At 61.7% G+C, this 55079-nt stretch carries 58 protein-coding genes, 4 tRNA genes and 1 pseudogene (2 of these 63 running past the window's edge); 34 read left to right on the top strand and 29 right to left on the bottom strand.

The features are described 5' to 3' along the window. On the top strand, window positions 1-43 hold the 3' end of the coding sequence (gene coaD / locus KI611_RS02840) for a pantetheine-phosphate adenylyltransferase (protein WP_226418320.1). 452 nt of this gene lie to the left of the window's left edge; only the last 43 of its 495 coding nucleotides appear in the window; its start codon lies off the left edge, out of view; it ends in the stop codon at window positions 41-43. A gap of 17 nt (window positions 44-60) precedes the next feature. Continuing rightward, window positions 61-318 (top strand): YfhL family 4Fe-4S dicluster ferredoxin, encoded by a 258-nt coding sequence (locus KI611_RS02835; RefSeq protein ID WP_066887419.1) that lies wholly within the window; start codon window positions 61-63, stop codon window positions 316-318. Between the two features lie 76 nt (window positions 319-394). Here KI611_RS02835 and KI611_RS02830 read toward each other — a convergent pair whose 3' ends face one another. Continuing rightward, on the bottom strand, window positions 395-2344 hold the full coding sequence (locus KI611_RS02830) for a dynamin family protein (protein ID WP_226418319.1): 1950 nt from the start codon (window positions 2342-2344) through the stop codon (window positions 395-397). Between the two features lie 66 nt (window positions 2345-2410). Continuing rightward, window positions 2411-3244 (bottom strand): bifunctional DNA-formamidopyrimidine glycosylase/DNA-(apurinic or apyrimidinic site) lyase, encoded by an 834-nt coding sequence (mutM, locus tag KI611_RS02825; RefSeq protein WP_226418318.1) that lies wholly within the window; start codon window positions 3242-3244, stop codon window positions 2411-2413. An 88-nt stretch (window positions 3245-3332) separates the two neighbouring features. Here mutM and KI611_RS02820 point away from each other — a divergent pair, with 88 nt between their 5' ends. From KI611_RS02820 to KI611_RS02780, 9 genes are all read left to right on the top strand, one after another. Then, complete coding sequence (locus KI611_RS02820; protein ID WP_226418317.1) at window positions 3333-5048, top strand: tetratricopeptide repeat protein; 1716 nt, start codon at window positions 3333-3335, stop codon at window positions 5046-5048. Further along, window positions 5045-5617, top strand: a complete 573-nt coding sequence (lolB, locus tag KI611_RS02815) for a lipoprotein insertase outer membrane protein LolB (RefSeq protein ID WP_226418316.1) — start codon at window positions 5045-5047, stop codon at window positions 5615-5617. The genes KI611_RS02820 and lolB overlap by 4 nt, the downstream gene beginning before the upstream one ends. Next, window positions 5599-6462 carry a 4-(cytidine 5'-diphospho)-2-C-methyl-D-erythritol kinase gene (gene ispE / locus KI611_RS02810; protein WP_413464000.1) on the top strand — a complete coding sequence of 288 codons (864 nt, stop codon included), beginning with the start codon at window positions 5599-5601 and terminating at the stop codon, window positions 6460-6462. Before lolB ends, ispE begins: the two co-directional genes overlap by 19 nt. A 74-nt stretch (window positions 6463-6536) precedes the next feature. Further along, a tRNA-Gln gene (locus KI611_RS02805) sits at window positions 6537-6613 on the top strand. Window positions 6614-6702: 89 nt separating this feature from the next. Further along, window positions 6703-7653: a ribose-phosphate pyrophosphokinase gene (locus KI611_RS02800; RefSeq protein ID WP_226418314.1), complete on the top strand. Its 951-nt coding sequence runs from the start codon at window positions 6703-6705 to the stop codon at window positions 7651-7653. Window positions 7654-7777: 124 nt separating this feature from the next. Continuing rightward, the gene (locus KI611_RS02795) at window positions 7778-8383 is read left to right on the top strand and encodes a 50S ribosomal protein L25/general stress protein Ctc (protein ID WP_226418313.1); all 606 of its coding nucleotides are present in this window, start codon (window positions 7778-7780) and stop codon (window positions 8381-8383) included. 69 nt (window positions 8384-8452) lie between these two features. Further along, a complete protein-coding gene (pth, locus tag KI611_RS02790) occupies window positions 8453-9031 on the top strand; it encodes an aminoacyl-tRNA hydrolase (protein WP_226418312.1) in 579 nt (192 codons plus the stop codon). Window positions 9032-9042: 11 nt separating this feature from the next. Further along, on the top strand, window positions 9043-10134 hold the full coding sequence (gene ychF / locus KI611_RS02785; protein WP_226418311.1) for a redox-regulated ATPase YchF: 1092 nt from the start codon (window positions 9043-9045) through the stop codon (window positions 10132-10134). Between the two features lie 43 nt (window positions 10135-10177). Beyond that, the gene (locus tag KI611_RS02780) at window positions 10178-11932 is read left to right on the top strand and encodes a putative bifunctional diguanylate cyclase/phosphodiesterase (protein WP_226418310.1); all 1755 of its coding nucleotides are present in this window, start codon (window positions 10178-10180) and stop codon (window positions 11930-11932) included. On the opposite strand, the pseudogene KI611_RS02775 reads toward KI611_RS02780, so the two are convergent. Then, window positions 11922-13463 (bottom strand): annotated as a pseudogene (locus tag KI611_RS02775) (polyamine aminopropyltransferase); the annotation flags it as partial. The gene KI611_RS02780 and the pseudogene KI611_RS02775 sit on opposite strands and share 11 nt — an antisense overlap. A 108-nt stretch (window positions 13464-13571) precedes the next feature. Between KI611_RS02775 and KI611_RS02770 the strand changes: the two are divergent. The 7 genes from KI611_RS02770 to KI611_RS02740 all read left to right on the top strand — a co-directional run bounded on the left by KI611_RS02770 (window position 13572) and on the right by KI611_RS02740 (window position 18117). Continuing rightward, on the top strand, window positions 13572-14135 hold the full coding sequence (locus KI611_RS02770; RefSeq protein ID WP_226418308.1) for a YceI family protein: 564 nt from the start codon (window positions 13572-13574) through the stop codon (window positions 14133-14135). Window positions 14136-14242: 107 nt separating this feature from the next. Next, window positions 14243-15352, top strand: a complete 1110-nt coding sequence (gene ribBA, locus KI611_RS02765) for a bifunctional 3,4-dihydroxy-2-butanone-4-phosphate synthase/GTP cyclohydrolase II (protein ID WP_226418307.1) — start codon at window positions 14243-14245, stop codon at window positions 15350-15352. 3 nt (window positions 15353-15355) lie between these two features. Then, window positions 15356-15829, top strand: coding sequence for a 6,7-dimethyl-8-ribityllumazine synthase (gene ribH, locus KI611_RS02760; RefSeq protein ID WP_226418306.1), 474 nt, complete (start codon window positions 15356-15358; stop codon window positions 15827-15829). Further along, window positions 15826-16311, top strand: a complete 486-nt coding sequence (gene nusB / locus KI611_RS02755; protein WP_226418305.1) for a transcription antitermination factor NusB — start codon at window positions 15826-15828, stop codon at window positions 16309-16311. The genes ribH and nusB overlap by 4 nt, the downstream gene beginning before the upstream one ends. Window positions 16312-16315: 4 nt before the next feature. After that, window positions 16316-17284 (top strand): thiamine-phosphate kinase, encoded by a 969-nt coding sequence (gene thiL, locus KI611_RS02750; RefSeq protein ID WP_226418304.1) that lies wholly within the window; start codon window positions 16316-16318, stop codon window positions 17282-17284. Further along, window positions 17277-17774, top strand: coding sequence for a phosphatidylglycerophosphatase A (locus KI611_RS02745; RefSeq protein WP_226418303.1), 498 nt, complete (start codon window positions 17277-17279; stop codon window positions 17772-17774). The genes thiL and KI611_RS02745 overlap by 8 nt, the downstream gene beginning before the upstream one ends. Window positions 17775-17829: 55 nt before the next feature. Then, window positions 17830-18117 carry a type II toxin-antitoxin system HicA family toxin gene (locus tag KI611_RS02740; RefSeq protein ID WP_226418302.1) on the top strand — a complete coding sequence of 96 codons (288 nt, stop codon included), beginning with the start codon at window positions 17830-17832 and terminating at the stop codon, window positions 18115-18117. Between the two features lie 13 nt (window positions 18118-18130). Here the strand turns inward: KI611_RS02740 and KI611_RS02735 are convergent, their stop codons facing one another. From KI611_RS02735 to KI611_RS02690, 10 genes are all read right to left on the bottom strand, one after another. Further along, the gene (locus tag KI611_RS02735; protein ID WP_226418301.1) at window positions 18131-18934 is read right to left on the bottom strand and encodes an ABC transporter permease; all 804 of its coding nucleotides are present in this window, start codon (window positions 18932-18934) and stop codon (window positions 18131-18133) included. Continuing rightward, complete coding sequence (locus KI611_RS02730; RefSeq protein WP_226418300.1) at window positions 18931-19509, bottom strand: ATP-binding cassette domain-containing protein; 579 nt, start codon at window positions 19507-19509, stop codon at window positions 18931-18933. The genes KI611_RS02735 and KI611_RS02730 overlap by 4 nt, the downstream gene beginning before the upstream one ends. 390 nt (window positions 19510-19899) lie before the next feature. After that, window positions 19900-19975: transfer RNA gene (locus KI611_RS02725), tRNA-Met, on the bottom strand. 70 nt (window positions 19976-20045) lie between these two features. Next, window positions 20046-20121, bottom strand: a tRNA-Phe gene (locus KI611_RS02720). Between the two features lie 87 nt (window positions 20122-20208). After that, window positions 20209-21717, bottom strand: coding sequence for a sensor histidine kinase (locus tag KI611_RS02715; RefSeq protein ID WP_226418299.1), 1509 nt, complete (start codon window positions 21715-21717; stop codon window positions 20209-20211). Then, entirely contained in the window at window positions 21695-22366 is a 672-nt protein-coding gene (locus tag KI611_RS02710) for a response regulator transcription factor (protein ID WP_226418298.1), read from the bottom strand. Before KI611_RS02710 ends, KI611_RS02715 begins: the two co-directional genes overlap by 23 nt. A 324-nt stretch (window positions 22367-22690) precedes the next feature. Then, entirely contained in the window at window positions 22691-24376 is a 1686-nt protein-coding gene (locus tag KI611_RS02705) for a cation acetate symporter (RefSeq protein ID WP_226418297.1), read from the bottom strand. After that, window positions 24373-24690 carry a DUF485 domain-containing protein gene (locus KI611_RS02700; protein ID WP_226418296.1) on the bottom strand — a complete coding sequence of 106 codons (318 nt, stop codon included), beginning with the start codon at window positions 24688-24690 and terminating at the stop codon, window positions 24373-24375. The genes KI611_RS02705 and KI611_RS02700 overlap by 4 nt, the downstream gene beginning before the upstream one ends. A 209-nt stretch (window positions 24691-24899) precedes the next feature. After that, a complete protein-coding gene (gene groL, locus KI611_RS02695; RefSeq protein WP_226418295.1) occupies window positions 24900-26552 on the bottom strand; it encodes a chaperonin GroEL in 1653 nt (550 codons plus the stop codon). A gap of 44 nt (window positions 26553-26596) precedes the next feature. Further along, window positions 26597-26887, bottom strand: a complete 291-nt coding sequence (locus KI611_RS02690) for a co-chaperone GroES (protein WP_226418294.1) — start codon at window positions 26885-26887, stop codon at window positions 26597-26599. A gap of 664 nt (window positions 26888-27551) precedes the next feature. On the opposite strand from KI611_RS02690, the gene KI611_RS02685 reads away from it, so the two are divergent. Genes KI611_RS02685 through KI611_RS02640 form a run of 10 tightly spaced genes read left to right on the top strand, consistent with a single transcriptional unit; the run spans window position 27552 to window position 38144 of the window. Then, on the top strand, window positions 27552-27917 hold the full coding sequence (locus KI611_RS02685) for a response regulator (protein ID WP_226418293.1): 366 nt from the start codon (window positions 27552-27554) through the stop codon (window positions 27915-27917). Between the two features lie 9 nt (window positions 27918-27926). Further along, window positions 27927-29210 (top strand): methyl-accepting chemotaxis protein, encoded by a 1284-nt coding sequence (locus tag KI611_RS22125; RefSeq protein WP_319002322.1) that lies wholly within the window; start codon window positions 27927-27929, stop codon window positions 29208-29210. An 11-nt stretch (window positions 29211-29221) separates the two neighbouring features. Beyond that, the gene (locus KI611_RS02675; protein WP_226418292.1) at window positions 29222-29527 is read left to right on the top strand and encodes a lipid asymmetry maintenance protein MlaB; all 306 of its coding nucleotides are present in this window, start codon (window positions 29222-29224) and stop codon (window positions 29525-29527) included. An 8-nt stretch (window positions 29528-29535) separates the two neighbouring features. Further along, window positions 29536-31746 (top strand): chemotaxis protein CheA, encoded by a 2211-nt coding sequence (locus tag KI611_RS02670; RefSeq protein ID WP_226418291.1) that lies wholly within the window; start codon window positions 29536-29538, stop codon window positions 31744-31746. A gap of 32 nt (window positions 31747-31778) precedes the next feature. Next, complete coding sequence (locus KI611_RS02665; protein WP_226418290.1) at window positions 31779-34232, top strand: methyl-accepting chemotaxis protein; 2454 nt, start codon at window positions 31779-31781, stop codon at window positions 34230-34232. Window positions 34233-34250: 18 nt separating this feature from the next. Further along, window positions 34251-34799, top strand: a complete 549-nt coding sequence (locus KI611_RS02660) for a chemotaxis protein CheW (protein WP_226418289.1) — start codon at window positions 34251-34253, stop codon at window positions 34797-34799. A 42-nt stretch (window positions 34800-34841) separates the two neighbouring features. After that, window positions 34842-35444 carry a chemotaxis protein CheD gene (locus KI611_RS02655; RefSeq protein ID WP_226418288.1) on the top strand — a complete coding sequence of 201 codons (603 nt, stop codon included), beginning with the start codon at window positions 34842-34844 and terminating at the stop codon, window positions 35442-35444. Then, complete coding sequence (locus tag KI611_RS02650) at window positions 35444-36253, top strand: CheR family methyltransferase (RefSeq protein WP_226418287.1); 810 nt, start codon at window positions 35444-35446, stop codon at window positions 36251-36253. Before KI611_RS02655 ends, KI611_RS02650 begins: the two co-directional genes overlap by 1 nt. A gap of 2 nt (window positions 36254-36255) precedes the next feature. Next, complete coding sequence (locus KI611_RS02645) at window positions 36256-37332, top strand: protein-glutamate methylesterase/protein-glutamine glutaminase (RefSeq protein ID WP_226418286.1); 1077 nt, start codon at window positions 36256-36258, stop codon at window positions 37330-37332. 14 nt (window positions 37333-37346) lie between these two features. Next, window positions 37347-38144 carry an HDOD domain-containing protein gene (locus tag KI611_RS02640; protein WP_226418285.1) on the top strand — a complete coding sequence of 266 codons (798 nt, stop codon included), beginning with the start codon at window positions 37347-37349 and terminating at the stop codon, window positions 38142-38144. A gap of 14 nt (window positions 38145-38158) precedes the next feature. Here the strand turns inward: KI611_RS02640 and KI611_RS02635 are convergent, their stop codons facing one another. From KI611_RS02635 to KI611_RS02605, 7 genes are all read right to left on the bottom strand, one after another. Next, window positions 38159-38527: a cytochrome b5 domain-containing protein gene (locus tag KI611_RS02635; protein ID WP_226418284.1), complete on the bottom strand. Its 369-nt coding sequence runs from the start codon at window positions 38525-38527 to the stop codon at window positions 38159-38161. After that, entirely contained in the window at window positions 38524-39777 is a 1254-nt protein-coding gene (locus KI611_RS02630; RefSeq protein ID WP_226418283.1) for a ferric reductase-like transmembrane domain-containing protein, read from the bottom strand. Before KI611_RS02630 ends, KI611_RS02635 begins: the two co-directional genes overlap by 4 nt. A 29-nt stretch (window positions 39778-39806) precedes the next feature. Further along, window positions 39807-40106 carry a hypothetical protein gene (locus KI611_RS02625; RefSeq protein ID WP_226418282.1) on the bottom strand — a complete coding sequence of 100 codons (300 nt, stop codon included), beginning with the start codon at window positions 40104-40106 and terminating at the stop codon, window positions 39807-39809. A gap of 106 nt (window positions 40107-40212) precedes the next feature. Next, the gene (locus KI611_RS02620; protein WP_226418281.1) at window positions 40213-40551 is read right to left on the bottom strand and encodes a YnfA family protein; all 339 of its coding nucleotides are present in this window, start codon (window positions 40549-40551) and stop codon (window positions 40213-40215) included. A gap of 288 nt (window positions 40552-40839) precedes the next feature. Then, window positions 40840-41106 (bottom strand): pentapeptide MXKDX repeat protein, encoded by a 267-nt coding sequence (locus KI611_RS02615; RefSeq protein WP_226418280.1) that lies wholly within the window; start codon window positions 41104-41106, stop codon window positions 40840-40842. A 71-nt stretch (window positions 41107-41177) separates the two neighbouring features. After that, the gene (locus KI611_RS02610) at window positions 41178-41966 is read right to left on the bottom strand and encodes a molybdopterin-dependent oxidoreductase (RefSeq protein ID WP_226418279.1); all 789 of its coding nucleotides are present in this window, start codon (window positions 41964-41966) and stop codon (window positions 41178-41180) included. A gap of 10 nt (window positions 41967-41976) precedes the next feature. Continuing rightward, window positions 41977-42597 carry a cytochrome b/b6 domain-containing protein gene (locus KI611_RS02605; RefSeq protein WP_226418278.1) on the bottom strand — a complete coding sequence of 207 codons (621 nt, stop codon included), beginning with the start codon at window positions 42595-42597 and terminating at the stop codon, window positions 41977-41979. A gap of 127 nt (window positions 42598-42724) precedes the next feature. Between KI611_RS02605 and KI611_RS02600 the strand changes: the two genes are divergently transcribed. Next, window positions 42725-43297 carry a sigma-70 family RNA polymerase sigma factor gene (locus KI611_RS02600; RefSeq protein WP_226418277.1) on the top strand — a complete coding sequence of 191 codons (573 nt, stop codon included), beginning with the start codon at window positions 42725-42727 and terminating at the stop codon, window positions 43295-43297. Continuing rightward, on the top strand, window positions 43294-43935 hold the full coding sequence (locus KI611_RS02595; RefSeq protein ID WP_226418276.1) for an NrsF family protein: 642 nt from the start codon (window positions 43294-43296) through the stop codon (window positions 43933-43935). Before KI611_RS02600 ends, KI611_RS02595 begins: the two co-directional genes overlap by 4 nt. A gap of 93 nt (window positions 43936-44028) precedes the next feature. On the opposite strand, the gene nhaD is transcribed toward KI611_RS02595, so the two are convergent. Next, window positions 44029-45312, bottom strand: a complete 1284-nt coding sequence (gene nhaD / locus KI611_RS02590) for a sodium:proton antiporter NhaD (RefSeq protein WP_226418275.1) — start codon at window positions 45310-45312, stop codon at window positions 44029-44031. 144 nt (window positions 45313-45456) lie between these two features. On the opposite strand from nhaD, the gene nhaR reads away from it, so the two are divergent. Then, window positions 45457-46359: a transcriptional activator NhaR gene (gene nhaR, locus KI611_RS02585; protein ID WP_226418274.1), complete on the top strand. Its 903-nt coding sequence runs from the start codon at window positions 45457-45459 to the stop codon at window positions 46357-46359. A gap of 98 nt (window positions 46360-46457) precedes the next feature. Here the strand turns inward: nhaR and KI611_RS02580 are convergent, their stop codons facing one another. From KI611_RS02580 to rnk, 3 genes are all read right to left on the bottom strand, one after another. Then, window positions 46458-47342 carry a universal stress protein gene (locus KI611_RS02580; protein WP_226418273.1) on the bottom strand — a complete coding sequence of 295 codons (885 nt, stop codon included), beginning with the start codon at window positions 47340-47342 and terminating at the stop codon, window positions 46458-46460. Between the two features lie 119 nt (window positions 47343-47461). Next, window positions 47462-47764, bottom strand: a complete 303-nt coding sequence (locus KI611_RS02575) for a phasin family protein (protein WP_226418272.1) — start codon at window positions 47762-47764, stop codon at window positions 47462-47464. Between the two features lie 86 nt (window positions 47765-47850). Then, on the bottom strand, window positions 47851-48261 hold the full coding sequence (gene rnk, locus KI611_RS02570; protein ID WP_226418271.1) for a nucleoside diphosphate kinase regulator: 411 nt from the start codon (window positions 48259-48261) through the stop codon (window positions 47851-47853). A 57-nt stretch (window positions 48262-48318) separates the two neighbouring features. On the opposite strand from rnk, the gene KI611_RS02565 reads away from it, so the two are divergent. After that, a complete protein-coding gene (locus tag KI611_RS02565; protein ID WP_226418270.1) occupies window positions 48319-49281 on the top strand; it encodes a LysR family transcriptional regulator in 963 nt (320 codons plus the stop codon). Between the two features lie 53 nt (window positions 49282-49334). On the opposite strand, the gene KI611_RS02560 is transcribed toward KI611_RS02565, so the two are convergent. Together KI611_RS02560 and KI611_RS02555 are read right to left on the bottom strand one after the other, a co-directional pair. Beyond that, window positions 49335-49411 (bottom strand) — tRNA-Arg (locus KI611_RS02560). A gap of 63 nt (window positions 49412-49474) precedes the next feature. Next, complete coding sequence (locus KI611_RS02555) at window positions 49475-49975, bottom strand: C40 family peptidase (RefSeq protein ID WP_226418269.1); 501 nt, start codon at window positions 49973-49975, stop codon at window positions 49475-49477. 63 nt (window positions 49976-50038) lie between these two features. On the opposite strand from KI611_RS02555, the gene KI611_RS02550 reads away from it, so the two are divergent. Both KI611_RS02550 and KI611_RS02545 read left to right on the top strand, forming a co-directional pair. Beyond that, entirely contained in the window at window positions 50039-51493 is a 1455-nt protein-coding gene (locus KI611_RS02550; RefSeq protein WP_226418268.1) for an NAD-dependent succinate-semialdehyde dehydrogenase, read from the top strand. Further along, entirely contained in the window at window positions 51490-52137 is a 648-nt protein-coding gene (locus KI611_RS02545; RefSeq protein WP_226418267.1) for a glycine-rich domain-containing protein, read from the top strand. The genes KI611_RS02550 and KI611_RS02545 overlap by 4 nt, the downstream gene beginning before the upstream one ends. On the opposite strand, the gene KI611_RS02540 is transcribed toward KI611_RS02545, so the two are convergent. The 3 genes in view from KI611_RS02540 to KI611_RS02530 are tightly spaced (at most 38 nt apart) and all read right to left on the bottom strand, a layout consistent with a single transcriptional unit that may run on beyond the window. Next, the gene (locus KI611_RS02540; protein ID WP_226418266.1) at window positions 52134-54176 is read right to left on the bottom strand and encodes a diguanylate cyclase; all 2043 of its coding nucleotides are present in this window, start codon (window positions 54174-54176) and stop codon (window positions 52134-52136) included. The genes KI611_RS02545 and KI611_RS02540 overlap by 4 nt on opposite strands. 38 nt (window positions 54177-54214) lie before the next feature. Beyond that, a complete protein-coding gene (locus KI611_RS02535; protein ID WP_226418265.1) occupies window positions 54215-54358 on the bottom strand; it encodes a hypothetical protein in 144 nt (47 codons plus the stop codon). Further along, window positions 54358-55079 carry the end of a DUF4178 domain-containing protein gene (locus KI611_RS02530; RefSeq protein WP_226418264.1) on the bottom strand. 1213 nt of this gene lie beyond the right edge of the window, so the window shows 722 of its 1935 coding nt (coding positions 1214-1935); its start codon lies off the right edge, out of view; it ends in the stop codon at window positions 54358-54360. Before KI611_RS02530 ends, KI611_RS02535 begins: the two co-directional genes overlap by 1 nt.

Genomic DNA, 55079 nt, shown 5'->3' with positions numbered 1-55079 from the left:
ACCTTGTGTCCAAAAGCGCCTGCGGGCGACTACCACTGCTTAACCGAGAGAGGAACAGCTATGTCTCTAATTATTACCGACGAATGCATCAACTGCGACGTGTGTGAACCGGAGTGCCCGAACGAGGCAATCTCCCAGGGGGAAGAGATTTATCAAATCGATCCCAACAAATGCACCGAGTGTGTCGGCCATTACGACGAGCCGCAGTGCGTGCAGGTCTGTCCGGTCGACTGCATTCCAAAGGATGCGAACCATGTCGAAAGCGAGGACATGCTGTGGGTCAAGTACGAAAAGCTGACCGGCAACAAGCGCCCCTGAGCTTTTCCGAGCCAACAAAAAGCCCGCGAATTTTTCGCGGGCTTTTTGTTGCCTGCCGCACCGCGGCAATTCCCGTTCAGGCCGCCTGCAGCTCCTGAATATCGAGCGGCAGCAGCATTTCACGAATGCGCCCGGCGATATCTTCCAGTGACTGAATCTGCAGCAACAGGTTCTTTTCGACGCTCTCCAGTTCGACAATCCGGTCTTCCAGCGTATCGGTCGCCTGGTGGATGCGCTTGATGCTTTCGAGGCGACGCTTGAGCTGAATCTGGTGCTCGCGAACCTGCGTTTCCATCGGCGCCATGATCGCCCCCAGCCAGGTTTCGGCATCCTTGTTAGCGTGCTCGAAGGCGCGCCGCACCTGCACCGCCACTTCCTCGAAGAACTTCTGCGTGATGTTCCGCTTGTCGTGCGTCAGCAGGCTGACCATGGTATTCAGATGCCCGTCGCACCAGGCCTCCAGGCGATCGATCTCCTTCTCGTAACGGAGCAGCGAGAAGGATGTTGGCGCACCGAGCTTGAGCCCGTGCTCGACGGCAAAACGCTTGTAGACCGCGGCCATCATCGCCAGGATTTCGTTGATCTCGTCGTTCGACCTGACCAGCGCCTCGCGTGAGCGGCCAAAGAAATTCCCCATCGAGTCCGACAGGGTCTTCGAGAAGGCCGCCTCGAGCATCGCCTCACGCGTATCTTGCGTCAGTTGACGCAGCACATCGAGGCCAAGGTGGGCGAACAGCCGGTTGGTCAGGGTCGAAAAGACGCTACGCACGGCGTAATAGCGTTGCAGGCCGGATTCGAATTCATCTTTCTCGGCCCGCACCTTGCCCATCATGTATTCGACGACGCCCTTGTTCTTGCCGCGCAGTTCGGTCAGTTCGGTCAGTTGTTCGCGCAGGCCGACGAGGCGCGATTCGAGCAGGCCGCGCACACGACGGCTGACTTCGCCGAATTCGCTGTCGGTGTTGTCGCAGACGATGTCGCGCTTGGCCGGGATCAGTTCCTCGGAGAGGGCCAACTCGAGCAGCGGCAGGCGGCTTTTTTCGAGCAGCGCGTCGTCACCGTTGATCTTGGCCACCAGGCCCTTCTGGGCGGAGACAGGGAATATCTGGCTGGCCGGCAAATCGAGGATGCTGGCGCTGGTGTCGACCTGACGCTGGATTTCGGCGTCGATTTCCTCGTCCGTCTTCAGTTCGTCCCACTGGCCATCGATCTTGTTCATGACCACCATGCGGCCGCGCCGGGCGGTGCCGCCGCCGCAGATATGTTCCTTCCAGATCGCCAGATCGGACTGGGTTACGCCGGTATCGGCCGCCAGGATGAACAGCACGGCATGGGCGTTGGGCAACAGCGACAGCGTCAATTCGGGTTCGGCGCCAATCGCATTGAGGCCCGGCGTATCGAGAATGACCAGCCCCTGCTTGAGCAGCGGGTGCGGAAAATTGATGACGGCATGGCGCCAGCGCGGCACTTCAACCAGACCATCATCACCCACCCGGTAAAGCTCAATTTCGCCCTGCCCGACTTCGAAGCCGAGGCGAGCCGCTTCTTCCGGCGTGACGCGACTGGTTTCGCTGACATGGCGGAGCGAATCCTGCATCGCGTCGGGCGATTCGATATCGAGGCCGACGACGGTCCATTCATCGGGAAAGCGCTTGTACTCGGAAACGCTGGAATTCGAGGCGCGCGTCTGGATCGGCAGCAACTCGATGCAGGGCTGCTTGCTGCCGTCGAAGAGCAATTCGGTCGGACACATCGTGGTGCGGCCGGCCGAGGAAGGCAACATCCGGCTGCCGTACTCGGCAAAGAAGATCGCGTTAATCAGTTCCGACTTGCCGCGCGAGAACTCGGCGACGAAAGCCACATTCAGGCGGTCCTCGCGCAAGCGCTCAAGCAACTGGGCGAGCCGCAGATCGGTCTGGGCGTCGGACAACTCGTTCTGGGACAACCAGTCCTGAAACTCGCCGATGTTGGTCGACAGACGGGAGCGCCAGGCAGTGTAGGCAGCAAATTGGTTGGCGAGCGACATAGCATGCACCATGAATACGTACGGAACTTCCAATTTAGCATAAAAACAGGGGCTTGGACCCCCATTTTAATGTTGGCACGAGGGGCAGTAGTAGGTACTCCGGCCGGCCTGACGGATTTGCCGGATCACCCCGCCACAACGCAGACAGGCTTGCCCGCTCCGGTCATAGACGCCGGCCTGGATCTGGAACCAACCGGATTCGCCATCGCTGTGGACGTAATCGCGAATGCTGCTGCCGCCCGCGGCAATGGCGTCCGACAGGGTTTGGCGAATCGCCGAGGTGAGCTGCGCATAGCGCGCCCGGCTGATCCGGTTGGCTGCTCGCACCGGCGAAATCCCGGCCCGGAACAGGCTTTCCGAAGCGTAGATATTGCCGATCCCGACCACCAGATGGCTATCCATCAACAGCGGCTTGATCGGCCCGCTACGCCGCGCCCCCGCCGTGTAGAGCCAGTCGGCGGTGAACGCGTCGGACAGTGGCTCGATGCCCTGGGTCGCCAGCAAGGGATGTTGCTCGGCCGTTTCCGGCGGACCGGGTTGCCACAGCACGACACCGAAGCGGCGCGGATCGGAAAAGCGCAGGATCTGGCCGGGCAGGACCAGGTCGAAATGGTCATGCTTGGCCGGCAGCCGATCGCCCGGCACAAAGCGCAAATTGCCCGACATTCCGAGATGGATGATCAGGCAGCCTTCGACATCGGCCTTCCGGCAATCGATCAGCAGGTACTTGCCGCGCCGCCGGATGGCCAGGATGCGGCAGCCCGGCAACAACGCCAGCAGTTCGCGCGGAATAACATGGCGCAACTTCGGCGCCCTGATCACCACCCCCTCGATAATCCGACCTTCCAGCTCCGGCACCAGGCCGCGCCGACAAACTTCCACCTCCGGCAATTCCGGCATTGCTTGTTCCTCCACCCAAACCCAAATACCATCGCAAACTTATGCGATTTTATGCGTTCCAATACGCAACCACGACCGAAAGCCGACCATGCATCCGAAGTTCATTGCTGCCGCCCTCACCATTGCCCTGGGTCTGACCCATGGCGGATTCAGCCTGGCGGCCGGCGACGCCGTGACGAAATCAAGCAGTCAGCGGGACAACGCGCGGCGTTCCTCGGAGAACATCCTGGCCCGCACGGTTTTCCAGTCGCTGCTCGGCGAGTTCGCGCTGCAACGCGGCGACATCAATATCGGGGTCGAGGCGTGGGCCGATCTGGCCGTGCGCACCCGCGACCCGAAGGTTCTCGCCCGCGCCACCGAAGTCGCCGGCTTTGCCCGCCAGTATGATCGCGCCCTCGAGTTGTCGCGGCTCTGGCTCGAAGTCGAACCCGACTCGAGCAAAGCCAAGCAAACGCAATCCTCGCTGCTCGTCATGGCCAACCGCCTCGACGAACTGGCGCCGCAACTGGCCAGCCTGCTCGAACAGGACAAGGCCAACCTCGCCAACAACCTGCTCCACCTCAACCGCATGCTCGCCCGGCACGCCGACAAGAAAGCCGTGCAAACACTGGTCGACCGCGTCGCCACCCCTTACGACGGCCTGCCGGAAGCCCACTTCGCGATGGCCCAGGCGGCCGCCAATGCCGGCGACAACCTGCGCGCCCTGGGCGAGTCGGAGAAAGCCCTGCAATTGCGTCCCGACTGGGAAACCGCCGCCCTGGCCCGGGCCCAGCTGCAAGCCCGCCAGTCAAACCAGACCGCCATCGGCAGCCTGAACGACTTCGTCGAGCGCTACCCGACGGCCCGCGATGCCCGCCTGGCACTGGCCCGCCTGCTGATCAACGAAAAGCGCTATGACGAGTCGCGCAAGCACTTCGACCGCCTGATCAAGGACTACCCGGACAACCCCGACGTGATCTACCCGGTCGCCATGCTCGCCCTGCAACAGGGAGATGCCGAGACCGGCCGCGCCCAGCTGGAAAAGCTGCTGAAAACCGATTTTCCGGACAAGAGCACCATCCATTTCTTCCTCGGCCAGCTCGAGCAGGAACAGAAAAAGCCGGAAACCGCGCTCGAGCATTTCCGCCAGGTCACCGCCGGCGACCAATACATCAACGCCCGCTCGCGCGCCGCCCTGATCCTTTTGCAGCAAGGCAAACCCGAGGAAGCCCGCGAGCTGTTGCACAACACGCGCGGCGGCACCAACGCCGAGCGCGCCCAACTGGTTCTCGCCGAAGCGCAATTGCTGCGCGAGGCGGGACGGCTGAACGATGCTTACATCGTCCTCGAATCCGGGCTGACCAGCCAGCCGGACAATCCCGAATTGCTCTATGAAGCCGCGCTGACCGGCGAACGCCTGGGCAAACCGGAAATCCTCGAAACCCACCTCAAGCATTTGCTGGCGCTGCAGCCGGATCATGCCCACGCCCTGAACGCCCTCGGCTACTCGTGGGCGGAGCGCAACATCCGCTTGCCCGAAGCACTGAAACTGATTACCCGGGCCCTGGCCCAGATGCCGGACGACCCCTTCATCATGGATAGCCTGGGCTGGGTGCAGTTCCGCCAGGGCAATCTCGCCGAAGCCTTGAAGACGCTGGAAAAGGCCTACGCCATCAAGTCCGACCCGGAAATCGCCGCCCACCTCGGCGAAGTGCTGTGGACGCTGGAGCGCAAGGACGATGCCCGGCGACTCCTCAAGGACGCCATCCGGCAACACCCGGACAATGAAGTTCTGGCCGGCGCCGTCAAGAAGCTCGCCCCTTGAGTCTGCGTTTCGTTGTCCTGCTCGCCGGCTGCCTGCTCGCCGGCTGCGCCAGCGTGCCGCCCGCCGCCTTGCCAGGCCGCGAACAGATCCGCGAATTCGCACTGGAAGCGCGCTTCGCGCTGCGCATCACGCTGCCCGATCAGGCTGCGCAAAGTTCCGGCGGCCGCCTGTCCTGGGAGCACCGGAATGGCGGCGACCGCGTGCTCGTCGCCAACCCGCTGGGTTACGGCGTCGCCGAAATCGACACGACACCGACGCTGTCCCGCCTGCGCACCGCCAATGGCGAAGTCCACGAATCACCGGACGCCGACGGCCTGATGGAAGAAGTCACCGGCCAGCGCCTGCCGATCACCCGCCTGCCCGCCTGGCTGCTCGGACGCTCGGACGGCACAGCCGAGATCAGCAAGGACAGCTACAACCGCCCGGCCCGCCTGCGCGAAGCCGGCTGGCAAATCGACTACGCCTACGACGACGAGGCGCCGACCGCCCTACCCGCCCGCCTGACGCTGTCCCGCGACGGCGAGATCGAATTGCGGCTGCGTATCGAAGAATGGAAAGAAAACCCGTGACCCACTGGACCTGGGACAGCAGTTGGCCCGCCCCGGCCAAACTGAACCTCTTTTTGCACATCGTCGGGCGCCGCGCCGACGGCTATCACCTGCTGCAGACCGTATTCCGCTTCATCGACCGCGCCGACCAATTGCGTTTCACGCCGCGCAACGATGGCGACATCGTCCTCGCCACACCGATCCCCGGCGTACCGCCGGACAGCGACCTGACCGTGCGCGCCGCCCGCCTGCTGCAGCAGGCCACCGGATGTCGCCAAGGCGCCACCCTCCATCTCGACAAACAACTGCCAATGGGCGGCGGTCTGGGCGGCGGCAGCTCCGACGCGGCCACCGTGCTGCTCGCCCTCAACCATTTATGGCAAACCGGCCTCGCTCGGCCAACACTGGAAAAGCTCGGGTTGAGCCTGGGCGCCGACGTACCGGTCTTCATCCACGGCCGGAACACCTTCGCCGAGGGCGTCGGCGAAGCGTTTACCGACGTTGAGCTGCCGCCAGCCAGCTATCTGGTGCTCCATCCGGCAGTCAACGTCCCGACCGCGGCAATTTTTGGCGCACCGGAACTGCGCCGCGACACGCCAGGCATCGCTGTGGACAGCTGGCGGCATGGCGATGGCCATAACGATCTCGAAGCGGTCGCCTGCGCCCGCTTTCCGCAGGTCGCCGAACACCTGGCCTGGCTCAAGCAACATGCCCCGGATGCGATGATGACCGGCTCCGGCGCCTGCGTCTTTGCCGGCTTTGCCCGCCGCGACCAGGCGGAACGGGTTCTCGCGCTGCTGCCGGGGGGGATGAGCGGCTGGGTGGCGGACGGACTGGCGGCCCACCCATTAGCCAATTTTTCATAAAAGAGTAGACGGCGGCAAACTGCTTGTGTAATATCCGCGCCTCGTTCTAACGTGAACCCGTGTGAACGACCCGCTGGGGAGTCGCCAAGTTGGTCAAGGCACCGGATTTTGATTCCGGCATTCGAAGGTTCGAATCCTTCTTCCCCAGCCAGTTTCCTTCGGGCAGGTCACAAGCCTGCCCGATTTTCATTGTGGCGGGCGAAATGTGCGTCCAACATGGAGTGCAGGAGCAAGGTGAGAATGGCCTATAACAGCCTGATGGTCTTTACCGGCAATGCCAATCCGAAACTGGCGGTCAATGTCGCAGCCGAACTCAATGTTGATCTTGGGCGCGCCAACGTTGGTCGTTTCTCGGATGGCGAAGTCAGTGTCGAACTGCAGGAACACGTCCGCGGTCGTGACATCTTCGTGCTGCAATCCACCTGTGCGCCGACCAACGACAACCTGATGGAACTGCTGGTCATGGTCGATGCGCTGAAGCGCGCCTCGGCCGGCCGCATCACCGCCGCCATCCCGTACTTCGGTTATGCCCGCCAGGATCGCCGCTCGCGTTCGTCGCGCGTGCCGATCGCCGCCAAGCTGGTCGCTAATATGCTGGTCGCTTCCGGCGTCGACCGCGTCCTGACCATGGACCTCCACGCCGAACAGATCCAGGGCTTCTTCGACATTCCGGTCGACAACATCTACGCCCTGCCGATCCTGCTCGACGATATCCGCAAGCAGAATTACGAAAACCCGCTGGTCGTTTCGCCCGACCATGGCGGCGTCGTCCGCGCCCGTTCGCTGGCCAAGCGCCTCGAATGCGATCTGGCGATCATCGACAAGCGCCGGCCGAAGGCCAACGTTTCCGAAGTAATGAACATCATCGGCGAAGTCGACGGCCGCACCTGCATCATCATGGACGACATGGTCGATACCGCCGGCACGCTGTGCAAGGCAGCTTCCGCACTGAAGGCGCGCGGCGCCAAGCAGGTCGTTGCCTACTGTACGCATCCGGTCCTGTCCGGCCCGGCCATCGAGCGGGTCAACAGCTCCGACCTCGATGCCCTGGTCGTCACCGACACCATCCCGCTGCGTGACGATGCTGCCGCCTCACCGCGCATCCGCCAGCTTTCGGTTGCTGAAATCATGGCCGAAACCATTCGCCGGATCAGCAACGACGACTCGGTTTCATCACTGTTTATCGATTAGTCGCTAGCACCGAGTCGTTAGTCGCTAGCAAGAATTCGCTGATGACTAACAACTACCGACTAATAACTGTTTTTAAACCCTTCCCGATCTGGTCGCGGTTCGGGAAACTTACTGGAGTATCACAATGACTTTTGAACTGATCGCGCAAGCGCGTACGCTGCAGGGAACGGGTGCGAGCCGCCGCCTGCGCCGTGCTGCCATGGTGCCGGGCATCGTTTACGGTGGCGAAGCTGCCCCGCAAGCCATCGAAGTACCGCACAACGACCTGCTGTTGAAGCTGAAGAAGGAAGCCTTCCACTCCAGCATCGTGAACCTCGTCGTTGACGGCAAGAAGGAACCGGTTCTGCTGCGTGACTACCAGATGCACGCCTACCGCCCGCTGGTTCTGCACGTTGACTTCCTGCGTGTTGACGCTACCCACGAACTGCACATCAAGGTGCCGCTGCACTTCGTGAACGAAGAAGTCGCCCCGGGCATCAAGCTCACCGGCGGCCTGGTCAACCACGTCATGACCGAAATCGACATCAGCTGCCTGGCCAAGGATCTGCCCGAGTTCATCGAAGTCGACCTCAGCGCACTGAAGATCGGCGACACCATTCACCTGTCCCAGCTGAAGCTGCCGAAGGGCGTCAAGCTCGTCCAGCACACCACCGATGACTCCGTTGTCGTCGGTATCGTCGGCAAGGGTGGTTCTGCCGAAGCCGCTGAAGGCGAAGCTGCCGCCGAGTAATTTCGGCCCCTCCGCTGCACTGGCCGCCGCTGGCATTTTGCCGCCGGCGGCCTTTTCGCACTTATTACCATGAACCCTCCTCGCCTGATCGTCGGCCTCGGCAACCCGGGCCCGGAATACGCAGCGACCCGACACAACGCCGGGTTCTGGTTTGTCGACCAGTTGGCCGACAAGCTGAAGGTTTCGCTCGTCCCGCAAGCCAAGTTCTTCGGCAAGGCAGCCCGCGCTGACGAGCTCTGGCTATTGCAGCCGACCACCTTCATGAACCGCTCCGGCCAGGCCGTCGCGGCACTGGCCAATTTCTACAAGATTCCGGCCGCCGAGATTCTCGTCATCCATGACGAACTCGACCTGCCACCCGGCGGCATCCGCCTCAAGCAGGGCGGTGGCAACGGCGGTCACAACGGCCTGAAGGATATTCAGGCCAAACTCGGCACCCCCGATTTCTGGCGCCTGCGCCTCGGCATCGGCCATCCGCGCACGCTCGGTCTGGTGCAGCAGGTGGTCGATTTCGTGCTGCATCAGCCGCGCCAGGACGAACTGCCGGATATCGAACACGCCCTCGCCCGCAGCCTGCTGGCCTGGCCCAAAATCGCCGCCGGAGACTTCGCCGGCGCTCAACAACAGTTGCACGGCAAAGCCGTCTAAGGAAAAAATCCATGTCTCTCAAATGCGGCATCGTCGGCCTGCCCAACGTCGGCAAATCCACCCTCTTCAACGCCTTGACCAAATCAGGCATCGCGGCGGAAAACTACCCCTTCTGCACCATCGAGCCGAACGTCGGCATCGTCGAAGTGCCGGACAAGCGGATGGCCCAGCTGGCCGAGATCGTCAAGCCGCAGCGCATGCAGTACGCGATCGTCGAGTTCGTCGACATCGCCGGCCTGGTGGCCGGTGCTTCCAAGGGTGAAGGCCTGGGCAACCAGTTCCTCGCCAACATCCGCGAAACCGATGCCGTCGTGCATGTCGTGCGCTGCTTTGCCGACGACAACGTGATCCACGTTTCCGGCGGCGTCGATCCGATCCGCGATATCGAAGTGATCGATACCGAACTGGCGCTGGCCGACATGGCCACCGTCGAAAAGGCGCTCAACCGCTACCGCCGCCCGGCCAGTTCGGGCGACAAGGAAGCCAAGATCCTGGTCGCCGTGCTGGAAAAATGCTTTGCCCAGCTCGACCAGGCCAAGGCCGTCCGCGCCCTCGACTTCTCCAAGGAAGAACTGGCGCTGTTGAAGCCCTTCTGCCTGATCACCGCCAAGCCGGTGCTCTACGTCGCCAACGTCGCCGAGAACGGTTTCGAGAACAACCCGCTGCTCGACGCCGTGCGCGCCCATGCCGCCGCCGAAAAGGCCGAAGTCGTCTCGGTCTGTGCCGCCATCGAAGCCGAGATCGCCGATCTCGACGAGGAAGAAAAGCAGATGTTCCTGGCCGACCTCGGCCTCGAAGAACCCGGCCTCGACCGGCTGATCCACGCCGGCTACAAGCTGCTCGGCCTGGCCACCTATTTCACTGCTGGCGTCAAGGAAGTGCGCGCCTGGACCATTCACCAGGGCGACACCGCGCCGCAGGCGGCCGGGGTCATCCACACCGATTTCGAACGCGGCTTCATCCGCGCCCAGACCATCGCCTTCGACGACTTCATCGCCTACAAGGGCGAAGCCGGCGCCAAGGAAGCGGGCAAGATGCGCGCCGAAGGCAAGGAATACGTCGTCAAGGACGGCGACGTCCTCAACTTCCTGTTCAACGTCTAAGCACGCGGCGCGGCGAGCATCCGTGTTTGAACAACCCGCCTGAATGAGCGAAACCGGGGTGGACACCGAGGTTTCGCCGGATTCCCCGGCCGGCAGCGCGCAGCTGTCCCGGGCGGTGCTGCTCCGTGCTTTCGAGCAGAACCGCGAAGCCGTGCTGATTACCGACCGCGACAACCGGATCGTCGCGGTCAATGCCGCGTTCACCCAGCTGACCGGCTACTCGCTTGACGACGTGGCCGGCAAAAATCCGCGCCTCCTCGCCTCCGGGAACGTCGGCCCCGATTTTTACGCCCGGATGTGGCACGCCCTGAACCAGCATGACCACTGGGAAGGTGAAATCTGGGACAAGCGCAAGGACGGCACGACCTACCCGAAATGGCTGTCCATTTCGCTGATCCGCGACACTGCCGGCAAGATCGAAAACCATGTCGCCAACTTCACCGACATCAGCGCCAACAAAGAAACGGCCGACCGCCTGGCCCAGCTGGCCTACCACGACCCGCTGACCCACCTGCCCAACCGCCTGGCGCTCGACGCGCAGCTCACCCATGCCCTGCGCGTCGGCAAGCGCGAGGCCCGGCAGCTGGCCTTGATGCTGATCGATCTCGACAATTTCAAGAACATCAACGACACGCTGGGCCATCACATCGGCGACGAACTGCTGCAGGAAGTGGCGAAGCGCCTGCGCGGCTGTGTCCGGGCCAGCGACCTGGTGGCCCGGCTGGGCGGCGACGAATTCGTCGTGGTCCTGCCGGAAATCGACGGTCCGCTGACTGCGGCCCGCGTTGCCGGCAAGGTCCAGAGCGGACTGGCCGAGTATTACCAGATTGCCGACCATGTGCTGTACGCCACGCCGAGCATCGGCATCAGCCTGTTCCCGGGCGACGGCCAGGATGCCAACACCTTGCTGCGCAACGCCGACGCGGCGATGTATCACGCCAAGAATGCCGGCCGCAACAACCACCAGTTCTACACCGCCCGGATGAACGAAGCGGCCGGCCAACGGCTGCAGATGGAAAATGCGCTGCGCCAGGCGATCTCATCGATCTCGCCGGACAACTGCGAGTTTGCCGTGCATTTCCAGCCGCAGATCGATGCGACGAGCGGCCGGGTGAGCGGCCTTGAAGCTCTGCTGCGGTGGACCAATCCGATCTTCGGCACGGTTTCGCCGATGCGCTTCATCGCCATTGCCGAAGACACCGGCCTGATTCAGCCGCTCGGCGACTGGGTGATCTGGGAAACCTGTCGCCAGATCCGCCAGATGAAAACGCTCGGCATCGAAGACGTGCGAGTGGCCATCAACATCTCGGCCCAGCAATTGCGCCACGAGAACCTGCTGTTGCTGGTGCGCGGCGCCCTCACCTGTTACGACCTGGCCCCCGCCGACATCGAGCTGGAAGTCACCGAAAGCACGGCGATGCAGAATCCGGAAGTGACGCTGTCCATCCTCGACCAGCTCGACGCGATGGGCATCAAGCTCGCCATCGACGATTTCGGCACCGGCTACTCCTCACTGGCCTATCTGAAGCACCTGCCGATCAAGCGCCTGAAACTTGACCGCTCCTTCGTCAGCGACATCGAGACCGACGCCAGCGATGCCGCCATCTGCGCCGCGATCATCGCGCTGGGCCACAACCTGGACATGGAGCTGGTTGCCGAAGGCGTCGAAACCGAGGCCCAGCGGGATTTCCTGATCCGCCTCGGCTGCGACTGCCTGCAAGGCTTCCTGTACAGCAAGGCCCTGCCTTTCGCCGAGATCGTCGCCTACATCCAGGCGCAGCCCGCCATCAGCGAATGACCTTGCGCCACTCGGCTTCGAAGTAGCGCACAAGCACCTGATTGTTCAAGCGGTTGACCTCGGCCGGTACGCGCCCCATGTCGGCCGGAAAGCGGAACAGGTCGGGCAGCGTTTCCGCCGTCAGGAAGCGGGTTTTTCCGCCGCCCGGCAGAGCGCGCCGAAAGTCGTCCGGGGCGGCAAGCGAGAACGGCTGGCGGCCGGCGATGATGAAGCCCCATTCCCCAAAGGACGGCACCAGCGCGTGATACGGCGCCGTCTGCAAGCCGACGTCCTCGAGCGTCGTCACCACGCACCAGAAGGATTGCCGGGCATAGAGCGGCGAGGTCGATTGGACGACGATCAGGCCGCGGGCCGATAACCGCTTTTCCAGCAGCCGGTAGAAGGCCGAAGTGTAGAGCTTGCCGAGGGCGAAATTGGCCGGGTCGGGAAAATCGACGACGATGAAGTCGAAATATTCGCGGCTCTCCTCCAGCCACTGCAGCGCGTCGGCATTGACCACCGTCACCCGTTCCGACTTGAGCGCCCCGCCATTCAGCGCGACCAAAGCCGGCGCCGTCGAGAACAGTGAGGTCATCGCCGGATCGAGATCGACCAGCGTCACCGACGCGACGTTCGGGTACTTGAGGATTTCGCGCACCGCCAGCCCGTCGCCGCCGCCCAGCACCAGCACCCGCCGCGCCCCGGGCAGGCTGGCCAGCCCGGGATGGACCAGCGCTTCGTGATAGCGATATTCGTCGTGCGACGAGAACTGCAGGTTGTTGTTGAGGAACAGCCGCAAGTCGTCGCGCCAGCGGGTGACCACAATGCGCTGGTAAGGCGTCGTTTCGGCGTGCACGATCTCGTCGGCGTAAACATGCGCCTCGGCCAGCGTCGTCAGCTGCCCGGCCCCGGCAAAACCGCCGACCAGCGTGGCAAACACGGCCCAGCTCTGGACCGCCAGCCAGCGCCGGGCCGGCAGTTGATCGCGAAAGAGCTGCAGCGCCCAAAGCGCCACGGCGACGTTGAGCAAACCGAACAGCAAGCCGGTACGGACCATGCCGAGCTGCGGCGCGAGGACCAACGGAAACAGGATGGAAACCGCCAGCGCCCCGAGGTAATCGAAAGTCAGCACTTGCGACACCAAATCCTTGAAGGCCAGCTCGCGCTTCAGGATGCGCATGACCAGCGGGATTTCCAGACCGACCAGCACGCCAACACCGAACACCACGAGATAGAGGATCAGCTTGAACGGCCCGCCCAGCCAGGTGAACACCAGGAACAGCGCAATCGCCGAAAAGCCGCCGAGCAGGCCGACCATCAGCTCGATCTGGATGAAGCGGCCAATCAGGTCGCGGGTAATGTATTTCGACAGCCACGAGCCGGCGCCCATGGCGAACAGGTAGGTGCCGATCACCGTCGAAAACTGCGTCACCGAATCGCCGAGCAGATAGGACGACAGCGCGCCGGCGATCAGTTCATAGGCCAGACCGCAGGAGGCGATGACGAAAACGGAGAAGAGCAGGGCGTGACGCATGGCGGGGAACGATGAGCGGCGGGCGGAATGTTCGCCATTTTGCCTGCATTCGGGAACGCCGGGCGCCGGGCGCGGTCAGTAAGAGCGTGGACAGCGCGTGGCTTTGTCCTTTTTCGAGCGTCGACCATGCCCTTCAAAGCCCTTCTTCCCATCCTGCTCGCCAGTCTGGCGCTACCGACGCTGGCGGCCGACTACACCATCGACCCCAGCCACACCTATGCCAGCTTCGAGGTCGATCACCTCGGCTTTTCCACCCAGCGCGGCCAGTTCAACCGCACCTCGGGCACCGTCCAGTTCGACCTCGAGGCGCGCAGCGGCAATATCGACATCCGCATCGACGCCGCCTCGCTCGACACCGGCTTTGCCCTGCGTGACGACGTGCTGCGCGGCGAGTCGTGGTTCAACGTCCACGATTTCCCCGACATCCTGTTCCGCGGCCAGCACTTCGTCTTCGAGCAGGACCAACCGGTTGCCGTCGAAGGGATGCTGGTCATGCTCGGCACGATCAAGCCGCTGCGCCTCGATATCACCCGCTTCAAATGCGGCCTCAATCTGGTCAGCCGCAAGCGCGGCTGCGGCGCCGATGCCCAGGGCAGCCTGCGCCGTTCCGATTTCGGCCTGCAGAACAGCATCCCGTTCATCGGCGACCAGATCCGCCTGCGCATCCAGGTCGAAGCCTATCTGCCGTGACCCCGGCGCGGCCGCCGGCCGGGAACTGCGGCGGTGCGTTAAAGTCATGTGGCGTCGGCCTGTTTCTGCGAAAATAGCACCCCCCTTTTAGTCGTTTCCGGAACCCCATGCCCCCGCATCCCGCCATTGCCAGCACCGCTGAAATCGTCACCGAACTGAAGGCCGGCCGCATGGTCATCCTAGTCGATGAAGAAGACCGCGAAAACGAAGGCGACCTCGTCATGGCCGCCGAACACATCACCGCCGACGCCATCAATTTCATGGCCAAGTTCGGCCGCGGCCTGATCTGCCTGACCCTGACCGAAGCACGCTGCAAGAAGCTCGGCCTGGTCCAGATGGCGCGCAACAACAAGGCCCAGTACGGCACCGCCTTCACCGTCTCGATCGAAGCCGCCGAAGGCGTCACTACCGGCATTTCGGCCGCCGACCGGGCGCGCACCATTGCCGTCGCCGTCGCCCGCAACGCCGTCGCCGACGACATCGTCCAGCCCGGCCACGTCTTCCCGATCACCGCCCGCGAAGGCGGCGTGCTGGTCCGCGCCGGCCACACCGAAGCCGGGTGCGACCTGGCCGGCATGGCCGGTCTGGAACCGGCCTCGGTGATCTGCGAGATCATGAACGACGACGGCACGATGGCCCGCCTGCCGGAACTGCTTGAATTCGCCAAGGAACATGGCCTGAAGATCGGCACCATCGCCGACCTGATCCACTACCGCGCCGCCTCGGAAAAGCTGGTCGAGCGCGTCACCAGCAAGACCATCAGCACCGCCCACGGCGATTTCACCCTGCACGCCTATGCCGACCGAGCCAGCGGCGCCACCCATCTGGCGCTGGTCAAGGGCCAGATCCCGGCCGGCGGCGAAACTCTGGTCCGCGTCCACGAGCCGCTGTCGGTCCTCGACTTCCTCGACCCGGCCAGCAAGAGCCAATCCTTCTCGATCGACGAAGCGCAAGCGGCGCTGGCCAAGCACGGTCACGGCGTCATCGTCCTGATGCACCGGCCGGAAGACGGCGAAGCCCTGCTCTCCCGCCTGACCGGTGAAAAGCCGCGCGCCCAGACCAAGTGGGACCCACGCACCTACGGCATCGGCGCCCAGATCCTGCGCGATGTCGGCGTTTCCAAGATGCGCCTGCTCTCCAGCCCGCGCAAGATGCCCTCCATGACCGGCTTCGGCCTCGAAGTCACCGGTTTCGTCACCTCTCCTGCGGAGCTCTGAGCCATGTCCCGCTTCGACAATATCTTTGAATACGACAACAACCTGAACGGCGCCGGCCTGAAAGTCGGCGTCGTGATGAGCCGCTTCAACCTGCCGGTCTGCGAAGGCCTGCTGTCGGCCTGCGTCAATGAACTGAAACGCCTCGGCGTGGCCGATGCCGACATCGTCATCGCCAATGTGCCGGGCGCCCTGGAAATCCCGCTGGTCCTGCAAAGCATGGCCCAGACCGGCCGCTTCAATGCCCTGGTGGCGCTCGGTGCCGTGATCCGCGGCGAAACTTACCATTTCGAAGTCGTCTCCAACGATTCCTGCCGCGCCATCATGGACGTCCAGCTGGACACCGGCGTGCCAATCGCCAACGGCATCCTGACTTGCGAATCCGACGAACAGGCCGAGGTCCGCATGCAACCGAAGGGTGCCGACTGCGCCCAGGCCGCGGTCGAAATGGCCAATCTCCAGAAAGCGCTAGCCCAATGACCACTTTCCTCAGCGACAGCGAACACCCGGAAGAACCCAAGGCGCCGCACAAGTCGGCCCGCCGCCGGTCGCGCGAATTCATCCTGCAGGGCCTCTACCAGTGGCGCGTCGGCGGCGCCGACGAAGCCGCGATTGAAGCCTACGCGCCGGAAATGGAAGGTTTTGCCAAGGCCGACCGCGAATTCTTCGTCGGCACGCTGCGCGGCGTCATCGGCCAGAAAGACAAACTGACCGAACAGATCAGCATTCACATCGACCGCCCGTTCAGCGAGCTGTCGCCAGTCGAAGCCTGCATCCTGATGCTCGGCGCCTTCGAGTTGGGCAACCACCCGGAAACGCCGTACCGCGTGATCATCAACGAAGCCATCGAACTGACCAAGTCGTTTGGCGGCACCGACGGCCACAAGTACGTCAATGGCGTGCTCGACAAGGTCGCCGCCATCATTCGTCCGGACGAAGTCGCCGCCAAGAAAGCCCGCTGAAACGATGGCGGCTGAGTTCGCGCTGATCGACCAGTACTTCACCCGGCCGACGCCGTCGGCCGTCCTCGGCCCCGGCGACGACTGCGCGCTGCTCCAGCCCTCGCCGGGCAAGCAACTGGCGGTGACCACCGACATGCTGGTCGCCGGGACGCACTTCCTGCCCGATACCGACCCCAAAAATCTCGGCTGGAAGGCCCTCGCCGTCAATCTCTCCGATCTCGCGGCAATGGGCGCCACACCGCGCTGGGTGACGCTGGCCGGCGCCCTGCCGGCGGCCGATGAAGCGTGGATCGGCCAATTTGCCGCAGGCTTCTTCGCCTGTGCCGACGAATACGGCGTCGATGTCGTGGGTGGCGACACCACCCGGGGACCGCTCAATATCTGCGTCACCGCGCTCGGCGAAATCGAGCCGGGCCAAGCGCTGCGCCGCGATGGCGCCAAGGCTGGCGACCAGATCTGGGTTTCCGGTCGGCCCGGGCTGGCCAGCCTCGGCCTCGCCCAGTTGCAAGGCAAGATCCAGTTGCCCGAACCCTGGCCGCGCCTGTGCATCGGCGCTCTCGAAAAGCCTCGGCCGCGCGTCGCCCTCGGTCAGGCGCTAGTCGGCATCGCCAGTGCGGCGATCGACGTTTCCGACGGTCTGCTCGCCGATCTCGGCCACATTGCCGAACGCTCGGGCTGCGCCGCGGCCGTCAAGCTCGTCCAGTTGCCGCACCTGCCGAAGGGTGAAAGCTACGACGCCGATCTCCGCCGCATGGCGCTGGAGTGCCAACTGGCCGGCGGCGACGATTACGAACTGTGCTTCACCGCCCCCGGCCCGCAGAGCCAGGCGATCAGCCGGATTGCCGCCGACCTCGAATTGCCGCTGTGGTGCATCGGCGAAATGACCGCCGGCCCGAGCGGCGAAGTCACGGTTTTCGACCCGGACGGCAAAGCGGTCGAATTCGAACACAAGGGTTTCGACCACTTTGGCTGAGCAATCGAGAGGCGCCCCCAGCCTCAAATTCCTCCTCGCCAGCCCGGCCCATTTCCTGGCGCTCGGCTGCGGCAGCGGCCTCGCCCCGAAAGCACCGGGCACCTTCGGCACGCTGTTCGCTTGGGGCTCCTTTCTGCTCTTCCGCCCGTATTTTTCCGACTTTGCGCTGCTCGCCGCATTCGCCGCCGCCTACCTGCTCGGCATCTGGATCATCGACCTGACTGGCCGCGCCATCGGCGACCCCGACCACGGCAGCATCGTCTGGGATGAAATCGTCCCCTTCTGGCTGATCCTGCTGCTCACCCCCGCCACCTTCTACTGGCAACTGGCGGCCTTCATGCTCTTCCGCTATTTCGACATCACCAAGCCGCAACCGGCCCGCTACTTCGACCAGCACGTCAAGAACGGCTTCGGCGTGATGGCCGACGATCTGGTAGCGGCCGGCTACACCCTGCTCACGCTGGCCCTGCTGAAAATCGTTTTGGCCTGACGAATGCCCGCCGCAGGCATAGAATGGTGAGGCCTATATTTGTGGGAGCAAGATCATGAGCCACAAGCACGCCCACCTGCTACGCAGCATCTACCAGGACCCGCCAAGCGCCAACATCCACTGGCGTGAAATAGAGTCGCTGCTCAACCACCTCGGCGCCGACGTCGAACCCTCGCATGGCGCCCGTTTCAAGATCACCTTGAACAAGGTCGAGGCCATCCTCCACCACCCGCACAACAGCAATACCTGCAGCAAGACCGATATCAAGACGCTGCGCGACCTGCTGGCCCATGCCGGGGTGACGCTGGCCGCCTACGAGGCCGGCGAAGCGCAACGCGAGTAGCGGCCCCTGCCGGTCAGCGCCCTGGCGTTCCCAGGCGATCGAGGCGCAGGCGCTGCCGCTCGTCGAACAGGCGGCGCGCCGCGAAACTGACCGCCACCATGGTGCCGAAGCCGGTGCCGCCGGCGATCAGGAACATCACCAGGATCTGGTAATTGACCGCTTCGACCGGCGGCGTACCGGCCATGATCTGGCCGGTCATCATCCCCGGCAGGCTGACGATACCGGCGGCGGCCATCGAGTTGATGATCGGGATCAAGCCGACCCGGATCGCTTCACGGCGGCAGTCGGCAATCGCACAACTCCCGCTTTGGCCGAGCGCCAGGCGGCTTTCAATGATCGGTCGTTGCCGGGCGGCATCCTGGGTCAGGCGGTCGAGACCGAGCGAAATGCCGTTCATGCTGTTGCCCAACACCATGCCGAGCAGCGGGATGGCGTATTGCGGGGCATACCAGGGCGTCGTCCCGATGACCATGAGCAGCGCCATGACGGTGACCGTGAATGACGAGACGAACATCGACACGGTGCCGATGCCGAATCCCCACCAGCCGAGCAGGCGACGTTTCTGCCTGAGCATGACTTCGCGGCCGGCGACGACGATCATCAGCGCCGCCATCAGCGCCACCCAGAACAGTTGGGCATGATCGAACAACGCCTTGAGGACGAGACCGATCAACAAGAGCTGTATGGTACTGCGCGCTGCAGCGAGCAGCAGTTGCCGTTCGACGCCGAGACTCATGCGGCGCGACAGGCCGGCGAGCGCCAGAATGAGCAGGGCGGCAACACTCAGATCGACCGGCGACAGCGCTATGACGTTCATCGCCCGGCGACCTCGGCGAGTTTGCCTTCGTTCAGCACATAGCTGCGCTGCGCCACCCGTTCGACCTGCCGGTCGTCATGACTGACCCACAGCAGGGCGGCCTGATTGGCCAGCCGATAGTCGTCGAGCAGGGCTTCGACCCGGCGCGTACTCTCTTCGTCGAGATTGCCCGTCGGCTCATCGAGCAGCAGGACGGCCGGCCCTCGCATCAAGCTGCGCAATAAGGCCAGGCGCTGCCGTTCGCCAGTCGAGCAGCGGGCGACATCCCAGTCCAGCGCCTGCCTCGGCAGGCCGAGCTGGGCCAGCCAGCCCGGATTGAGGCCATCCGGGAAATGCTCGCCGATCCGTTCGGCCCACCACTGGCTTTCCGCCATCACCAGCGACACCGCCGACCGCCATTCGGCAGCGGGGTGCGTGGAACAGGCCACGCCATTCAGATAAACCTCGCCCTGGTGCGGGTCCAGATCGGCCAGGGCGCGCAACAGCAGCGTTTTGCCGCTACCCGAGGCACCGCGTAGACAAATGCATTCGCCAGCCCCGACAGTGAGCGCAATCGGACCGAGATGTCGCGTCACGAGTTGGTCGATTCTTAGGCAAGACAAGGTTTACGTACTTTCTCGGCAAGAGACCGGACCAATTGTAGTCGCGACTCGCCTGGCGCATCCATCGCCGAGGGCCGAGGTGACGGCAAGCGAGCAGTTGCCGTCATCTGTCGCCACGCCCCTTCCTACTCCTCGCGGCCGCGCTCCAGCCGCCAATGCTCCGGGCTCGGCCTGGCGATCACCCGCTCCATCGCCCGCGCCCATGGCGGCGAGGTTTGCGCATTTTCGCAAGACGGCAGCACCAGGTTCGAGATCCGGCTGGAATCAGCCAAAACCGACTGAAGCTACCCAACAAGCTCTGGCGACGCCCAAAAACAAAAAAGGACCAACGCTGTTAAGCAGTTGATCCTTCGTTGACTTTCTTGGTTGCGGGGGCAGGACTTGAACCTGCGACCTTCGGGTTATGAGCCCGACGAGCTGCCAACTGCTCCACCCCGCGTCCGATATAACACTTGCTTCCTAGGAGCCCGGAACCTCGGCGCGGGGCCGAGGTTGAGTGCTTGAATTTTTGGTGGCCAATCGCGGAATCGAACCACGGACACGCGGATTTTCAATCCGCTGCTCTACCAACTGAGCTAATTGGCCAAAAGGAGGGCGCATTATAGCGAGGTCGTCGGCGCTCCGCAAGCAAAAGCGCACCAATTGGGGATTTGATGGCAACCCGTAACTGGCTCAGGGACCGATTGGCGGGGATTGGCGGTAGAGCTCGGAAAAATCGTCCGGCGGCGGTGGCGGCGGAACCGGCGGTCGCCAGGCGGCGAAGACCACTCGCGCCACCGCCCCCTGCCCCTTCGGGTTGGGTCGCAGACTGGCTTTCGAATCGTGCTGCATGGCGATTTCCTGAACGATGGCGAGCCCCAGCCCACTGCCTTCGCTGGCCGCATCATTGACCCGGTAAAAGCGCTCGAATACCAGCTCGGAATCGGCTTCACTGATGCCGACGCCGTCATCTTCGACCTCGAGGACGACGCTATTCGGGTTGGCGAGGATCCGGCAGGTCACGCGCCCGCCCGACGGGGTATAACGCAAGGCATTGTCGACCAGATTTTTCGCCAGTTCACGCAGCAAAAAAGCATTACCGGTAATCATCGCCGGGCCCTCTGACTCGTAGCCAAGGTCGATCCCCTTCTCGATGGCGACCATCACCCAGTCTTCGACGACATCGCGAATCAGCTGCGCCAGGTCGAGCGGTTCGTGCTTCTGCTGCGCCGGCTCGCCGCCCCCTTCGGTGCGGGCCAGCGTCAGCAACTGGTTCACCAGCCGGCCGGCCCGGTCGACGCCCATGGCGATCTGCCGTAGCGCGTGCCGCAAGGCATCCGGATCGGTTTCGCGGAAAGCCAACTGGGCCTGGGTTTTCAGACCGGTCAGCGGGGTCCGCATCTGGTGCGCCGCATCGGCAACGAAACGCTGCTGCGCCTCGACATTCTTTTTCATCCGCTCAAGCATCTCGTTGAAGGCTTCGACCAGCGGCTCCAACTCTTCCGGCACGCGTCGCGTAGCGATCGGCGAAAGGTCGGCCGGATCGCGCGTCTCGATCATTTTGCGCAGGCGGGTCAGCGGCCGGAGGCCGCGCGACAGGCCGAACCAGACCAGCATCACAGCGAGCGGAATGATGATGAACTGCGGCAGGATGACACTGGCGACAATCTTGTTGGCCAACTGGTTGCGCTTTTCGATGGTTTCGGCGACTTCGACAACCACCCAGCGATCCTTCGGCATGTTTGCCTCGGCCAGATAGGTGTAGGCGAGACGCAGATCCTGGCCATTGAATTCGGCATCGCGAAGATAGATCTCGCCAGCCATCACATCGGCATCAATCGCCAGGTCGGGCATCGGCAGATCCTTGTCGCCGGCCAGCAGTTTCCCGTTGCGCGTCACCACGTGAAAATAGACGCTATCGGTTTCGTCGGCCCGCAACAAGGCGCGCGTCGAGGCAGGCAGCGTCAGCAAGGGCTTGCCATTGACCAGCTTGACCTGACGAGCGATGGCCGCAACATGCTCGCGCAAGGCCTGATCGTAGGGGAAATTTGCCACGTTGTTGGCAAAGTAGTGGGTGAAGGCAATGCTGAGCGGCCAGACGAACAGCAGTGGCGCGAGCATCCAGTCGAGAATCTCGCCAAACAGCGAGCGCTCGGTTTCGGAGCCCGGCGACGGCAGGCTATTCGCCTTGCGGTCGCTCAAGGCAATAGCCCAGCCCACGTACGGTTGCGATCTTCACGCCACCCGGCTCGAGTTTCTTGCGCAGGCGGTGCACATAGACCTCGATGGCATTGTGGCTGACTTCCTCTCCCCAGCCGCAGAGGTGATCGACCAGCTGATCCTTGCTGACCAGACGGCCCATCCGCGTCAGCAACACTTCGAGCAGGCCGATTTCGCGGGCAGAAAGATCGAGCGTCACGCCCTGGATCTGCGCCACGCGACCGACCTGATCGTAGGTCAGCAGACCGCACTGAATGGTCGGCGTCGTCCCGGCCGAGCGCCGCGTCAGCGCCCGCACCCGGGCCTCCAGCTCGGCCAGCTCGAAGGGTTTGACCATGTAGTCGTCAGCCCCGAGATCGAGCCCCTTGACGCGATCGCCGGTGCCGTCGAGCGCCGTCAGGATCAGCACCGGGACTTGCGAACTGCGGGAGCGCAGACGCTTCAGCACCTCCAGTCCGGAAAGCTTGGGCAAGCCCAGGTCGAGGATCAGCAGATCGTAGGACACCGTCAACAGAGCGGTGTCCGCCTCCAGGCCGTTCGGTGCCCAGTCTACGGCGTAGCCGCCCTGACGGAGGGAACGGGCCAGGCCATCGGCGATGATGGCGTCGTCTTCAGCAATCAGAATGCGCATGTAGTCGTTGTCTATGCCGGCGTAAGAAATTTGTAAGCCTGCTGCATTATTCTGCGCGGGCTGTTCTCCTTTTATGGTCCTCGGAGTCGTTACTACGGTTACGACTCAGGGGGTGGCCCGATCCTGCACTGGGTAGCCCCCTACCGTTTTTTTCCCCCAAAGCCCTGCAAGTCTAACAAATAAACTGCCCTGCGATTTCGGCAGTGCACTCGCGCGCCCTGTTTTTTGCCATGGCCCTGCGCGCCACAAAAAAACCACCCAAAAACAGGACGAAAAAAAGCCCGGGAGAACCCGGGCTTCTGGGCAACAGCGAACTGTTGTTGCTTAGTGACCGGAGGCGCCGGAAGCACCCAGGCCGGTTTCCGAACGGATCAGCTGGTTCGGGAACAGGGCACGTTCCTTCTTGGCCTGCTCGGAGTTGTCCAGGATGGACACGAGCCAGATCGTGAAGAAAGCGAGCGTCATCGAGAAGATGGCCGGTGAAGAGTAGGGGAACGGTGCCGAACCCTTCGGGTTGTGCAGCACAGCTTCCCACACGTTGGCGGACATTACCGTCATGGCCACGGCGGCGAACAGACCGACGAAACCACCGATGGTTGCCCCCTTGGTCGTGCAGTCTTTCCACAACACCGACATGAACAGCACCGGGAAGTTGGCGGAACAAGCGATGGCGAAAGCCAGCATCACCATGTACGCAACGTTTTCCTTTTCGAACAGGATACCGAGAACCACAGCCAGCACGCCGAGGCAGAGGGTGGTGATCTTGGAAACGCGCAGTTCGTCTTCGGAAGTGGCTTGGCCCTTCTTGAACACGGTAGCGTACAGGTCATGCGACACGGCCGAAGCGCCAGACAGCGTCAGACCAGCCACAACGGCCAGGATGGTTGCGAAGGCCACGGCCGAGATGAAGCCGAGGAAGACGTCGCCGCCAACCGCCTTGGCCAGATGGATAGCAGCCATGTTGCCGCCGCCCTTCAGACCCTTGGCAATTTCGCCACCGACGTAGAAGTCGGTCGGGTTCTGTACCAGATTGACGATGGCGCCAAAACCGATGATGAAGGTCAGGATGTAGAAGTAGCCGATCCAGGTGGTTGCCCAGGCAACCGACTTGCGGGCTTCCTTGGCCGACGGCACGGTGAAGAAGCGCATCAGGATGTGCGGCAGGCCAGCCGTACCGAACATCAGGGCCATACCGACCGAGATCGCCGAGATCGGATCCTTGATCAGGGCACCCGGGGACATGATGGCATCCTGCTTGGTGTGAACTTCAACCGCCTTGGCGAACAGCGCTTCCGGGCTGAAACCGAACTGGAACAGTACGGTGACGGCCATGAAGGTTGCACCGGTCAAGAGCATGACGGCCTTGATGATCTGCACCCAGGTCGTCGCGGTCATACCACCGAACAGCACGTACATCATCATGATCGCACCGACCATGATCACGGCGTAGGTGTATTCCAGACCGAACAGCACCTTGATCAACTGACCGGCACCGACCATCTGCGCGATCATGTAGAAGGCGACGACGACCAGGGAGCCGGTAGCGGCAAAGGAGCGAACCGGGGTCTGGGAAAAACGGTAGGCAGCGACGTCGGCAAACGTGAACTTGCCGAGGTTGCGCAGACGTTCGGCCATCAGGAAGGTGATGACCGGCCAGCCGACCAACCAGCCGATCGAGAAGATCAGGCCGTCGAAGCCGTTGGCGAACACCAGGCCGGAAATACCCAGGAAGGATGCGGCGGACATGTAGTCGCCGGCGATTGCCAGGCCGTTCTGGAAGCCGGTGATGCCGCCGCCAGCCGTATAGAAGTCAGCCGCCGTCTTGGTTTTGCCAGCCGCCCACTTGGTGATGAAGAGGGTGATGCCGACGAAGCCGCCGAACATCGCGATAGCCGTCCAGTTGGTCGCCTGCTTGGTGGTTTGCCCGAGATCGGCACCGGCGGCCAGCGCTGCGCCAGCGGCCAACAGAGCGGCCAGACCGCCGAGAATGTATTTGTAGTTTGCGTTCACTTGCCGGCCTCCTTGAGAACCTGGGCTGCCTCGGTATCAAACTCGGTGTTTGCGCGACGGACGTAAACGACCGTGATGATGATGGTAAAGAGAATGACCCCCAGACCCATCGGGATGCCGATGGAGGTGACATAGCCCGCGCCAATCTTGGTGGCGAGCCATTCCTTGTCAAAGGCGATCAGGAGGATGTAGCCGTAGTACACGATCAGCATGAGCGCGCTCATGATGAACGAATAGCGGTTACGTTTGGCCACCAGCGACTGGAACTTTGGATTGTTCCGAATCTGCAAGTAGCTATCGTCGTGCTGTGACATTGATTTGCTCCTCAGAATTTTGTTTATAGAGGCATTGCTGCAGAGCGTAATTTATGTGAAGCGTCTTACAACCAGCTTACAGAGCGAAATCGTTTCCTTTATGGTTAATTCACCTCCCGAACCCCATCTGCGAACGAGCTTTCCAAAGGACGAAAAAAAAGCCCCGCACAAGGCGGGGCTTCCGAAGAGCAACGAGGCTCAGCAGGACATTACATGCCCATGCCGCCCATGCCGCCCATACCACCCATACCGCCCATGTCAGGCATGCCGCCGGCCGGCTTGTCTTCAGCCAGTTCAGCAACCATGCATTCGGTGGTCAGCATCAGGCCGGCGATCGAAGCGGCATTCTGCAGTGCGGTGCGGGTGACCTTGGTCGGATCCAGCACGCCCATTTCAACCATGTCGCCATACTCGCCGGTGGAAGCGTTGTAACCGTAGTTACCCTTGCCACGCTGGACCTTGTCGACCACGACGGAAGGCTCGTCACCGGCATTGGCGACGATTTCACGCAGCGGCTGTTCCATGGCGCGCAGCACGATCTTGATGCCGGCGTCCTGGTCGTGGTTGTCGCCCTTCAGCTTGCTGACGACAGCACGGGCACGAATCAGGGCCACTCCGCCGCCGGCGACGATACCTTCTTCAACAGCAGCGCGGGTGGCGTGCAGGGCATCTTCAACGCGCGCCTTCTTTTCCTTCATTTCGACTTCGGTAGCGGCGCCAACCTTGATGACGGCAACGCCGCCAGCCAGCTTGGCAACACGTTCCTGCAGCTTTTCGCGGTCGTAATCGGAAGAAGCTTCTTCGATCTGAATGCGGATCTGCTTGACGCGGGCTTCGATCGAAGCGGCTTCGCCGGCACCGTCGATGATGATGGTGTTTTCCTTGGCGACTTCGATGCGCTTGGCTTGGCCCAGATCTTTCAGGACAGCCTTTTCCAGCGACAGGCCGGTTTCTTCGGCAATCACGGTACCGCCGGTCAGGACAGCGATGTCTTCCAGCATGGCCTTGCGACGATCGCCAAAGCCCGGTGCCTTGACGGCAACGGTCTTCAGGATGCCACGGATGTTGTTCACCACCAGGGTTGCCAACGCTTCGCCATCGACATCTTCAGCGATGATCAGCAGCGGACGGCCGGCCTTGGCGACTTGTTCCAGGATCGGCAGCAGGTCGCGGATGTTGGAGATCTTCTTGTCGAAGAGCAGGACAAACGGGTTTTCCATCAGCGCTTGTTGCTTGTCGCCGTTGTTGATGAAGTACGGGGACAGGTAGCCGCGGTCGAATTGCATGCCTTCGACGACGTCGAGTTCGTTGGCCAGGGACTTGCCATCTTCAACGGTGATGACGCCTTCCTTGCCGACCTTTTCCATGGCGCTGGCGATGATTTCACCGATATCAGCGTCGGAGTTGGCGGAAATGGAGCCAACCTGGGCGATTTCCTTGGTCGTCGTACAGGGCTTGGAGAAAGCCTGCAGCTCGGCGATGGTGGCAACCACGGCCTTGTCGATACCGCGCTTCAGATCCATCGGGTTCATGCCGGCGGCAACGTACTTCATGCCTTCGCGAACGATGGACTGAGCCAGCACGGTGGCGGTCGTCGTACCGTCGCCAGCGATGTCGGAGGTCTTGGAAGCAACTTCCTTGACCATCTGGGCACCCATATTGGCGAACTTGTCTTTCAGTTCGATTTCCTTGGCAACGGAAACGCCGTCCTTGGTGACGGTCGGGCCGCCGAAGGAACGCTCGAGCACAACGTTGCGGCCTTTGGGGCCGAGGGTAACCTTGACGGCATCAGCCAGGACATTGATGCCTTCGACCATGCGAGCACGTGCGGAATCACCGAATTTGACTTCTTTAGCAGCCATTGATTTCTCCTAATTCAAATAATTGGGTTAGAGGCGAACGGCGCTTAAGCGACCAGAACGCCCATGATGTCTTCTTCACGCATGACCAGAACTTCCTGACCATCAACCTTGACGCCTTGACCGGCATACTTGCCGAACAGAACGCGGTCGCCAACCTTGACGTCCAGGGCGACCTGCTTGCCGTTGTCGTCGCGCTTACCCGGACCGACGGCCAGAACTTCGCCCTGATCCGGCTTTTCGCCAGCCGAATCGGGAATGACGATACCGGACGCGGTGGTGCGCTCGGCTTCAACGCGCTTGACGATCACACGGTCGTGCAAAGGACGGATATTCATAGAGCTGACTCCTGATAATGAGTTTCAACAAGTTGGAAATTGGCCGGCACGCCCTGGAGCGCACCCGGGAACGGAGCGGGCAGACTATTAGCACTCGTCTCCGGTGAGTGCTAATAATAGGGGCGGGACTTGGTGATTTCAAGTACACCGCTCGAAATTATTATCGTCGGCACCTGAGCGAGGGTGCCAATCCCCTAAGCTGCGAGATCGTGTCGACGAAGGCGTCAACAGCAGCCACGGCCGGATTGCACCAGCCTGGACCAAGCGATGCTCAGCGAGCTCCGGACGCGATGCCAGGTCGAAAAGACAAGGCAACGGCCGTCGCCGCGAAGGGGAAATCAGTCAGGATTTATACGACGCCCCAAACAATCGCCCCAGGCAAACTATGCGAACGCTATACTTAATTCTCATTATTTTTTACCGGCGCGTTCGAGGTCGGGGAATTATGCAGTCTTGGCAAAACGATTACCCAATGCCTGATCAGGGTTTCTATGAGTTATATTTCGCTCGACCGGCTGTTCCAGGCTGTTTTTCGTCGGTTTGATGGTCAGGGTAAACCGACCTAGCCATCCGCCAAAATTGGCAATGCCCGCATAATTTTATTTTGGTTGGCGACACGTATTTCTGGATGACGCCAGCAGTTGAACCCCGTGGAGTTGAAGCAGTGAAAACCATTTTTTTAGTAGACGATTCAGCCACCATCCTTCTCAGCATTTCGAACATTCTTGCCAAGGCCGGCTATGCCACCGAAAAGGCCAGCAGTGGCGAGGAGGCGCTGAAGAAATTCCAGTCCGGAATCAAGGTTGACCTGCTGATGACCGACCTGAACATGCCTGGCATCAATGGCATCGAATTGATCAAGGAGGTTCGCAAGTTGCCGAACTACCGTTTCATGCCCATCCTCTTCCTGACGACCGAGTCGCAGCAATCGCGCAAGCTGGAAGCCAAGGCGGCGGGGGCATCGGGCTGGATCGTCAAACCGGCGACCGCCGACGACTTGCTCAACACGATCAAGCTCGTTCTCCGCTAGGAACGCGACATGCCGTTCGACAGCCTGTTAAAACGCACACTTATCGTCACACTGATTGTGGCGCTCGGCGCTTTCGTCACGATCTACCTGTTCAACGAGTGGTTTCATCAGGTCTTCATCCGCAGCCTCGGCATCCGCGACCCTCTGGGTGACGCGTTGGGCTCGGTCGTTATCGTGGTCACCGCCTATCTGGCGCAGCGTGCCGTATCGAAGGCCGTTTACCGCGATGTGATGTTTGGCTTTTCGCAGGACAAAGCGATAAACGGCAAGCGGGCAGCCGAGCTTGAAATCGTCAGCGAGGAAGTCGCCAAGGAACTTGCTGGCGTTCGTGCCTACAACGAAGTGCTGCGCGGCCAGTTGAACGATATCGTTCAGGAAACTGAAAAGGCCGCTTACGACATCGCCGAACGCCTGCAGTCGATCGATGCGGTGGTCACCCGGCTCGACAACTTCGTCGAGCAGACGGCCAACGAATCGAGTGCGATTGCCGCCGACTCGCAACAGGAAATAAACGGCAACCAGGTACTGGTCGCCAGGATGGAAGCCTACATCAAGGGGCGCATCGAAGAAGCCCATAACGATCAGGCGCGGATTGAACAAGTCGTTACCGAGGCCCAGAATCTCGGCGCATTGGTCCAGTTGATCCGCAACATTTCCAGCCAGACCAACCTGCTGGCCCTCAACGCCGCCATCGAGGCAGCCCGCGCCGGCGAAGCCGGGCGCGGATTTGCCGTGGTGGCCGATGAAGTACGCAAACTCTCGGCCGAATCCGACACCGCGGTATCGAAAATCAACGAAGGCATCAACGGTGTTGCCGAAACTATTCGCCGGCAATTCCAGGACAAACTGGTCCACAGCAACGTGGCCGCCGAACAGGCCGCCCTGACCGAGTTTTCCAGCCAGCTCGGCCACCTTGGCAACGGTTATCAAACACTGCTCGAACATGAGCTGAACGTATTGTCCACCGTCAAGCAATCGAGCGCCGACCTGGCCCGAATGTTCATGGATGTGCTGGCCAGCGTGCAGTTCCAGGACATTACCCGGCAACAGATTGAACAGGTGACGAAGGGACTGAACAAGTTGGACAGTCACTGCGAAACCCTGGCGCAGCGCATCCTGGCGGCTGAAGACGCAAACTTCCAATACACGCCACTCAATGAGCATCTCAATGAGCTGTACAGCTCGTACGTCATGGACGCCCAGCGAATCAGCCACAAGAACGCCTTGCATCAACCGGTCAGCGCGCCCCCGGCGAGCTCCGGCCCAGCCTCATCCAACATCGAGTTGTTCTGACGGAGCTGCGCATGAACACCCCAAGACGATTGACGATAAGCCAGGAACTGACGATTTATCACGCCATGGATCTGAAAGAGCAGTTCATCGAGGCGCTGGCCGACGCCGATGCCCTCGAACTGGATCTCTCGCGTGTTGCCGAGATCGATACCTCGGGCCTGCAACTGCTGCTACTCACCAAGCGGGAAGCCGGACGACAGGGCAAACAGCTGACCATCGTGGCGCATAGCCCGGCGGTGCGCCAGACACTCGACTTCTGCAATCTCGCCTCGTTTTTTGGCGACCCGGTGATCATCACCGCCCACGAACAAGCGTGAGGTAGCGCATGGACGAACTGACCAACGTATTTATTCAGGAAGGCCGCGAGCAATTGCAGGCCATGGAAAATGGACTGCTCGAGCTGGAGCAGAATCCGGACAATCACGACGACATCAACAGCATTTTCCGGGCGGCGCACACCATCAAGGGCGCCTCCGGCGTCATCGAATGCCACTTCATCGAGGGCTTCATGCACAAGGTCGAGAACGTACTCGACCGCTTGCGGACCAACGAAATCAAGGTATCCAGCGACCTCACCGGACTGTTGCTGCGCAGTTGCGATCATCTGGGCAGTCTGATCGATACGCTAGAAGCCGCCTTGCCCGCCCCGGCCGCTGAGATCCAGGCCACGGGCGAGCGCTTGCAGCTTGAATTGGCGGCCTATACCAGCGACCACCAGCCGACGACGGCAGCGGCCGGCAATGTCGTCGAAGCCGAAGGCGACGTGCAGGCATCCGGCGGCGGCATCGTCAATACCGACAGCTGGCACATTTCGGTGCGTTTCGGCCCGGATGTCCTGCGCGGCGGCATGGACCCGCTGTCCTTCATCCGCTTCCTCGGTTCGCTCGGCGAAATCACCGCACTGGAAACGGTGCCCGACGCGATGCCGCCGGCGGCGGAAATGGATCCGGAATCCTGCTACCTCGGTTTTGAAATCCGTCTGCAAACGCGCTCATCGAAGGCCGACATCGAGCACGTCTTCGATTTCTGCCGCGACGACTGCGAGTTGCGCATCCTGCCGCCGAACAGCAAGCTGGCGGAATATCTGAAACTGATCAAGGAACTGCCCGAGGACGACATGCGCCTCGGTGAAATGCTGGTCCGCTGTGGCGCCCTGACCCAGGCCGAACTCGACGATGGCCTGCTGTCGCAGCAGCAAACCCAAGCCACCGAAAGCGACGACGAAACCACGCCACGCACACCGCAGATCGGCGAAATCCTCGTCGGGCACAAGGTCATCCACAAGGAAGTGGTTGATGCGGCGATCAACAAACAAACCCAGGTTAGCGAGAAGAAAGCTGTCGAAGCCCGGCTGATCCGGGTTCAGGCCGATAAGCTCGACCAGCTGATCGACCTAGTCGGCGAACTGGTCATTGCCGGCGCCTCGGCCAACCTGCTTGCCACACGCAGCGGCCAGAGCGACCTGATGGAATCGACCTCGGTGCTGTCCCGTCTCGTCGAGAACATTCGCGATTCGGCGCTGCAACTGCGCATGGTCCAGATCGGCGAGACCTTCAACCGCTTCAACCGCGTGGTACGCGACGTGGCCAAGGAAATCGGCAAGGAAATCGATCTCGTCATCAGCGGCGCCGAAACCGAACTGGACAAGACCGTCGTCGAAAAAATCGGCGACCCGCTGATGCATCTGGTTCGCAACTCGATGGACCACGGCATCGAGCCGGCGGACGCCCGGGAAGCGAAAGGCAAGCCGCGCCGCGGCCTGGTCCAACTCAATGCATATCACGACTCGGGCAGCATCGTCATCGAAGTGATCGACGATGGCAGCGGTCTGCCGCGAGAAAAAATTCTCCAGAAGGCCATCGAAAAGGGTCTGGTGCAACCGGGCCAGCAGCTTTCCGACCAGGAGATCATCAACCTGATCTGGGAGCCCGGCTTCTCGACCGCCGAGCAGGTGACCAACCTCTCCGGCCGTGGCGTCGGCATGGATGTCGTCCGGCGCAACATCCAGAGCCTGCGCGGCTCCTGCGAGGTCAGCAGCGTCGAGGGCGAAGGCACCACCTTCTCCATCCGCCTGCCGCTGACCCTGGCGATCATCGACGGTTTTCTGGTCGGCGTCGGCAAATCGGCCTATGTCATTCCGCTCGACATGGTCATCGAATGCATCGAACTCAAGGAAGGCACCGCCGACCGCGCTTTCCTCAATCTGCGCGGCGAAGTCCTGCCGTTCGTCCGCTTGCGGGAAATGTTCGAAATCGAAGGCGCGCGACCGACCCGTGAAAACGTCGTCGTCGTCCAGTACGCCGGACAGAAGGCCGGCATCGTCGTCGACCAGTTGCTCGGCGAATTCCAGACCGTGATCAAGCCGCTCTCGAACATTTTCCGCCACTTGCGCGGCATCGGTGGCTCGACCATCCTCGGGACCGGTGAAGTGGCCCTGATTCTCGACGTACAGAACCTAGTCCAGCGCAACGTGCGGGCCGAAGAACACTCGATGGGCGGCGGCTTGCAGTTGCTCCGCGCAACGACTCAAAACTAACAAATTTCACGGTTTAAACCTGGAGGTAAGCAATGTTGAATAACCTTAAAGTGGGAACCAAGCTGGCAATCGGTTTCGCCATTACGCTGATACTGCTGATCGCCGTGGCGACAACGGGAACCATGCGTCTTGCCGCCTTGAGCGACAACCTGCAATCGATTGTCAACGACCGTAACCCGAAGACGGCCCAGGCCAATGACATCGTTGATGCCCTGAACGTCATTGCCCGCTCGATGCGCAACATGCTGCTGGTCAAATCGCCGGAAGAAGTAAGCCGTGAAGCACAGCGGATCCTCGAACAGCGCAAGATCATCGGCGAACGCCTGGACAAGTTCGACGCCACGTTCACCACCGCCAAGGGCAAGGAACATTTGAAGGCCATGAAGGATGCCCGCGCTGCCTATGTGCCGCTCCAGGAAAAATTCATGGAGCTGGTCAAAGCCGGCAAGCGGGATGAAGCGGTCGACTTCATGCTGACGACGGTTCGCGCCCAGCAAACCGAATATTTCAAGACCATCAACGACACGATTACCTTCCTGACCGAACTCACGGCCAGCGAGGGCAAGACCGCCCTGGAAGCGGCCGACACGGCCCAGAAACTGATGATCAGCCTGGCCGTGATCGCCACGCTGCTGACCGTCATCTTCGCCTTCCTGATTACCCGCAGCATCACCAAACCGCTCGGCGAAGTGCTCGATGGCGCCAAGAAAATGTCGGTCGGCGACCTCAAGTTCAAACTCGAAAGTACCGCCAAGGACGAAATCGGCGAGGTCGTGCGCGCCGTGATCAGTGTGCAGACGGCCATTCAAGCGATGATCGCCGACGCCAACCTGCTGAGCCAGGCCGCCATCGACGGCAAACTGGCGACCCGGGCCGACGCCAGCAAGCATCAGGGTGATTTCCAGAGAATCGTCGCCGGGGTCAATGGCACCCTGGATGCCGTGATCGGCCCCTTGAACGTCGCCGCCAACTACGTCGACCGCATCGCCAAGGGCGACATTCCGAAGAAAATCACCGATTCGTACAACGGCGATTTCAACGCCATCAAGAACAACCTCAACACCTGCATCGAAGCCGTCAATGCCTTGGTCGCCGATGCCAACCTGCTGAGCCAGGCCGCCATCGACGGCAAACTCGCGACCCGGGCCGATGCCAGCAAGCATCAGGGCGATTTCCAGAAAATCGTCGCCGGGGTCAATGGCACCCTGGATGCCGTGATCGGCCCCTTGAACGTCGCCGCCACTTACGTCGATCGCATCTCCAAGGGCGACATTCCGAGCAAGATCACCGATTCGTACAACGGTGACTTCAACCTCATCAAGAACAACCTCAACACCTGCATCCAGGCCGTCAACGCGCTGGTCGCCGACGCCAACCTGCTGTCCGCCGCGGCGGTAGCCGGCAAGCTCGAAACCCGGGCCGATGCCACCCAGCATCAGGGCGACTTCCGCAAGATCGTCCAGGGCGTCAACGACACGCTGGATGCCGTCGTTTCGCCGATCCAGGATGTGCAACGGGTGATGGGCGCGATGGAACAGGGCGACATGACCCAAACCATCACCCAGCAATACCAGGGCGACTTCGCGGTCTTGAAGGATGCCATCAACAACACCATCGGCAAGCTGTCGGAAACCATCGCCCAGATCATCACCGCGGCCGACGCGCTGTCCAATGCCTCCGCCCAGGTTTCCGCCACGGCCCAGTCGCTGAGCCAGTCCTCCAGCGAACAAGCGGCCAGCGTCGAAGAAACGACGGCCAGCCTGGAAGAAATGACGGCTTCGGTGTCGCAGAACACCCAGAACGCCAAGGTTACCGATACGATGGCCTCGAAAGCCGCCAAGGAAGCCGGCGAAGGCGGCGACGCCGTGGGCAAGACGGTCGAAGCAATGAAGTCGATCGCCGACAAGATCGGCATCATCGACGACATCGCTTACCAGACCAACCTGCTGGCGCTCAATGCGGCCATTGAAGCCGCCCGGGCCGGCGAGCATGGCAAGGGTTTCGCGGTGGTCGCAGCGGAAGTCCGCAAGCTGGCCGAACGCAGCCAGGTCGCCGCGCAGGAAATCGGTCAATTGGCCGGTTCGAGCGTCAAGATGGCGGAACACGCCGGCAACCTGCTGACCGAAATCGTGCCGTCCATCCAGAAGACTTCCGACCTCGTCCAGGAAATCGCTTCGGCCTCCGAAGAACAATCGACCGGCGTCGGCCAGATCAACAGCGCCATGGGCCAGCTCAACAAGGCCACCCAGCAGAACGCCTCGGCCTCGGAAGAACTGGCTGCCACCGCCGAAGAACTCGGCGGCCAGGCCGGACAACTGCAGCAGCTGATGGAATTCTTCTCGGTCGACCAGGGCGGTCATGGCGGCGCGTCCCGCCACGGCAATTACGCTGCCCCGGCCGCCAGGACCGCCCCGCGGGCCGCCCGTTCGGTGAGCAGCCGGGCGGTCAGCGCGGCGGTCGATGAATCCGATTTCGAGAAGTTCTGATCGAGGAAGGTCGTGATTATGGGACAAGCAGTCCAGAGCCCGGGTAAATCCCGGGCACCGACCGCCGTCGCGGCGGTCGACAATGCGCCGCAGCAATATTTGACCTTTACGCTGGGCGGCGAGATGTTTGCCGTCGCCATTCTCAACGTCAAGGAGATCATCGAATACGGCACCGTCACCGAAATTCCGATGATGCCCGGCTTCATCCGCGGCGTCATCAATCTGCGCGGCGCCGTGGTGCCGGTGATCGACCTGTCCTGCCGCTTCGGTGGCAAGGCGACCGAGGTGGCCCGCCGAACCTGCATCATCATCATTGAAATGACGGAAGGCGACGTCAAGCAGGATATCGGCGTGATGGTCGATGCGGTTTCCGAGGTCCTGGAAATCGCCGCCGGTGAAATCGAACCGGCGCCGACCTTTGGCGCCAAGATTCGCACCGATTTCATTTCCGGGATGGGCAAGGTCAATGGCAAATTCGTGATCATTCTCGAAGTCGACCGGGTGCTGTCGGCCGAAGAAATCGCCATGCTGACCCAGGTTGGCGACAACGGTAGCGAAGCGACCTAGCGATGAGACTGCGGCGCGGGTATTTCACCTGCCCGGCACTGGATGATTGACTACGCCGCGCTCCCCTCCTGTGAAATCGAACGCCACTCGCTGAATATCAAACCCGGCGAGTGGGCGATCGAGCCGCAGCGGCCGATCTCCACCCTGCTCGGCTCCTGTGTTGCGGTCTGCCTGATCGATACCGGGCTGCCGCTGGCCGGGATGAATCACTTCATGCTGCCACAGATGAAAAAAAGCACCCATGCCGACGAAGACATGCTGCTCGCCGGCGATGCCTGCATGGAAGCGCTGCTCAATGCGATGCTCGCCCAGGGCGCGGCCAAACACCGGATCAAGGCCAAGGCTTTTGGCGGCGGTACGGTGATCGACGCCAACATGCCGAGCGCCCTATCGATCGGCAAACGCAATGCCGATTTCACGCGGGAATGGCTGGACCGCGAAAACATCCCGCTGATCGCGTCCGATTTCCTCGGGCCGTGGTCGCGCAAGGTATTGCTGGTCCCGGCCAACGGCGATGCCTATTGCAAACGGGTGACCTCCAGCCTGATCAAGACGGAATCGCTGCGCCGCGAAGAATTGGCCTATGCCGAATCCTTGCTGCGTAAACCCGCTAGCGAAACGAACAAGAAAATCGAGCTCTTCTGATGGCCGACGCACCGATCACCGATCAGGAATTTGCGCTGTTCCAGCGCCTGATCTACAAAATTGCCGGCATCAGCCTGAGCGATGCCAAGAAAGTCCTGCTCGTCGGGCGCCTGCAAAAGCGGCTGCGCGCCTATCAACTCGACACCTATTCGCAGTATTACCGGATGCTCGCCTCAGGCCAGAATCCGGAGGAACTGCAGATAATGGTCGATTTGCTGACCACCAACGAAACCTATTTCTTCCGCGAACCCAAGCATTTCGAGTTCCTGCGCGATGAAATTCTCGCCAAGCGGCGCAGCACGGGCACCTTCCGGGCCTGGAGCGCAGCCAGTTCGAGCGGCGAGGAGGCCTATACGCTGGCCATGATGCTGGCCGAGCATCTGCCCAACACGCCCTGGGAAATCGTCGGCTCGGATATCAGCACCCACGTGCTGGAAAAGGCCCGGCGCGGGCATTACCCGCTCGGCCGCCACGAAGGCATTCCACCCAACTTCCTGAGCAAATATTGCCTGAAGGGCGTCCGCGCCCAGGAAGGGAGTTTTTTGATCGTTCCGGAACTGCGCAGCCATGTCAGTTTCCAACAGGTTAATCTGACTCTTCCGGTTGACAAGGAAATGGGGCTTTTCGAGGTGATCTTTCTGCGCAACGTGATGATCTATTTCGATATCGAGACCAAACGCAAGGTGGTGCAGAATCTGTTGCCGCACCTCGCCCCGGGCGGACACTTGGTGATCGGCCATTCCGAAACCCTGAATGGCATCAGCGACGGCCTGACCGCCGTGCGCGCCACTGTTTACCGCAAGACCTGAGCGTGAGCCACGCCATCAAGGTGATGATCATCGACGACTCGGCGCTGGTGCGCCAGGTTGTCGCGCACGCCTTGGACCGGGAACCCGGCATCGAAGTCATCGCCACGGCGGCCGACCCGGTATTTGCCATTGGCAAGCTGCGCCAGCAGTGGCCCGATGTCATCGTGCTCGATATCGAGATGCCGCGCATGGATGGTCTTTCCTTCCTGCGCAAGATCATGACCGAGCGCCCGACGCCGGTGATCATCTGCTCCTCGCTGGTCGAGGCTGGTGCGCGCGCCACCTTCGAGGCAATGGCGGCCGGTGCGGTAACGGTCATTGCCAAGCCGAAAGCCGGCTTGAAGTCCTTTCTCAACGATGCCTCGACCGACATCGCACATGCCGTCCGCGCCGCCGCCCGGGTCAATCTGCACGCCTTGCCGCGCGGGACGTTCGGCAACCTGCGCTCGCAAGCCTCGACGCAGAGCATGATCCAACCCGGCGCCCCGGCCGCTATTGCACGGACGACCGATCAACTGATCGCCATCGGCACCTCGACCGGCGGTACCCATGCCCTCGAGGTCGTCCTGACCCACCTGCCGGCAACCTGCCTGGGGATCGTCGTCGTCCAGCACATGCCGGAGAAATTTACCGCGATGTTCGCGGAACGCCTGAACGGCCTGTGCGACATCGAGGTTCGCGAGGCGAAAAATGGCGACCGGGTGATCCCCGGGCTGGCCCTGATCGCCCCCGGCGGTCGCCACATGACGGTAAAACGCAGCGGCGCGCAGTATGTGGTCGAAGTAACCGACGGTCCTCTGGTCAATCGCCACAAACCGTCGGTCGACGTGCTGTTTCGCTCAGTGGCGAAATTTGTCGGCCGCAACGCCTTGGGCATCATCATGACCGGCATGGGCGACGATGGTGCCCGGGGCATGAAGGAGATGCACGACGCCGGGGCGACGACCATTGCCCAGGATGAACAGAGTTGTGTGGTTTTCGGCATGCCGAAGGAAGCAATCAAGCTCGATGCGGTCGATCAGGTCATTCCACTGGATAGAATAGCCACTGCGATTACTTCGTACGGCAAGGGCATTTGAGAGAAGGAAGAACCATGGACGTTCAGGCTGTGCTCGATACGATTGCCGCCGATGCCGGGCGGGGCGACATGGTTTTCCCGACCCACGCCGAGATCGCCTTGCGCGTGCGGCGCATCCTCGACGATCCGGACTGCTCCATCGACCAGTTGCACAAACTGATTTCGGCCGAACCCCTGTTGTCGGCCCGCGTCGTCGGGCTGGCCAATTCGGTGGCCTACAATCCTTCCGGCCGGGTTTCCAGCGATCTGCGCAGCGCCGTCTCGCGGCTCGGCTTCAACACCTTGCGGACCTTGGCTACGGCGCTGGTCGTCCGACAAATGCGCGACATGTCGGGTGCGCCGGAGCATCGGGCGCTGGCTGCCCGCCTGTGGGAACACACCGCCCACGTCGCCGCACTGGCCCGGGTCATTGCCAAGCGCATCACCGGCCAGGATCCGGAAGCGGCGTTCTTCGCCGGCATCGTGCATGAGGTCGGCGGCTTCTACCTGCTCTCCCGGGCGGCCGCCTTCCCCGGCCTGCTGACCGGCAACCTGGATGCCTGGCATGAGCACGGCGTTCCCGCCCCGATCTGCACGGCCATCGAAGCGATGTGGGAGGGCTATCTCGCGTTGCCGCCCGAGTCGCTCGGCGACACCTTGCTACTGGCCGACGAACTGGCACCGACCGAATCGCCTCTCGCCGAGCTTTCCGACATGGGGCGCCATGGCGTCGCGGCCGACATCGATGTCCTGATCGGCGAAGAAATGCTCAACAGCATCCTGAAAGACTCGGCCGAGGAAGTCGCTTCGCTGATTTCCGCCCTGAACGCCTAGCGGCCGCTTGCTCCTCAGGGCGCTTTGGCCAACGCCCCGATACGGTACTTGCTCAGCAATTCGTCGGCATACGGCGCGTGCGACCGCCCCTTGGTCTTCGTGTTGTAGGCCTGCGTCGCCTCCTTGCCACACCACGGCTCGATGATGTCGGGGCGAGACGGATGCTCGGGGAGATAGGCGCTGAGGTCGTAGACCGAACCACGGATGGCCATCCAGCAATTGTTCGGCGTGGCATGCTTGGCCAGTTCAGCCGGCGAGATGGTTTTTTCCTTGGCCTGAACATCGCCCTGTTCGGCGGGATTCCACAGCGCGGAAGTCAGGCCCAGCCCGACCACGACGAGCCAGAAGGCGACAGTCGAAACAAGATAGAGTTTGCGTGTCATCGGAAGTCGAAATGCTCGAAGTGGATGCGTTCAAGCGGAACGCCACGCTGCTGCAGGGCGCGGGAAACCGTATCGATCAAGCCCGGCGGGCCGCAAACGTAGCACTCATGGTCGACCAGCGCCGCGGCATCGGGCAACGCCCGGCCAAGATCCGGCAAACCGGCCCCGGTGGCTTCGGCCAGCAAGCTCAGCGCCGGGCAGTTCGCCGCCAGCCCGGTCAATTCGTCGAGATAGGCGGCATCGCGCTGGCCGCGATACAGATAGACCAGCCGCGTCGGCTGACTGACCGGCTGATGCCGCAGCCAGCCGAGAAAAGGCGTGATCCCGATGCCCCCGGCCACCCACAGTTGCGGCCGGGCCGGCAAAGCGTTGAGAAATTCGCCAAAGGGCCCATGCACCCGGGCGGCGACACCCGCTTCCAGGGACTGCATACGCCGCGTGCAATCGCCCAGAGCTTTCACCCCGATCCGGAACTCGTGCTCCGATCCGATGCCGCTGATCGTGAATGGGTGGAATTCGCCACAGCCGCGATAGCTTGCCCCCTGGAAGAAAGCGACCAGCACAAATTGACCCGGTGCCCCGTCAATCGGCATGGCCAGCGGTTTCATCGCGACTTCGACCATCGACTGCGCGACACTCTGCACCGAAGTCACGATATAGGGTTTCGCCGCAGCGCCAAGATCGACCCGGAGCAGGCGCCAGAGCAGCAGCAAGACAGCAGCCGCCAGGGCCGCCAAGCCGCCGACGCTGATCCCGAGTTGCAGGACATGCATGAAACCGATCAGCACCCCCAGCCCCAACAGGCTGTGCAGCCAACGCCAAGTGCCATAGGCCAGGCGGTGACTGAAAGTCGTCGCCAGCCCGGCCATCAGCAAGATCAATCCGCCCCAGCCAAGCCAGACCGGCCAGCTTGCGGCCAACGGCGAAATGACCTGCCAGGCCAGCGCGGGCGACTCCGACCAGCCGGCGCCAGCCAGAGCCAGAGGATGCAGCAGGAGCAGCAGGTAAGCGGCCACGCCGGTGCGGTGGTGCCACGCGGTAATTCTCTCCAGCCCACCCAGGCGGCTCGCCAGGCGAACCTCGCGCACCATCAGCAGCAGATTGAACAACAGCAGGCCGCTGCCGGCCCAGCCGACGACAATCCCGAGCGAACGCCAGACCGGCAACTCGTCGGGAAACGACCAATAGACGGGCACACCGACAAACAGCAGCAGTAGCGCAGGAAGCGACAGGGTACGCAGGCGAGACATTTCAGGATTCCGCCATGGTTGCGACGCGGCTAGCGTGCCGCCTTCAAATGCTCACAGATATCGCGCCGGCCGGCCGGCATCGGCAAATCCCGGTCCTTGGCCCGCTGCTCCATCAGGCGGTGATGCGCCAACTGGTAGGCCCGGCACTCTTCGAGCGTCCGGAAACCCCGGATGCGCGCCTGATGCTCGATGCGCTCCTCCGGGGTCATCAATTGCCAACCCCGGGTATTGTCTTCACTGGCCCGCCACGGGCCGCGCGCCTCGGCGACCGAAACTGCCACCAGCAGCAAAAAGCCGGACAGGGTGACCAATAACCGCCGTGATCTCATGGACTGCCTCCTAGCCACCTCAGTGACTGCTTGAGTACATCATGATGCGCTTATTGATCAAAACAAGGAATACCAACCGGCAGCGACTACCGGGCGACCAGCGGCCTCAGGCATCGTAGCCGGGCTGCAGCACGATAATCGCCATGCCGGTCAGCGCGACCGCGGCACCGGCGATATCCCATTTGGTCAGCACGACACCATCGACCCAGTAGAGCCAGAACAGCGCAACGGCGACATAGACCCCGCCATAGGCGGCATAGGTTCGTCCGGCCGCCGCGGGATGCAAGGTCAGCAGCCAGGCAAACAGGGCGAGGGAAACGGTAGCTGGCATGAGCAGCCAGAGCGGCTTGTCCTGCTTGAGGACCAGCCAGGGCAGATAGCATCCGACAATCTCGGCAACGGCCGTCAGGGCGAACAACATGGCCAGTTTGATGAAATCGGCCATGCTCACTGGCGACACTCCGGGACGACAGCCGAGCCGTTGCTTGGGTCAAGACGACACATCGAAAAACCTCTTGGAAAGAACATCACCGGAACACTCTGCAATGCGACAACCGCCCAGCGTTCCGGAACGAGATCAGGTAGCAATCGGCACATTGCCACAATCGGCCAGCGAAATCCGCCTTTCTGGAATCTTGTCCGGCTGCGGATTCACCTGGTCTGGCCAAGAGGTTGGCGGGGCCAGGCGCCATCACTGTCGCACAACAAACGTGCGCCGCCCCACCGGTCACGCCTACTTCTTCATTTCGTCCTTGCCCATGGTGTCCTTGGTCATTGGATCTTTCGCCATGCCATCCTTCTTCATGCCATCTTTGGCCATTGCGTCTTTTTTCATGCTGTCCTTGGCCATGTGCTCCTTGGCCATCGCCGGCTTCTTCATGCCCTCCTTGGCCATGCCGTCGGCGGTTGGCGCATCCTTTTTCATCATCTCATCGGCGAAAGCGCTGCTGCCGGCGAGCGTCAGACAGGCGACAAAAATACTGGAAACGATTGTTTTCATGGTGATCTCCGTTGTGGTTGCTAAGTGGACGGCATGAATGCCGGTTATTCAGGACAGCCGAGCGGGATTGCTCAGCTGCCGCCGAACCAGTTGTACCCCTGGTCTTCCCAGTAGCCCCCGGGGTAGGTGTTGGTGACAAAGATGGCCTGGATGTGTTTTGGATTCTTGTAACCGAGCTTGGTCGGCATGCGCAGCTTCATTGGAAATCCGTAGCGCGGCGGCAGTGGCTGACCGTCGTAGGTCAGTGCCAGCAGCGTTTGCGGATGCAGTGCGGTCGCCATGTCGATGCTGGTGTAGTAGTCATCGGCACACTTGAAACCGACGTACTTGGCCCCGAGATCGGCACCGATCCGGCGCAGGAAGCTGGCGAATGGGACGCCGCCCCATTTGCCGATGGCGCTCCAGCCCTCGACACAGATATGACGCGTCACCTGATCGGCTTGCGGCATGGCGCGCAGCTCGGCGAGTGTCCAGGCGTGCTGATCGGCGACCAGGCCGGTCACTTCCAGGCGATAGCTGTCTTCCGCCACTTCCCGGATCTCGTCTTCGCCGTAGTAGGCGTTGAATGGGAAGGGGCGGGTAATCATCGAATCCGGATAGGTCGGGGCCAACCGATTGGGATCGAACAACCAGGCCTGGACCTTGTCGTTGAACCGCGAAACTTTCAAAAGCGCTTTCTCGACACTGCTTTCATCGACGATGGCGCAACCGCTGAGCAGCGATAGCCCGCCGAGGCTCAGGGAGCGCTGCAAGAAGGCCCGGCGCATCGGTTGGTCGAGATGGCGCCCGACATCCTTCAGTACGTCCTTGAGCAGCGGCTCGCCGTCCATGGCGATCTGTTGCGGCGTTTTCTTGATCATGTCGAACTCCCTAACGGCCACGGATCATTGCCAGCAGCGTCCGGGGAACCACCGCCACCATGCCGAGATGAATGCCGGTAAAAATCACCAGTCCGGACATCGCCACAAAATGCACCCGCCGCGCCGCTTCGTAACCGCCAAGCAATTCGCGGAGAATGGGGTATTGCACTGATTTCCAGAGCACCAGACCGGACAGCACGAGCAGCACAGAATCGAGCATCACGAACAGATAGGCGGCCCGTTGCACCATGTTGTAGTGGCTCAGCTCGGCGTGCGACAGCTTGCCTTGCCCGGCAGCCAGCAGATCGGCCCACAGAGCGCGCAGCGAGAGCGGGAAAAATTTGCGTTGCAAGCGTCCGCTGATCAGGCTGCAGACCAGGTACAGCAGGCCGTTGCCAACGAGCACCCACATTGCCGCGAAATGCCACAGAATCGCGCCGCCCAGCCAGCCACCTAACGTGGCTTGCCCGGGAATGGCAAAGCCAAAAAAAGGCGAAGCGTTATAGATGCGCCAGCCGCTCATCACCAGAATAACGACCGCACAGGCATTGATCCAATGGGTGATACGCACCCAAAGCGGATGAACAAGGCCAGTATCGTTTGCCATAAACTTCCTTTCCATGCGCCGCATTTGCCGTTTTATCTGTTACTTGCAAGGTAGTTCGGCGAAAAGTGGAGAATGGTTACAAGCTCAGGCAAAATTTGTTTCCCAAAGAAAGGCCTGATGTTTTTTCCGGCGGCTGTAACCAAAGGCGACCATGCAACGAATAAACAGAGAAGCAGGGTTTCGTGCCAGGGAAGACCGCCTGAAGGCGCTATTGCTCCGCGGGCTGGCGGGCGACAACGCTGCTTATCAGGTTTTCTTGACGGAACTGAGTGCTCATCTGCGCGCTTTCCTGCGAAAACGCCTTGTTCGCTTACCCGATGAAGTCGAGGATCTCGTGCAGGAATCGCTTCTGGCCATACACAACCAGCGCCATACCTACGACCCCGATCAGCCCTTGTCGGCCTGGGTACAGGCGATTGCCCGCTACAAACTGGTCGATATGCTCAGGCGACGGGCCGGACATGAGATGTTGAACGACCCTCTGGATGAAGAAAGCGGCCTTTTTTCAACCGCCGATTCGGATGCGGCCGAGGCGCGCCGGGATGTGAACAAGTTGATCGCCGAGTTGCCCGACAATCTGCGCCTGCCGATTGTCCATACCAAACTGGAAGGACTGTCGGTGAAGGAAGCAGCAGATCTGAGCGGGATGTCGGAATCGGCCATCAAAATTGGCGTCCATCGCGGTCTGAAAGCGCTCGCCGCACTGATACGAGGCACCTTATGAAAACCGAAGACCTGATCTCCATGCTGGCGACCGACGCCGGAACCGTAACGCCCTACCCCGCGCTGCAGCGTTTCGGCACGGCCATCGCCTGGGGTGCGGCGGGCGCCACCCTGCTCATGCTGGCGCTCCTGCAGATCCGCCACGATCTTGGCCAGGCGGCGCTGTTGCCGATGTTCTGGCTGAAAGTCGGATTTGTCGCCAGCCTCACCGGCGGGAGCCTGTTAGCCGCGCTGCGCCTGGCCCGGCCGGGAGCGAAACTCGATGGGTTGCCACTGGCCATTGGCCTCCCGATATTGGTCATGTGGGCGATTGCCGCCTTTACGCTGATCGGGGCCGAATCCGTCGAGCGCTCAAAGCTTTTCTATGGCGACACCTGGAAAAGCTGCCCCTTGCTGATCGCCCTGCTCTCGGCGCCGGTCTTTGTCGCCGTATTGCGGACGATGAAGGAACTCGCGCCAACCCAGCCGCGCCTCGCCGGTTTCGCCAGCGGACTGCTGGCCGGAGCCGTTGCCGCCGTCGTCTATTGCCTGCACTGCCCCGAACAGGGAGCACCTTTCGTGGCTTTCTGGTACCTGCTCGGAATGCTCATTCCGGCAGCGGTCGGAACCCTGCTCGGGAACCGGTTATTACGCTGGTAGGCCCTGGCGCACGATCAAATTCCCTGGAAGATGACCCCGTTTCCGGCCATCCCAATTTGAATTGCGTAGCCGGGCCAATTGGCTACGCCCTCTTTAAACGCTCATTCCACGCTGCAGCAGATAAATACCCGCCCCGGCAAAATAGCCAACCAGAGCCAGCCCACTGATTTTTTTGACGTACCAGAAGAAGTGGATTTTCTCGAGGCCCATCGCGGCGACACCGGCCGCCGAACCAATGATCAGTATCGATCCGCCGGTTCCGGCACAGTAGGCCAGGAACTGCCACAAGAAATGGTCGGGCGGAAAGGTGGTCAAGCTGTACATCCCCATGGCGGCAGCGACCAGCGGTACGTTGTCGACGATCGCGCTGACCATGCCGATAATCAGCACGATGATGTCCTGCCGCCCGACGACCTGGTCCAGCCACCGGGCAAGCGAAGTCAGGATGTGCGTATGTTCGAGCGTGGCGACCGAAAGCAGAATACCGATGAAAAAGACCAGCGAGCTCAGGTCGATTTTACTCAAGGCATGGGCCAGCGTGAAATGCTGTTTGAACTCGTCTTCCTTGTGGCGATGAACCAGGTCACCGACCAACCAGAGAAGACCAAGGCCGAACAGGATGCCCATGAAGGGCGGCAGGTGGGTAATCGTCTTGAAAGCCGGCACGGCGACCAGTATCCCCAGGCCCATGAAGAACATCAGATTGCGTTCGAATTCCGTGGTGCGCAGGCCGTGGTCACTGTCCACGACCTCCGGGCTGACCACTGCGCGCCCGCGCAAGGCATAAGCCGTCATGGCCAGCGGCACGAGCATGCTGATCAAAGCCGGCAAGAATACCGACTTGATGATCGCCAGCGAGCTTATCTGGCCGCCAATCCACAGCATGGTGGTGGTCACGTCACCGATCGGCGACCAGGCGCCGCCCGAGTTTGCCGCAATGACGATAATTCCCGCAAAGAACAGCCGGTCATCGTGCTTCGCCAGGAGCTTGCGCATCAGGGAAATCATCACGATGGTCGTCGTCAGATTGTCGAGAATCGAACTGAGGAAGAAGGTGACGAAACCGACCAGCCACATCAACGAGGATAACTTGGTGGTGCGGATACGCCGGGTGATCACTTCAAAACCGTTGTGCGCATCGACCACCTCGACAATCGTCATCGCCCCCATCAGGAAAAACACGATCTGGGCCGTGCTGGTCAAGGACTCGCCCAGTTGCTCGCCCAGCAAATGGGTGTCGCCCAGCGCCAGGGCGTAGATCGTCCACAGGAGGCCTGCCCCAATCAGGGCGGAAGCCGACTTGTTGACCTTCAGCGGGTGTTCCAGCGCGATCGCTGCGTAGGCTACGACGAAGACGATGACAATGGCTGTGAGCATGGAAAACACCTTTAACGAATTGAACGGCGATCGCCAGCTGCGCAGCCTGTTCGATCGGGGCCATACGTTAGCGCAGGCAACGAGTAAAATAAATTCGATTTATTTCAGTCAATCATGCGTTTTTCTCGATGAATCACCGACCTCATGAATCACAAGCACCTGTTCTATTTCTGGAAAGTCGCCAAGGCTGGCAGCGTAGCCCGCGCCGCCGAAGCCATTAACGTCACGCCGCAGACCTTGAGCGGCCAGATCGGCTTGCTCGAGAGCAGTCTGGGCGCCGAATTGTTCGTCCGCCAGGGACGTTCCATCGTCCTTACCGAGGCGGGCAAGCTGGCCCTCGAGTATGCGGACGAGATGTTCGCCCTGAGTGCCGAGCTGGAGGTGATGATCAAGCATCACCCCAAAGGGCGCCCTGCCGAATTCCGGGTAGGCGTGTCAGATGCCGTACCCAAATCGCTGGCCTGCCGGTTGCTGCAACCGGCCATCGATGGCGCGCAGTCGACCCGCATCGTCTGCCGCGAATGGCAGCTGGACCGCTTGCTGGCCCAACTGGCAGTGCATCAACTCGACATGGTGATATCGGATGGCCCGATTCCGCCTTCGTTCAGTGTTCGAGCCTACAACCACCGCCTGCTGGAGTCCGGCGTGACGTTTCTTGCGGCGAAAAGCCTGGTCGCCGGGAATACCGCCGCATTTCCGGCCTGCCTGAATGCCCTGCCCCTGCTTTTGCCCGGCGAGGACTCGGCCGTTCGCACAAGCCTGCAGCCCTGGCTGGAGCGCCAGCGGGTTCGCGCCCGAATTGTCGGCGAATTCGACGACATGGCCTTGATGGCTGCTTTCGGGAAGGCAGGCATCGGCGCTTTTCCCGTCCCGTCCGTTGCCGAAGAGGAATTTCTCGCCTCCGGAGAACTGGCCATCCTGGGCAGGAGCGAAGAGCTTCGGGTCAGCTATTTCGCAATTTCGGTCGAACGGCGGCTCACCCACCCATCGGTCTTGGCAGTTACCCAGTCGGCGCAACGGATAGGCGCCGGACAGGACATTCCGTAGGCGGCGGCACCCGGCAATTCAAAATCGAGACAACGTCATCCGAAAATAGGTCACGACCTCTTACTGGGTCAGGCTGTTCTGTCCGGATTCGATCATGCTCACACCGAAACCAGTATGTCGGCCAGCGATTCAGCCAGAACGTGCTTGGTGACGCTGCCGAGCAGCAAATCTTCTATCGGGCTCTCGCCGTGCTTGCCCATGACGATCAAATCGCAATCCTGCTCCTGCTCTTGCTCGATGATGCGCCCGATCGGATCGCCGTTGAGGACCACCAGACTGGAGCCATGGGAGCTTAGACCGGCATCCTGGCGCAGCGCATCGAGCTTTTCAGTTGCCTCCTGCTTAGCAACAATCCGATAGTTATTGAGGGTATCTTCGCCCACACTGGCGTAGCGCAAGTGCCCCTCGAAGGGCACTTCGAAGACATGCAGCAACACGATGTCGGCTTGTGGCGCAATACTCCGTGCTTGGTGGATGGCAGGTAACGACGAGGCTGAGAAATCAACCGGAACGAGAATCCGCCGGTAGGATTCGTGGGGCGACTGCTTCACCACGAGGACGGGGCAGGTCGACGTGCTCAGCAGGCGCAAGGCCGTCGAGCCCAGCGTGAAGTGGCGAATGACACTTTCCCCCTTGGCGCCGCAAACCAGCAAGCCAGCCGCCAAACCATCAACATTCTTGGCCAGTTCGGCCAGCAAGGAGCCGGTCACCACATGAATGCCAGCCGCAATGCCAAAGCGTTGCTGGAGGGCGGCCGCGAGATCGCTGAGCTTCTGCCGCGCGATATCCAGCACCCGCTGTTCCATGTCGGCCGGCGTTACTCCCATGAGTTGCCGCAAGCGCTCCAATGGCCCAAGGTTGGCGACGTGCAGAAGATCGAGAGCGACCGCCGTGTCTTTACTGACCAGGGCGGCGCGCTCAACGGCATGGCGAGCCGGGGCCGACAGGTCGGTTGCCGCCAGGATGCGCTTCAGTTGATTCATGGTGACCTCCTTGGGAAGGACGATGTTGGCCGGACGTGAGCATCGACTTCGTCGATGCGTCGGGTTTTTTCTCCTCTCCTTGTGTCAGCGGCAGGGGCGACGGTTCGTGAAATCCATCGCTATCGACAATGCTGATGTTTGGCGGCGTCCAGCGTCATTGCACGGACGCTCTGACAATACTCAGAAAATTGTTCAATGCCCGATTGGACTGAGGCACTCCAGGCGAATTCATTTCCCTGTGAAAGGCTGCCTGCCATACCAAGCAGAGCCATTTCCAGGGATTTCTCAAAAGCAGTACGGCTTACCTCGATATTGAGTTGAGTAAGCCGCTCGATCACGACAAGCCAGTTATCGGAAAAACCGGCAGCCGCCTCAAGTGAGGTTTTTTGTGCCTCAGTGATCGTTTCGAAAATTGATTTCATTTGACTCTCCATCGTGATGTGACGTCATTGAAGCGCGCTATCGCTTGTTCAAAGACGTACCAAACAGTTTTATAGGGTGGGCAGAACTAGCCTGCCCTCTGGGTAACGCTTGCGACCTTGAGGCGGCGCATCGAACCATCGGGAAACTCCCAGGCAATCTCCTGTCCGACGCTGAGTCCGATCAATGCACTACCGACAGGTGTCAACACGGAAATTTTCCCCATCGCTGGGTCTGCCTCATCCGGAAAGACCAGCTCGATCTCGCGTTGCGTCCCGATACCTTGGTCGATATAGGTACAGCGGGTGTGCATGGTCACAACGTCGATTGGAACCTGTTCCCTTTCGACTACAATCGCTCGATCCAGCTCTTCTGCCAGCTCGTCGCTCAGCGCATACTGACGCAACCGCACATAATCTGTGGAGCAGACGACAGGAGGCCCGGAATACTCTGATTCTCTTGGGAAGTTTTGCGCCATGGCAATATTGATTTTGATCATATGAGCGAATCGTACTGCCTCCAGGATGAACACGGTAGGCGTTAAACTGGCATCAAAATGTATCCTGAATGGCAACAATCAGAGCAGCGCAATGACAGAAAACAAACGAAGGCATCGATGGCTGATTTGAATTTGATGGCAATTTTTGCTCGCGTTGTCGAGGCAGGCAGTTTTGCGGAAGCGGCTCGACGGATGGGCACGTCCCGTTCAGCCGTCAGCAAGGGCGTGGCAAAGCTGGAAAAGTCGCTTGGCGCGCACCTGCTTAATCGGACCACCCGCTATCTCAGCCTCACCGAAATCGGCGCCTCGGTCGCCGAACATTGTGCCCGCATGCTGGAAGAGGCAACGGAAGCGGAGAAACTTGTTGGCAGTTTCAACGGTGAAGCGCGGGGCGTACTTCGCGTCAGCGCCTCGGTTGCCTTCGGAACACTTCATGTGGCACCGGCGCTCGCCAAGTTTCTTCCGCTCCATCCGGAGCTTAAGATAGACCTCAGCATTACGGACCGCTGGGTAAATCTAGCCGAGGAAGGGTATGACCTGGCAATCCATGTTACCAGCGAGCCGCAACCGAATTTGGTCGCCCGCCCGCTGGCACCGGTCCGGCGAAAATTGTGCGCGACCCCGGACTACTTCCGGCGCCGAGGTGTTCCGCAAACCCCTGCCGACCTGGTGACACATAACTGCCTGGACTACACCCGCTCCGGAGAACCGGGGCGCTGGCGCTTTACTGGACCAAAGGGCGAAATCGCCGTACCCGTTAATGGCCCATTGCACGTCGATGACGACGAAGCGCTTTCGCAAGCTGTCCTGGGCGGACTGGGGGTTGGTCTTTTACCCACTTTCATCATCGGCAAAGACCTGCAGAACGGCAGCTTGCAGGCCGTGCTATCCGAGTACATCCCGGTCGAGCGCCATGTCTACGCGATGTACTTGCCAACGCGGCACCTTCCCAGCAAGGTCCGGGTATTCATCGATTTTCTGATCGCCCATATCGGCGAGGAACCGTATTGGGATCGATAGACCATGCAAAATGAAAACGGGTTAGGTGATGATCACCTAACCCGTTGATATTCTGGTGCGCCCGGAGAGATTCGAACCCCCGACCCCTGCCTTCGGAGGGCAGTACTCTATCCAGCTGAGCTACGGGCGCATAGGAGGCGGGATTTTACCTTTAGCGGCAGGCCGCGTCCAATCTATTGACACGTTAGATGCTTCAATCGAAGAAAGTTCGCGCCGCTTCGAAGCGTTGCGCATAGTAGCGGTCGCTCAGACGGTCAATACGGACCCGGCCATTGGTCGATGGAGCATGGATGAAACGCGCCTCGCCGAGGTAAATGCCGACATGTGAAAACGACTGGTTGCGGGTGTTGAAAAACACCAGATCACCGGCGCGCAGGGCGGTCCGTTCGATTGGCCGGCCACTCCGGGCGATGTCGGCAGCGCTGCCACGCACCTTGAGCCCGGCCGCCTGGCCGTAGATGTAGCTGACCATGCCGCTGCAATCGAGTCCGGCTTCGGGATTCTTGCCGCCGAAGCGGTAGCCGGTGTCGATCAGGCCGAGCGCGTAGAGCGCGACCTCGTTGCGCTTCTCGCTGACCGCCAAGTTTTGTTGCGCTATAGTTTCCGACGACGCGACCGGACGACTGGGCGGGCTGCCACAGGCCGTCAGCAGCAAAGCGAGCAGCGCAGCGGGAAACAGGGCAGGAATCGGCATACGGTTAATGTTGTTTCTCCAAACAAACCATAACTTACAGTTTTTACAGGATTTTTCAAGGCCATGAATCTACAGAACAAGGAATTGCTGCGCTCCGGCAACTTTATCGCCGGCCAATGGATCGCGGCCGACGATCTGGCCACCTTGCCGGTCGTCAATCCGGCAAGCGGCCTGGTCCTCGGCGAAGTGCCGCGCTGCGGCGCCGCCGAGACCGGCCGGGCCATCGCCGCGGCCGAGGCGGCCTGGCCGGCCTGGCGCGCCTTGAGCGCCAAGCAGCGGGCCGGGCTGTTGCAGGCCTGGTTCAAGCTGATCATCGACAACGCCGACGATCTCGCCCAACTGATCACGGCCGAAGGCGGCAAGCCGCTGGCCGAAGCCCGCGGCGAAGTGATTTACGGCGCCTCCTTCGTCGAATGGTTTGCCGAGGAAGGCAAGCGCACCTACGGCGAGAGCATTCCCAGCCCGGTCGCCGACAAACGCTTGCTGGTCATCAAGCAACCGATCGGTGTCTGCGCGGCAATTACGCCATGGAATTTCCCGCTCGCCATGATCACCCGCAAGGTCGCCCCGGCCCTTGCCGCCGGTTGCCCGGTGGTCGTCAAGCCGGCCGAGGCAACCCCGCTGACCGCGCTGGCCCTGGCTTTCCTCGCCGAACAGGCGGGCTTTCCGGCCGGCGTCTTCAATGTCGTGACCGGCAACCCGCAAGCCATCGGCGGCGCACTGACCGCCAGCCCGGTGGTCCGCAAGCTGTCCTTCACCGGCTCGACCGGCGTTGGCCGCTTGCTGATGGCGCAGTGCGCCCCGACGGTCAAGAAACTCTCGCTCGAACTGGGCGGCAACGCGCCCTTCATCGTTTTCGACGATGCCGATCTCGATGCGGCGGTGGACGGCGCGATGACCGCCAAATACCGGAACACCGGCCAGACCTGCGTCTGCGCCAACCGCTTTCTCGTCCAGGCGGGGATTTACGAAGCCTTTGCCGCCAAGCTCGCCGAGAAGACGGAGGCTTTGAAAGTCGGCCCCGGCGACCAGCCGGGCGTCACCCAGGGCCCGTTGATCAATGCCGCCGGCCTGGCCAAGGTCGAAGCCCATGTCGCCGATGCCGTCAGCAAAGGAGCCCGCGTCTTGGCGGGCGGCGCCCGCCATGCCCTGGGCGGCAATTTCTTCCAGCCGACGGTGCTGGCCGATGTAACACGCGAGATGAAGGTGGCGCGCGAGGAAACCTTCGGCCCGGTCGCCCCACTGTTCCGCTTCACCACTGAAGCGGAAGCCATCGCCATGGCCAACGATACCGAATTCGGCCTGGCCGCCTATTTCTTCAGCCGCAACATCGGCCGCTGCTGGCGGGTCGGCGAAGCACTGGAATATGGCATGGTCGGCATCAATACCGGCCTGATCTCGAACGAGGTGGCGCCGTTCGGCGGCATCAAGCAGTCCGGCATCGGCCGCGAAGGTTCCAAGTACGGCATCGAGGAATACCTGGAAATCAAATACCTCTGCTTCGACGTGACGCCGTGATCAAACTGTTCGTTGCCGGCGCCCTGCTTTTGGCGGTTCTTCTGGTCTGGCAAAAATGGCGGCGCGCCGGACAGGCGCGCCACATCGAGCACTATCCCTACCAACGCGTTGTCGACCAGCGCCTGGCGGCACGCCGCCCGGAACTGAGCGCCGAGCAGCGCGGCGAAGTACTGGCCGGCCTGGTCGATTATTTTCAGATCTGCCGCAAGGCCGGCCGGCGCATGGTGGCGATGCCCTCGCAGGCCGTCGATGACGCCTGGCACGAGTTCATTCTGAGCACCCGGCTGTACGACAAGTTCTGCCGCCACGCTTTCGGCCGTTTCCTGCATCACACGCCGGCTGCGGCGATGCAATCGCCGACCCAGGCCGACGACGGCATCCGGCGGGCCTGGCGACTGGCTTGCGCACACGAGGGGATCGATCCGAAACAGCCGGATCGTCTGCCCCGGCTATTTGCGCTGGATGCTCGTCTGGCCTTGGCCGGCGGCTTCATCTATCAGCTCGATTGCCTAGCGGCCGGGATGGCCGGACGCGCTTACTGCGCCAGCCATATCGGCTGCAGCAGCGGCTGTTCTGGCGACTCCGGCGGAGCGGACAGCAGCGATGCCGGGGGAGACGGCGGCGGGGGCTGCGGCGGCGACTAAGTGGCGGGCGGCGAGTAAACCACGACGCGATTCCGCCCCTCGTTCTTGGCCACGTAGAGCGCCTGATCGGCCGACTGCATCAGATCATCGGGCATTCTGGCGTGATCCGGGTAGGCGGCAACGCCAGCCGAGGTGGTGAAGGCCAGCTCGAAGCTACCGAAGCGGACACGGATTTCGGCAATCGCCCGGCGCCAGCGCTCGGCTCGTTCGGCCGCAATGCCGAGCGGCATACGCGGCATCAGGATGACGAATTCCTCGCCGCCGTAGCGACACAGCACGTCCTCATGGCGAATGTCGGAACGCAGCTGGTTGGCCAGCTCCTTCAGCGCCGCATCGCCGGCCTGGTGACCGCAGGTGTCGTTGATCTGCTTGAAATGATCGAGATCGAGGATGACCAGCGCCAACGGGTAACCTTCACGCCGGGCGCGCGACAACTCGCGCTCCAGGGTTTCATCGAGATAGCGGCGGTTGAAGCAGCTGGTCAGGCTGTCGCGGATCGCCTGCTCGCGCAGGGCCACCTGCAGTTGCTCGATTTCCTGCAACTGGCTGCGCAGGCTTTCGTTGGCCGCCCGCAACTGCGCCTCGCTGGCCCGCCGTTCCGAATTGTCGCGGGAAATGCCGAGGATGCTGCTCGGCCGCCCGTCGTCGTCGAGCAGAAAGCTAGCGACGACTTCGGACGAAACGATGCTGCCGTTCTTGTGCGGCTGCTCGACCTCGGTCATCGCCGACATGGCCGTCGTGTCGCCTTCGCCGAGACGGCGGAGATGCTCCTCCAGCAAGGCCATCGTGGCCGCATAGGAATCTTCGGTCAGCGCCGCCGCCAGCGGCTGCGCCATGACCTCCTGCGGCGTGAAGCCGCGCATGCTTTCGACCGCGGCGCTGACATAAGTGAACCGCATGCTGGCCAGATCGAGGGTCCAGATGACATCCTTGCTCTGCTCGGCCAGCCGGCGATAACGTTGTTTGCTCTTCCGCAATGCCGCCTCGACCCCTTGCCGGATCTTGATCTCCCGCGCCAGACGTCGGTTCAGGCGGGCGTAGTGGGCCGCCGCGATCGCCACCAGCGAACAAACCAGTGTCGCAAAGACGAGAACCGGCCAGACCCAGTCCGGCAAGCTGCGCGGCTCGCTCCGGTACACCAGGCCATCGAGCGAGAAGCCGGGCGGCAGCATGCCGAGTTCGGCATAGGTCTGGCCGATCTGCTGCCAGCGCGGCGCCGACATCTGGCCGATTTCAACCAGGTCGGGCTGCATCAGCCGGGCCATTTCGCTCGCTTCGAACAGCAGATGCTCCTTGCTGTGGCGGGTCGAATACTGCCGACGGATCAGCTCGGCCAGTTCCTCCGGATGGTCCATGGCGTACTGCCAGCCGCGCAGGACCGCCGCCCGGAAGGCCCGGACGGCATCCGGCGATTTGGCGATCCGTTGCTCGACGGTAAACAACGCATCACCGTAAAAATCGACGCCTGCCGTACTCGGAGAAAAGGCCAGGAAGGGAAACTTTTCGCGGCGCAGGACAAAGGGTTCGTCCGTCGAGTAACCGGACAGCGCATCTACCCGCCCGGCAATCAGATCGGCCGTATCGAAGCTATGCGGCACGGCCGTGTAGCGACTGACACCGGCCCGCTTGAGATAGGCGAGCAACTCGGCCTCGTGCGGCAGCAGCATGATCCGCCGCTCGTTGAGCGCTTCGATGGTGAGAGTCTTGCGGCGATTGACTAGCAGCACCGCCGGCGAATGCTGGATGATCACCGCCAGCGCGACGACCGGTTTGCCCTGCGCGCGGTGCAGCGCCAGTTCCGACGCCGCCACCCCGAAATCCGCCTCGCCGTTGAGGACGGCGCTAATCGGGTCATGGCCATCGGCGAGTTCGCGCAGGCTGACGTCGAACCCGGCGTCGCGGAAATAACCTTGGTCGATAGCCGCGTAAAAGCCGGCGAACTGGAACTGGTGCTTCCAGTTGAGCTGAACACTGACCTTCTCCAGCGCAGCAGCGGGCGAAACAAGTATCCACAGCAAGACAAGGGTGATCAGGCGCATACCCGGATTATCGCAAGAACTGGCGACAATCCGTTAGATCACTTGTGATAGATGCGACTGCTGCCGCCCGAACCACGGCCCTCGTTGGCGACGTTGTCGAACAGGTTCCAGCCCTGATGCTGGGCGTAGGCAAAAAGGCTCAGGGCAATAATGCCGGCGGCGAGGTTGAAATGCCTAAACATCAGTCGTCCTCGTCGGTATCGTCGCTGCTCGCCGGCGCGTGGTCGCTTTCGGCCCAGCGGCCGGCTTCGAAGGCGGCATGGCGAAGCCGCGTGAAGATCGGAAAGATGGCGAGAAAGATCAGCACCATGACGAAGTTCGACCAGCCGGCGCCGCCACTCAGCACCTCGAGCGTATCGCGCACCGGCACCGGCTTGTCCGGCGCCAGATCGGGGTCGAGCGTCAGGTAGTAGGTACCGGGCGGAACATCGCGGAAAACCACCTCGTCGTCCCGACTGCCTTCCGACCAGCTTTCGCCGCCATCCCGGCCCGAGTAGTAGGACAGCTCGCGGGTTGCCGGCCAGGCTGCGCCACTGGCCTTGTTGACCAGCATCATCTCGAGGCCGATCCAGTTGTTGTCGAGCGTCGTCGTATTGCGCACGGTCAGCTTGCGCGGCTTCTCGCGCACCTCGAACTCGCCGCTCACCACGCTTTCGCCGGCCAGTTGCGGCGAGAAAACCAGTTCCTGGCGGAGCAGCGGTTTACCGCCGGCAAGCAGGACGAAAAAGAGCTGCAGCAACACGGCAAGCAGGGCCAGTTTCCAGAACAGCCGACAAACCCGCCGGTGCGTCTCGGCCCACGGATTAGGCTGGTTGGCATAGACGCCGATCGGCTCCGGCAGGCTGGCCGGCAGCTTGAAGGCATCGCGAATCACAGCCGGGGCGACATACAGGCCCTGCGACC

The organism is Dechloromonas denitrificans (assembly GCF_020510685.1).
Classification (GTDB): domain Bacteria; phylum Pseudomonadota; class Gammaproteobacteria; order Burkholderiales; family Rhodocyclaceae; genus Azonexus; species Azonexus denitrificans_A.
The sequence above is the reverse complement of the archived record's forward strand: the minus strand, read 5'-3'. Positions and strand labels throughout refer to the sequence as shown.

What these genes read in the sequence shown, in the direction of transcription:
- KI611_RS02835 (WP_066887419.1), top strand. Translation starts at nt 61, where the DNA reads ATGTCTCTAATTATTACCGACGAATGCATCAACTGCGACGTGTGTGAA.
- KI611_RS02830 (WP_226418319.1), bottom strand. Translation starts at nt 2,344, where the DNA reads ATGTCGCTCGCCAACCAATTTGCTGCCTACACTGCCTGGCGCTCCCGT.
- mutM (WP_226418318.1), bottom strand. Translation starts at nt 3,244, where the DNA reads ATGCCGGAATTGCCGGAGGTGGAAGTTTGTCGGCGCGGCCTGGTGCCG.
- KI611_RS02820 (WP_226418317.1), top strand. Translation starts at nt 3,333, where the DNA reads ATGCATCCGAAGTTCATTGCTGCCGCCCTCACCATTGCCCTGGGTCTG.
- ispE (WP_413464000.1), top strand. Translation starts at nt 5,599, where the DNA reads ATGGAAAGAAAACCCGTGACCCACTGGACCTGGGACAGCAGTTGGCCC.
- KI611_RS02800 (WP_226418314.1), top strand. Translation starts at nt 6,703, where the DNA reads ATGGCCTATAACAGCCTGATGGTCTTTACCGGCAATGCCAATCCGAAA.
- KI611_RS02795 (WP_226418313.1), top strand. Translation starts at nt 7,778, where the DNA reads ATGACTTTTGAACTGATCGCGCAAGCGCGTACGCTGCAGGGAACGGGT.
- pth (WP_226418312.1), top strand. Translation starts at nt 8,453, where the DNA reads ATGAACCCTCCTCGCCTGATCGTCGGCCTCGGCAACCCGGGCCCGGAA.
- ychF (WP_226418311.1), top strand. Translation starts at nt 9,043, where the DNA reads ATGTCTCTCAAATGCGGCATCGTCGGCCTGCCCAACGTCGGCAAATCC.
- KI611_RS02780 (WP_226418310.1), top strand. Translation starts at nt 10,178, where the DNA reads ATGAGCGAAACCGGGGTGGACACCGAGGTTTCGCCGGATTCCCCGGCC.
- KI611_RS02770 (WP_226418308.1), top strand. Translation starts at nt 13,572, where the DNA reads ATGCCCTTCAAAGCCCTTCTTCCCATCCTGCTCGCCAGTCTGGCGCTA.
- ribBA (WP_226418307.1), top strand. Translation starts at nt 14,243, where the DNA reads ATGCCCCCGCATCCCGCCATTGCCAGCACCGCTGAAATCGTCACCGAA.
- ribH (WP_226418306.1), top strand. Translation starts at nt 15,356, where the DNA reads ATGTCCCGCTTCGACAATATCTTTGAATACGACAACAACCTGAACGGC.
- nusB (WP_226418305.1), top strand. Translation starts at nt 15,826, where the DNA reads ATGACCACTTTCCTCAGCGACAGCGAACACCCGGAAGAACCCAAGGCG.
- thiL (WP_226418304.1), top strand. Translation starts at nt 16,316, where the DNA reads ATGGCGGCTGAGTTCGCGCTGATCGACCAGTACTTCACCCGGCCGACG.
- KI611_RS02740 (WP_226418302.1), top strand. Translation starts at nt 17,830, where the DNA reads ATGAGCCACAAGCACGCCCACCTGCTACGCAGCATCTACCAGGACCCG.
- KI611_RS02735 (WP_226418301.1), bottom strand. Translation starts at nt 18,934, where the DNA reads ATGAACGTCATAGCGCTGTCGCCGGTCGATCTGAGTGTTGCCGCCCTG.
- KI611_RS02710 (WP_226418298.1), bottom strand. Translation starts at nt 22,366, where the DNA reads ATGCGCATTCTGATTGCTGAAGACGACGCCATCATCGCCGATGGCCTG.
- KI611_RS02700 (WP_226418296.1), bottom strand. Translation starts at nt 24,690, where the DNA reads ATGTCACAGCACGACGATAGCTACTTGCAGATTCGGAACAATCCAAAG.
- groL (WP_226418295.1), bottom strand. Translation starts at nt 26,552, where the DNA reads ATGGCTGCTAAAGAAGTCAAATTCGGTGATTCCGCACGTGCTCGCATG.
- KI611_RS02690 (WP_226418294.1), bottom strand. Translation starts at nt 26,887, where the DNA reads ATGAATATCCGTCCTTTGCACGACCGTGTGATCGTCAAGCGCGTTGAA.
- KI611_RS22125 (WP_319002322.1), top strand. Translation starts at nt 27,927, where the DNA reads ATGCCGTTCGACAGCCTGTTAAAACGCACACTTATCGTCACACTGATT.
- KI611_RS02675 (WP_226418292.1), top strand. Translation starts at nt 29,222, where the DNA reads ATGAACACCCCAAGACGATTGACGATAAGCCAGGAACTGACGATTTAT.
- KI611_RS02670 (WP_226418291.1), top strand. Translation starts at nt 29,536, where the DNA reads ATGGACGAACTGACCAACGTATTTATTCAGGAAGGCCGCGAGCAATTG.
- KI611_RS02665 (WP_226418290.1), top strand. Translation starts at nt 31,779, where the DNA reads ATGTTGAATAACCTTAAAGTGGGAACCAAGCTGGCAATCGGTTTCGCC.
- KI611_RS02660 (WP_226418289.1), top strand. Translation starts at nt 34,251, where the DNA reads ATGGGACAAGCAGTCCAGAGCCCGGGTAAATCCCGGGCACCGACCGCC.
- KI611_RS02655 (WP_226418288.1), top strand. Translation starts at nt 34,842, where the DNA reads ATGATTGACTACGCCGCGCTCCCCTCCTGTGAAATCGAACGCCACTCG.
- KI611_RS02650 (WP_226418287.1), top strand. Translation starts at nt 35,444, where the DNA reads ATGGCCGACGCACCGATCACCGATCAGGAATTTGCGCTGTTCCAGCGC.
- KI611_RS02640 (WP_226418285.1), top strand. Translation starts at nt 37,347, where the DNA reads ATGGACGTTCAGGCTGTGCTCGATACGATTGCCGCCGATGCCGGGCGG.
- KI611_RS02635 (WP_226418284.1), bottom strand. Translation starts at nt 38,527, where the DNA reads ATGACACGCAAACTCTATCTTGTTTCGACTGTCGCCTTCTGGCTCGTC.
- KI611_RS02630 (WP_226418283.1), bottom strand. Translation starts at nt 39,777, where the DNA reads ATGTCTCGCCTGCGTACCCTGTCGCTTCCTGCGCTACTGCTGCTGTTT.
- KI611_RS02625 (WP_226418282.1), bottom strand. Translation starts at nt 40,106, where the DNA reads ATGAGATCACGGCGGTTATTGGTCACCCTGTCCGGCTTTTTGCTGCTG.
- KI611_RS02620 (WP_226418281.1), bottom strand. Translation starts at nt 40,551, where the DNA reads ATGGCCGATTTCATCAAACTGGCCATGTTGTTCGCCCTGACGGCCGTT.
- KI611_RS02615 (WP_226418280.1), bottom strand. Translation starts at nt 41,106, where the DNA reads ATGAAAACAATCGTTTCCAGTATTTTTGTCGCCTGTCTGACGCTCGCC.
- KI611_RS02610 (WP_226418279.1), bottom strand. Translation starts at nt 41,966, where the DNA reads ATGATCAAGAAAACGCCGCAACAGATCGCCATGGACGGCGAGCCGCTG.
- KI611_RS02605 (WP_226418278.1), bottom strand. Translation starts at nt 42,597, where the DNA reads ATGCGGCGCATGGAAAGGAAGTTTATGGCAAACGATACTGGCCTTGTT.
- KI611_RS02600 (WP_226418277.1), top strand. Translation starts at nt 42,725, where the DNA reads ATGCAACGAATAAACAGAGAAGCAGGGTTTCGTGCCAGGGAAGACCGC.
- KI611_RS02595 (WP_226418276.1), top strand. Translation starts at nt 43,294, where the DNA reads ATGAAAACCGAAGACCTGATCTCCATGCTGGCGACCGACGCCGGAACC.
- nhaD (WP_226418275.1), bottom strand. Translation starts at nt 45,312, where the DNA reads ATGCTCACAGCCATTGTCATCGTCTTCGTCGTAGCCTACGCAGCGATC.
- nhaR (WP_226418274.1), top strand. Translation starts at nt 45,457, where the DNA reads ATGAATCACAAGCACCTGTTCTATTTCTGGAAAGTCGCCAAGGCTGGC.
- KI611_RS02580 (WP_226418273.1), bottom strand. Translation starts at nt 47,342, where the DNA reads ATGAATCAACTGAAGCGCATCCTGGCGGCAACCGACCTGTCGGCCCCG.
- KI611_RS02575 (WP_226418272.1), bottom strand. Translation starts at nt 47,764, where the DNA reads ATGAAATCAATTTTCGAAACGATCACTGAGGCACAAAAAACCTCACTT.
- rnk (WP_226418271.1), bottom strand. Translation starts at nt 48,261, where the DNA reads ATGATCAAAATCAATATTGCCATGGCGCAAAACTTCCCAAGAGAATCA.
- KI611_RS02565 (WP_226418270.1), top strand. Translation starts at nt 48,319, where the DNA reads ATGTATCCTGAATGGCAACAATCAGAGCAGCGCAATGACAGAAAACAA.
- KI611_RS02555 (WP_226418269.1), bottom strand. Translation starts at nt 49,975, where the DNA reads ATGCCGATTCCTGCCCTGTTTCCCGCTGCGCTGCTCGCTTTGCTGCTG.
- KI611_RS02550 (WP_226418268.1), top strand. Translation starts at nt 50,039, where the DNA reads ATGAATCTACAGAACAAGGAATTGCTGCGCTCCGGCAACTTTATCGCC.
- KI611_RS02540 (WP_226418266.1), bottom strand. Translation starts at nt 54,176, where the DNA reads ATGCGCCTGATCACCCTTGTCTTGCTGTGGATACTTGTTTCGCCCGCT.
- KI611_RS02535 (WP_226418265.1), bottom strand. Translation starts at nt 54,358, where the DNA reads ATGTTTAGGCATTTCAACCTCGCCGCCGGCATTATTGCCCTGAGCCTT.